General features: G+C 31.9%; 55 protein-coding genes, 2 tRNA genes, 3 pseudogenes and 1 riboswitch (1 of these 61 cut by a window edge). Of the genes and pseudogenes, 42 read left to right on the forward strand and 18 right to left on the reverse strand.

The genetic code is table 11. The features are described from left to right. Positions 1–834 precede the first annotated feature (834 nt). The 3 genes from rplS to rimM all read right to left on the reverse strand — a co-directional run bounded on the left by rplS (position 835) and on the right by rimM (position 2,572). Complete coding sequence (rplS, locus tag MPTP_RS04635; RefSeq protein WP_013773931.1) at positions 835–1,182, reverse strand: 50S ribosomal protein L19; 348 nt, start codon at positions 1,180–1,182, stop codon at positions 835–837. A 132-nt stretch (positions 1,183–1,314) separates the two neighbouring features. Further along, positions 1,315–2,058 carry a tRNA (guanosine(37)-N1)-methyltransferase TrmD gene (trmD, locus tag MPTP_RS04640; protein ID WP_013773932.1) on the reverse strand — a complete coding sequence of 248 codons (744 nt, stop codon included), beginning with the start codon at positions 2,056–2,058 and terminating at the stop codon, positions 1,315–1,317. After that, on the reverse strand, positions 2,048–2,572 hold the full coding sequence (gene rimM / locus MPTP_RS04645; RefSeq protein ID WP_015694957.1) for a ribosome maturation factor RimM: 525 nt from the start codon (positions 2,570–2,572) through the stop codon (positions 2,048–2,050). The genes trmD and rimM overlap by 11 nt, the downstream gene beginning before the upstream one ends. A 531-nt stretch (positions 2,573–3,103) precedes the next feature. Between rimM and MPTP_RS04650 the strand changes: the two genes are divergently transcribed. After that, positions 3,104–3,442 carry a putative DNA-binding protein gene (locus MPTP_RS04650; protein ID WP_013773934.1) on the forward strand — a complete coding sequence of 113 codons (339 nt, stop codon included), beginning with the start codon at positions 3,104–3,106 and terminating at the stop codon, positions 3,440–3,442. Between the two features lie 4 nt (positions 3,443–3,446). Beyond that, positions 3,447–4,861 (forward strand): annotated as a pseudogene (gene ffh / locus MPTP_RS04655) (signal recognition particle protein). Positions 4,862–4,974: 113 nt separating this feature from the next. Here the strand turns inward: ffh and MPTP_RS04660 are convergent. Further along, entirely contained in the window at positions 4,975–5,544 is a 570-nt protein-coding gene (locus MPTP_RS04660) for an NADPH-dependent FMN reductase (RefSeq protein ID WP_013773935.1), read from the reverse strand. A 267-nt stretch (positions 5,545–5,811) separates the two neighbouring features. Between MPTP_RS04660 and rpsP the strand changes: the two genes are divergently transcribed. The 3 genes from rpsP to MPTP_RS04675 all read left to right on the forward strand — a co-directional run bounded on the left by rpsP (position 5,812) and on the right by MPTP_RS04675 (position 6,639). Further along, positions 5,812–6,087, forward strand: a complete 276-nt coding sequence (gene rpsP / locus MPTP_RS04665) for a 30S ribosomal protein S16 (protein WP_013773936.1) — start codon at positions 5,812–5,814, stop codon at positions 6,085–6,087. A gap of 10 nt (positions 6,088–6,097) precedes the next feature. Then, a complete protein-coding gene (locus MPTP_RS04670) occupies positions 6,098–6,349 on the forward strand; it encodes a KH domain-containing protein (RefSeq protein WP_013773937.1) in 252 nt (83 codons plus the stop codon). A 203-nt stretch (positions 6,350–6,552) separates the two neighbouring features. After that, positions 6,553–6,639 (forward strand) — tRNA-Ser (locus MPTP_RS04675). A 183-nt stretch (positions 6,640–6,822) separates the two neighbouring features. Here the strand turns inward: MPTP_RS04675 and MPTP_RS10370 are convergent. Both MPTP_RS10370 and MPTP_RS04680 read right to left on the reverse strand, forming a co-directional pair. After that, a complete protein-coding gene (locus tag MPTP_RS10370) occupies positions 6,823–6,990 on the reverse strand; it encodes a DUF4352 domain-containing protein (protein WP_080580440.1) in 168 nt (55 codons plus the stop codon). Between the two features lie 8 nt (positions 6,991–6,998). Beyond that, entirely contained in the window at positions 6,999–7,259 is a 261-nt protein-coding gene (locus tag MPTP_RS04680; protein ID WP_013773938.1) for a hypothetical protein, read from the reverse strand. An 888-nt stretch (positions 7,260–8,147) separates the two neighbouring features. Here MPTP_RS04680 and MPTP_RS04685 point away from each other — a divergent pair. Next, entirely contained in the window at positions 8,148–8,336 is a 189-nt protein-coding gene (locus MPTP_RS04685) for a hypothetical protein (protein WP_013773939.1), read from the forward strand. Between the two features lie 198 nt (positions 8,337–8,534). Here MPTP_RS04685 and MPTP_RS04690 read toward each other — a convergent pair. The 3 genes and pseudogenes from MPTP_RS04690 to MPTP_RS04700 form a co-directional block, all read right to left on the reverse strand. Then, positions 8,535–9,027 (reverse strand): annotated as a pseudogene (locus tag MPTP_RS04690) (cysteine hydrolase family protein). Between the two features lie 232 nt (positions 9,028–9,259). Then, a complete protein-coding gene (locus MPTP_RS04695; protein WP_013773942.1) occupies positions 9,260–10,216 on the reverse strand; it encodes a serine hydrolase in 957 nt (318 codons plus the stop codon). Positions 10,217–10,511: 295 nt separating this feature from the next. After that, the gene (locus tag MPTP_RS04700) at positions 10,512–10,736 is read right to left on the reverse strand and encodes a DUF378 domain-containing protein (protein ID WP_013773943.1); all 225 of its coding nucleotides are present in this window, start codon (positions 10,734–10,736) and stop codon (positions 10,512–10,514) included. A gap of 352 nt (positions 10,737–11,088) precedes the next feature. Between MPTP_RS04700 and MPTP_RS04705 the strand changes: the two genes are divergently transcribed. Then, positions 11,089–12,144: a serine hydrolase domain-containing protein gene (locus MPTP_RS04705; protein WP_013773944.1), complete on the forward strand. Its 1,056-nt coding sequence runs from the start codon at positions 11,089–11,091 to the stop codon at positions 12,142–12,144. A 337-nt stretch (positions 12,145–12,481) separates the two neighbouring features. Here MPTP_RS04705 and MPTP_RS04710 read toward each other — a convergent pair. Both MPTP_RS04710 and MPTP_RS04715 read right to left on the reverse strand, forming a co-directional pair. After that, a tRNA-Gln gene (locus tag MPTP_RS04710) sits at positions 12,482–12,554 on the reverse strand. Positions 12,555–12,804: 250 nt separating this feature from the next. Next, positions 12,805–13,566, reverse strand: coding sequence for a peptidylprolyl isomerase (locus tag MPTP_RS04715; RefSeq protein ID WP_375782327.1), 762 nt, complete (start codon positions 13,564–13,566; stop codon positions 12,805–12,807). A gap of 239 nt (positions 13,567–13,805) precedes the next feature. Between MPTP_RS04715 and MPTP_RS04720 the strand changes: the two genes are divergently transcribed. The 6 genes and pseudogenes from MPTP_RS04720 to MPTP_RS04745 all read left to right on the forward strand — a co-directional run bounded on the left by MPTP_RS04720 (position 13,806) and on the right by MPTP_RS04745 (position 18,929). Then, a complete protein-coding gene (locus tag MPTP_RS04720; RefSeq protein ID WP_013773946.1) occupies positions 13,806–14,738 on the forward strand; it encodes an alpha/beta hydrolase in 933 nt (310 codons plus the stop codon). 110 nt (positions 14,739–14,848) lie between these two features. Beyond that, positions 14,849–15,738, forward strand: a pseudogene (gene xerD / locus MPTP_RS10230) (site-specific tyrosine recombinase XerD). Positions 15,739–15,943: 205 nt separating this feature from the next. After that, entirely contained in the window at positions 15,944–16,708 is a 765-nt protein-coding gene (locus MPTP_RS04730) for a segregation/condensation protein A (RefSeq protein ID WP_172956376.1), read from the forward strand. Beyond that, on the forward strand, positions 16,709–17,299 hold the full coding sequence (scpB, locus tag MPTP_RS04735) for an SMC-Scp complex subunit ScpB (RefSeq protein ID WP_013773948.1): 591 nt from the start codon (positions 16,709–16,711) through the stop codon (positions 17,297–17,299). A 19-nt stretch (positions 17,300–17,318) separates the two neighbouring features. Next, positions 17,319–18,029 (forward strand): pseudouridine synthase, encoded by a 711-nt coding sequence (locus MPTP_RS04740; protein ID WP_013773949.1) that lies wholly within the window; start codon positions 17,319–17,321, stop codon positions 18,027–18,029. Between the two features lie 54 nt (positions 18,030–18,083). Then, positions 18,084–18,206, forward strand: a riboswitch (FMN riboswitch). A gap of 126 nt (positions 18,207–18,332) precedes the next feature. After that, positions 18,333–18,929, forward strand: coding sequence for an ECF transporter S component (locus tag MPTP_RS04745; protein WP_013773950.1), 597 nt, complete (start codon positions 18,333–18,335; stop codon positions 18,927–18,929). Between the two features lie 71 nt (positions 18,930–19,000). Here the strand turns inward: MPTP_RS04745 and MPTP_RS04750 are convergent, their stop codons facing one another. Further along, complete coding sequence (locus MPTP_RS04750; protein WP_013773951.1) at positions 19,001–19,213, reverse strand: ferredoxin; 213 nt, start codon at positions 19,211–19,213, stop codon at positions 19,001–19,003. A 584-nt stretch (positions 19,214–19,797) separates the two neighbouring features. On the opposite strand from MPTP_RS04750, the gene MPTP_RS04755 reads away from it, so the two are divergent. From MPTP_RS04755 to MPTP_RS04780, 6 genes are all read left to right on the forward strand, one after another. Continuing rightward, complete coding sequence (locus tag MPTP_RS04755; protein ID WP_013773952.1) at positions 19,798–20,361, forward strand: SAG1386/EF1546 family surface-associated protein; 564 nt, start codon at positions 19,798–19,800, stop codon at positions 20,359–20,361. Positions 20,362–20,476: 115 nt separating this feature from the next. Next, on the forward strand, positions 20,477–21,157 hold the full coding sequence (gene cmk, locus MPTP_RS04760; protein ID WP_013773953.1) for a (d)CMP kinase: 681 nt from the start codon (positions 20,477–20,479) through the stop codon (positions 21,155–21,157). Positions 21,158–21,270: 113 nt separating this feature from the next. After that, positions 21,271–22,497 (forward strand): 30S ribosomal protein S1, encoded by a 1,227-nt coding sequence (rpsA, locus tag MPTP_RS04765; protein ID WP_013773954.1) that lies wholly within the window; start codon positions 21,271–21,273, stop codon positions 22,495–22,497. 211 nt (positions 22,498–22,708) lie between these two features. Then, on the forward strand, positions 22,709–24,019 hold the full coding sequence (gene der, locus MPTP_RS04770; RefSeq protein ID WP_013773955.1) for a ribosome biogenesis GTPase Der: 1,311 nt from the start codon (positions 22,709–22,711) through the stop codon (positions 24,017–24,019). A gap of 245 nt (positions 24,020–24,264) precedes the next feature. After that, the gene (locus MPTP_RS04775) at positions 24,265–24,540 is read left to right on the forward strand and encodes an HU family DNA-binding protein (protein WP_013773956.1); all 276 of its coding nucleotides are present in this window, start codon (positions 24,265–24,267) and stop codon (positions 24,538–24,540) included. 238 nt (positions 24,541–24,778) lie between these two features. After that, positions 24,779–26,026, forward strand: a complete 1,248-nt coding sequence (locus tag MPTP_RS04780) for a tetratricopeptide repeat protein (protein WP_013773957.1) — start codon at positions 24,779–24,781, stop codon at positions 26,024–26,026. Positions 26,027–26,208: 182 nt separating this feature from the next. Here the strand turns inward: MPTP_RS04780 and MPTP_RS04785 are convergent, their stop codons facing one another. Continuing rightward, complete coding sequence (locus MPTP_RS04785; protein WP_013773958.1) at positions 26,209–27,105, reverse strand: YitT family protein; 897 nt, start codon at positions 27,103–27,105, stop codon at positions 26,209–26,211. A gap of 142 nt (positions 27,106–27,247) precedes the next feature. Here MPTP_RS04785 and MPTP_RS04790 point away from each other — a divergent pair, with 142 nt between their 5' ends. From MPTP_RS04790 to MPTP_RS04860, 15 genes are all read left to right on the forward strand, one after another. After that, complete coding sequence (locus tag MPTP_RS04790; RefSeq protein ID WP_013773959.1) at positions 27,248–27,598, forward strand: nucleotide pyrophosphohydrolase; 351 nt, start codon at positions 27,248–27,250, stop codon at positions 27,596–27,598. Between the two features lie 48 nt (positions 27,599–27,646). Continuing rightward, on the forward strand, positions 27,647–28,879 hold the full coding sequence (locus tag MPTP_RS04795) for a CCA tRNA nucleotidyltransferase (RefSeq protein ID WP_013773960.1): 1,233 nt from the start codon (positions 27,647–27,649) through the stop codon (positions 28,877–28,879). After that, entirely contained in the window at positions 28,866–29,231 is a 366-nt protein-coding gene (locus tag MPTP_RS04800) for a thioesterase family protein (protein WP_013773961.1), read from the forward strand. The genes MPTP_RS04795 and MPTP_RS04800 overlap by 14 nt, the downstream gene beginning before the upstream one ends. 111 nt (positions 29,232–29,342) lie before the next feature. Next, on the forward strand, positions 29,343–29,795 hold the full coding sequence (locus MPTP_RS04805) for a hypothetical protein (protein ID WP_041363479.1): 453 nt from the start codon (positions 29,343–29,345) through the stop codon (positions 29,793–29,795). A gap of 694 nt (positions 29,796–30,489) precedes the next feature. Continuing rightward, positions 30,490–31,365 (forward strand): shikimate dehydrogenase, encoded by an 876-nt coding sequence (gene aroE, locus MPTP_RS04810; protein ID WP_013773963.1) that lies wholly within the window; start codon positions 30,490–30,492, stop codon positions 31,363–31,365. 25 nt (positions 31,366–31,390) lie between these two features. After that, a complete protein-coding gene (gene aroF, locus MPTP_RS04815; RefSeq protein ID WP_013773964.1) occupies positions 31,391–32,419 on the forward strand; it encodes a 3-deoxy-7-phosphoheptulonate synthase in 1,029 nt (342 codons plus the stop codon). Between the two features lie 2 nt (positions 32,420–32,421). After that, entirely contained in the window at positions 32,422–33,495 is a 1,074-nt protein-coding gene (gene aroB / locus MPTP_RS04820) for a 3-dehydroquinate synthase (protein ID WP_013773965.1), read from the forward strand. Position 33,496: 1 nt separating this feature from the next. After that, positions 33,497–34,663, forward strand: coding sequence for a chorismate synthase (gene aroC, locus MPTP_RS04825; RefSeq protein ID WP_013773966.1), 1,167 nt, complete (start codon positions 33,497–33,499; stop codon positions 34,661–34,663). A 127-nt stretch (positions 34,664–34,790) separates the two neighbouring features. Continuing rightward, on the forward strand, positions 34,791–36,074 hold the full coding sequence (gene aroA, locus MPTP_RS04830; protein ID WP_013773967.1) for a 3-phosphoshikimate 1-carboxyvinyltransferase: 1,284 nt from the start codon (positions 34,791–34,793) through the stop codon (positions 36,072–36,074). Between the two features lie 15 nt (positions 36,075–36,089). Further along, entirely contained in the window at positions 36,090–36,599 is a 510-nt protein-coding gene (locus MPTP_RS04835; RefSeq protein ID WP_013773968.1) for a shikimate kinase, read from the forward strand. 266 nt (positions 36,600–36,865) lie between these two features. Continuing rightward, positions 36,866–37,108, forward strand: a complete 243-nt coding sequence (locus MPTP_RS04840; protein ID WP_013773969.1) for a hypothetical protein — start codon at positions 36,866–36,868, stop codon at positions 37,106–37,108. 12 nt (positions 37,109–37,120) lie between these two features. Next, complete coding sequence (locus MPTP_RS04845; RefSeq protein ID WP_013773970.1) at positions 37,121–39,196, forward strand: cation:proton antiporter; 2,076 nt, start codon at positions 37,121–37,123, stop codon at positions 39,194–39,196. Between the two features lie 63 nt (positions 39,197–39,259). Further along, positions 39,260–40,918: an ABC-F family ATP-binding cassette domain-containing protein gene (locus MPTP_RS04850; protein WP_013773971.1), complete on the forward strand. Its 1,659-nt coding sequence runs from the start codon at positions 39,260–39,262 to the stop codon at positions 40,916–40,918. 15 nt (positions 40,919–40,933) lie between these two features. After that, positions 40,934–41,881: a thymidylate synthase gene (locus MPTP_RS04855; RefSeq protein WP_013773972.1), complete on the forward strand. Its 948-nt coding sequence runs from the start codon at positions 40,934–40,936 to the stop codon at positions 41,879–41,881. 25 nt (positions 41,882–41,906) lie between these two features. Then, the gene (locus MPTP_RS04860) at positions 41,907–42,413 is read left to right on the forward strand and encodes a dihydrofolate reductase (RefSeq protein ID WP_013773973.1); all 507 of its coding nucleotides are present in this window, start codon (positions 41,907–41,909) and stop codon (positions 42,411–42,413) included. Between the two features lie 119 nt (positions 42,414–42,532). Here the strand turns inward: MPTP_RS04860 and lexA are convergent, their stop codons facing one another. Further along, entirely contained in the window at positions 42,533–43,153 is a 621-nt protein-coding gene (lexA, locus tag MPTP_RS04865; RefSeq protein WP_013773974.1) for a transcriptional repressor LexA, read from the reverse strand. Between the two features lie 191 nt (positions 43,154–43,344). Here lexA and MPTP_RS04870 point away from each other — a divergent pair, with 191 nt between their 5' ends. The 7 genes from MPTP_RS04870 (at position 43,345) to MPTP_RS04900 (ending at position 52,047) form a co-directional block, all read left to right on the forward strand. After that, positions 43,345–43,587 (forward strand): DUF896 family protein, encoded by a 243-nt coding sequence (locus MPTP_RS04870; protein WP_013773975.1) that lies wholly within the window; start codon positions 43,345–43,347, stop codon positions 43,585–43,587. Positions 43,588–43,682: 95 nt separating this feature from the next. After that, on the forward strand, positions 43,683–45,677 hold the full coding sequence (gene tkt, locus MPTP_RS04875) for a transketolase (RefSeq protein ID WP_013773976.1): 1,995 nt from the start codon (positions 43,683–43,685) through the stop codon (positions 45,675–45,677). A gap of 220 nt (positions 45,678–45,897) precedes the next feature. Further along, the gene (locus MPTP_RS04880) at positions 45,898–47,247 is read left to right on the forward strand and encodes an NADH oxidase (RefSeq protein ID WP_013773977.1); all 1,350 of its coding nucleotides are present in this window, start codon (positions 45,898–45,900) and stop codon (positions 47,245–47,247) included. A gap of 234 nt (positions 47,248–47,481) precedes the next feature. Next, positions 47,482–48,111, forward strand: a complete 630-nt coding sequence (locus MPTP_RS04885; protein WP_013773978.1) for a YczE/YyaS/YitT family protein — start codon at positions 47,482–47,484, stop codon at positions 48,109–48,111. 612 nt (positions 48,112–48,723) lie between these two features. Then, complete coding sequence (locus tag MPTP_RS04890; RefSeq protein WP_013773979.1) at positions 48,724–49,674, forward strand: LCP family protein; 951 nt, start codon at positions 48,724–48,726, stop codon at positions 49,672–49,674. Continuing rightward, positions 49,655–50,830, forward strand: a complete 1,176-nt coding sequence (locus tag MPTP_RS04895; RefSeq protein ID WP_013773980.1) for an FtsW/RodA/SpoVE family cell cycle protein — start codon at positions 49,655–49,657, stop codon at positions 50,828–50,830. The genes MPTP_RS04890 and MPTP_RS04895 overlap by 20 nt, the downstream gene beginning before the upstream one ends. Further along, positions 50,803–52,047, forward strand: a complete 1,245-nt coding sequence (locus MPTP_RS04900) for an FtsW/RodA/SpoVE family cell cycle protein (RefSeq protein ID WP_420896531.1) — start codon at positions 50,803–50,805, stop codon at positions 52,045–52,047. The genes MPTP_RS04895 and MPTP_RS04900 overlap by 28 nt, the downstream gene beginning before the upstream one ends. 579 nt (positions 52,048–52,626) lie before the next feature. On the opposite strand, the gene apf is transcribed toward MPTP_RS04900, so the two are convergent. Next, on the reverse strand, positions 52,627–53,184 hold the full coding sequence (gene apf, locus MPTP_RS04905; protein WP_013773982.1) for an aggregation-promoting factor: 558 nt from the start codon (positions 53,182–53,184) through the stop codon (positions 52,627–52,629). A 576-nt stretch (positions 53,185–53,760) separates the two neighbouring features. On the opposite strand from apf, the gene MPTP_RS04915 reads away from it, so the two are divergent. Further along, positions 53,761–54,420: a DNA/RNA non-specific endonuclease gene (locus MPTP_RS04915; protein WP_013773983.1), complete on the forward strand. Its 660-nt coding sequence runs from the start codon at positions 53,761–53,763 to the stop codon at positions 54,418–54,420. Positions 54,421–54,566: 146 nt separating this feature from the next. Here the strand turns inward: MPTP_RS04915 and MPTP_RS04920 are convergent, their stop codons facing one another. The 3 genes from MPTP_RS04920 to argF all read right to left on the reverse strand — a co-directional run. Beyond that, the gene (locus MPTP_RS04920) at positions 54,567–56,021 is read right to left on the reverse strand and encodes a YfcC family protein (RefSeq protein WP_013773984.1); all 1,455 of its coding nucleotides are present in this window, start codon (positions 56,019–56,021) and stop codon (positions 54,567–54,569) included. Between the two features lie 211 nt (positions 56,022–56,232). Further along, on the reverse strand, positions 56,233–57,195 hold the full coding sequence (gene arcC, locus MPTP_RS04925; RefSeq protein WP_013773985.1) for a carbamate kinase: 963 nt from the start codon (positions 57,193–57,195) through the stop codon (positions 56,233–56,235). 22 nt (positions 57,196–57,217) lie between these two features. Continuing rightward, positions 57,218–57,671 carry the end of an ornithine carbamoyltransferase gene (gene argF / locus MPTP_RS09580; protein ID WP_013773986.1) on the reverse strand. 569 nt of this gene lie beyond the right edge of the window, so the window shows 454 of its 1,023 coding nt (coding positions 570–1,023); its start codon lies beyond the right edge, outside the window; the stop codon is at positions 57,218–57,220.

Raw genomic sequence — 57,671 nt, forward strand, 5'->3', positions numbered from 1 at the left:
GACGACAACAAGCTTTGATATGTCTAATGTATTCATACATTTAATTGTTTTTATGGTTTTTACGATTTTATTATTTTGTATTGCAAATATTTATTCAATTAAAAAATGAGGAGAGAAAGGTTTAGAATAAAAAAATAATATACATGTAATTTGTAGCATTTTCTATCTCATATTGTTGTTATAACCTATTCTGTTAATATGCAAATGGCTACATTAGTTTTTTGTATATTGTGTTCAAATGCATTGAGATTTCATTTTAGAAAATAAGAATAGAATAATTAGTTAGAAAGATATCGAAATATCAAGATAAAAAATACAGAAAATTCGGACTATTTAAGATTTTTATCAAAATTTAGAGAGGAAGAAAGATGACCCTACAAATTGAGAATTATTTAAAAGCTAATTGTTTATTTTAAATATATTTTTTCAGTATAATCTGATAGGTTGTTTTATAGTGCATAACATTAAAAATAGCAATTAATAAATCTTTGAATACTAAACCTACTAAAAAGAGAAGTGAAGAAAACTTCTGATTCAATGAATAATGGAATCTTTTCAAGCAGTTTATTTTATAAAGGAGCTTTTTTGTTCATTTTAATCACATATTTATCAATAATTTGAGGAATGTTTAAAAAAATTAATCTTTACAAGATTCCCTGCAAGGCATTATTGTATTTGGATTGATAATTTCCGATAGAAAAAAGAAGAAATTGATCTAGTATAGAAATTATTTAAAATACTTTTATCAATACGGGCGTTTAAACAAAAGAAAAGAATCCTTGTTCAACAAGGATTCTTTTCTGCTTTCAACTACTAAAATAGTTGTATTATCGCTTAGCGGCGAATTTCTTTGATACGTGCAGCTTTTCCGTGAAGTGCGCGTAGGTAATAAAGTTTTGCACGACGAACTTTACCATAACGAACAACTTCAATTTGGGCAACACGTGGTGTGTGTAATGGGAAAGTACGTTCAACACCAATACCATTAGATATTTTACGAACGGTATAAGTTTCGCTGATACCAGCGCCACGGCGTTTAATAACTACACCTTCAAATATTTGGATACGTTCACGAGTACCCTCAACAACTTTGGCATGGACACGTACAGTATCACCAGGACGAAAAGCTGGAATATCAGTACGTAATTGTTCTTGTGTCAATTCTTGAATTAATGGATTCATATTAATTTTCTCCTTATTTCCAAATGTTCTTATGAATTCTCTTTCACAGCGGAACATTGTAATCGTTGGGGATAATACCCACCAAATTAGTCTACCATAAATAATAATCACTTGTAAAGAAATTTTTATGAACTATTCTTTGTCCTCTTCAGCGATAATTTCATCCAATAATTGTCGATCTTCTTCCGTTAATTTGAAATTTGTTAATAAATCGGGACGTCTTAGGTAGGTACGTCGTAAAGATTCTTTTTTTTGCCAGTTAGCGATGAGACGATGATTGCCATTTGTTAATACTTCTGGTACTGACATATCATTAAAGTTAGCAGGTCGTGTATATTGAGGGTGTTCAAGCAAACCTGTACTATAAGAGTCTGTTTGAGCAGATAGATCATTTCCTAATACACTGGGCAATAAACGGACAGTTGCATCAATCATTACCATGGCACCTAATTCACCACCTGTTAAAACGTAATCACCCAAAGAAACTTCATCAGTGACTAAGGAACGGATACGTTCATCGTAGCCTTCGTAGTGACCACAAATAAAAATTAATTGTTCCTCTTTTGCGAACTCCTCAGCCATGGTTTGATCAAAGGGTGTACCTGCAGGATCCAATAAAATGATTCGTTTTTTTATATGTGGTGTTTCTTGTTTAATCTCTTGTAAGTTATCATAAACTGGCTGCACTTTTAGTAACATGCCGGCACCACCACCATAAGGATAGTCATCTACTGTTTGATGCTTATTGTCTGAAAATTCTCTGAAATTAGAGATATGAATATTTAATAATTCTTTATCTACAGCCTTACCAATAATGGATTCACCAAGTGGGCCTTCAAACATTCTTGGGAATAAGGTTAATATATCAATTCTCATCATCAATGAGTCCTTCTGGAATTATGACCTGCACACTCTTATTTGTTAGGTCAACGGATTGGATAACCGAATCAATATAAGGTAATAAAAGCTCCGTTCCATCATTTTGCTTTACTACCCAAACATCGTTAGCGCCGGGTGAAAGGATTTCTTTAATATGACCAATTTTCTGTCCTTGATCATCAATGACAGTTAATCCAATAATTTCATGATAATAAAATTCATTTTCAGGTAGATCACTTAATTGACTTTTTTTGACTTTAAGAATACCATCACGATAATTCTCTACGTCATTGATTGATGGATGATTTTCAAAACTTAAAATATCAAAGTTTTTATGCTTTCGATGTGATTTTATAACTAATTCAATTGGTTCTTTATCTTTATTAAATAAAGTTAATTTTGCGCCTCTTTTATAGCGTTCTTCTGGGAAATCAGTTTGTGAGATGACCCGTACCTCGCCTTTAATTCCTTGTGTATTAACGATTTTTCCAACATTTAAGTATTCTGTCACCATGAATCCCCATTTCTTTCATTATCTGTTTTATTTTAGCATTTTTATGCCTGAATTACTATCTTTACCTAACTAGTTATACTATTAATTAAAAATAATGAAAAGAAGTGTCTATTTGATTAAGAAAAGTAAAAAGTTTGGTAAATTAAAAAAGTTATAGGGGTTAATTCTTGATAGAGAAATTTATTTGAATTCGCACAAGCATAAGAAATCATGGTATAATAAAAGGTAGTGACAAAAATAATATCCTATACATTTCCTGTAATTTTGCTATAGGACAATTCATTACTAGTAGACGTATATTATGAAAAGTTTTGTTTCAGTAAAAACCAAAAAATGAATAGACATTTTTTCAATCTTTGTTACTCGTATTTCTAAGTAAAGAAATGGCAATTTGCATACTATTTATCTATAATGATTGTTTTTAAAAACCAGCTGCATCAAGAAAAATTTTTGAAAATCGATTTGAAGTGTTGACTATTTTTAGCAAAATCGATAACCTAGAAAGTGTTGAAGATTGGGGTATTTAGTATGGAAATTGAAAAGACAAATCGTATGAATGCATTATTTGAATTTTATGCGACATTATTAACAGAAAAACAGATGAATTATATTGAGCTATACTATGCAGATGATTTTTCATTGGGTGAAATTGCAGAAGAATACCAAGTCAGTCGTCAAGCCGTTTATGATAATATTAAACGAACAGAAAAAATTTTAGAAGAATATGAACGGAAACTACATCTATATTCTAATTATATAGTAAGAAGAGATATTCTAGATCAATTAACTATTTACATAAAAGAGACCTATCCAAAAGATCAGGCATTAATCAATTACATTTTACAAATTCAAGAAGTAGAGGAATGAAATAATGGCTTTTGAAAATCTAACAGAACGCTTACAACAAGCAATGGGAAAACTACGTCGTAAGGGCAAGGTAACAGAGGCAGACGTAAAAGAAATGATGAGAGAAATCCGCTTAGCTTTACTTGAAGCAGATGTAAATCTACAAGTTATAAAAGATTTTGTTAAACGTGTACGTGAGCGGGCAGTAGGAACGGAAGTACTAGAGAGCTTAACACCTGCACAGCAAATTGTAAAAATAGTCGATGAAGAATTAACTAAAACATTAGGCTCTGAAGCTGTTGGGTTAAATAAAGCACCTAAAATCCCAACAATTATTATGATGGCTGGTTTACAAGGTGCAGGGAAAACAACTTTTACTGGAAAACTAGCTAACTATTTGATTAAACAGGAAAATGCTCGTCCATTAATGATTGCTGCTGATGTTTATCGGCCAGCAGCCATTGAACAATTAAAGGTATTAGGCCAACAATTAGATGTTCCGGTTTTTGATAAAGGAACAGAAATCAATCCAGTTGAAATTGTTCGTCAGGGAATAGCTCTAGCAAAAGAAAAAAAAATGACTATGTCTTGATTGATACAGCTGGACGTTTGCATATTGATGAAGCATTAATGGATGAATTAAAGCAAATTAAAGAATTAGCACAACCTAATGAGATTTTGCTCGTTGTCGATGCCATGACAGGACAAGATGCAGTAAATGTTGCTGAAAGTTTTAATCAACAATTAGGCATTACAGGAGTGGTAATCACTAAATTAGATAGTGATACAAGAGGTGGAGCTGCACTATCCATACGGGCAGTTACTGGAGCGCCTATTAAATATGTTGGTTCAGGCGAGAAGCTAACAGACTTAGAAGTCTTTCATCCTGATCGTATGTCAAGCCGTATTTTAGGTATGGGTGACATGCTGACTTTAATTGAAAAAGCACAGCAAGATTATGATGAAAAAAAGGCAGAAGAACTTGCTAAGAAAATGAATGAAAATCGTTTTAATTTCAATGATTTTATCGAACAACTTGATCAAGTAATGGGAATGGGTCCCCTTGAAGATTTGGTTAAAATGATTCCTGGCATGAATAATATGCCCGGAATGGATAATATTAAGGTAGATCCTAAAGATATTGAACGCAAACGAGCAATCGTGTTTTCAATGACGCCTGCTGAAAGGGAAAATCCTGACTTATTGAATCCAAGTAGACGCAGACGAATTGCAGCTGGATCTGGAAATAGCGTAATAGAAGTAAATCGTATGATTAAACAATTTAAGGAATCACAAAAAATGATGCAACAGATGTCTAAAGGAAATATGAACATTCCTGGTATGGATCAAATGCTTGGTGGCGGTATTAAGGGAAAACTTGGAAAAATGGCTGTCAATCGTATGATGAAGAAAAAGAAAAAGAAGAAGAAAAAGAAATAAAATGAATTTAATTCATGACATTCACTTTTTACATTCATTTTTTCCAACTAATAATAAAATAGCATCCTTGCTAGAAAATAATAGTAGGGTGCTATTTTATTATTAGTTGTTTTTCATTTAGTTAATTTTTCAAAAAAGTCGATATAAGCATTTATAATAGTTTTTAAAAAATCTAGGGTGTTTTTGGCAACAGTGCCGTCTTCACCTAACAGGTTTGTTACATTACAGATATAAGCTTCAGGTTGTTGTAGTGTTGGAACTTTTACAAAGACCAGTGATTGTCTTAAATGATGATTGGCACCAAAGCCTCCGATTGCTCCTGGAGCTACACTGATAACTAATGCAGGCTTGTTATCCCAAGCGTTTTTTCCAAATGGACGTGAACCAACGTCTAAAGCATTTTTCAAAAGAGGAGGAACAGAGCGATTATACTCTGGTGTCACAAAAATAATACCGTCTAATTGCCTGATTTCTTTTCTGAATGTTTTCCAAGCCTCTGTAGGCATGGAGTCATCGTCTAAATCTTGATTATATATTTCTAAATGACTCAGATCAACAAATACTGGGGTATAATCTTGAGGTAAAAGTTTAGCAACTGCCTGCGCAATTTGTTTACTATAAGATCCTTTTCTTAAGCTTCCTACAAGAAAACCAATTTTTTCTGCATAAATTCCTGCCTCCATTCATTTTATTTCTATTATTTATTATAATACTCCTCCTATTATTTAGATAGAAATAGGCAATCTAGAAAACAGAAAGCGTCACTCCCTGTCTTTTAAATAAAATAGGTTGATATTTAAATAAAAACATTCTTAATTTCAATATATCATTCTCGGTAGCCAATAAATAAAATAAAAATTTATTTTAAGGTGTCAAGAAAAAAGTCTTTACAGTATTTGCTAAATCTGATAAACTAATAAATGTGAAAAAGTTAATGGAGGTGTAAAACAATGGCAGTAAAAATTCGCTTAAAACGTATGGGAGCTAAAAAAAATCCATTTTATCGTATTGTAGTTGCAGATTCTCGTTCTCCACGTGATGGACGTTTTATAGAAACTGTTGGTACATATAATCCTTTAAAGGATCCAGCAGAAGTAGTATTAAAAGAAGAATCAGTTTTAGATTGGTTATCTAAAGGTGCACAACCTTCTGATACAGTACGTAATATTTTGTCTAAAGAAGGCATTATGAAAAAACACCATGAAGCAAAATATACAAAGAAATAAGGGGATTAAGATGACAGTAGATGTAAAGGAATTAATCTTAACTATTGTTCGTCCATTAGTAAATCACCCAAATTTGATTGAGTTGACTGTAGAGGAAACTCAATCTTTCCTTGAATATAATTTAAAAATGACACCCGAGGATATGGGACATATTATTGGGAAACAAGGGCGAATTATAAAAGCTATCCGAACAATCATTTATAGTGTGCCAATTAATGGTACAAAAAAAATTCGTCTAAATATTATAAGTACCGATAATTAACAGGAAAAGGGTATAGACGATGAAAACTGTTTGTACTCTTTTTATTATCTTGAAAAGATAATGTTTAACTCGATTACATAAATTAATTCATCTATTTATTGATCTAGAGAATAAAAATAATAAACATGACTGTTGGTGAAACTTATCCTAAAATAGCACTTGACAAATAAATTAAAAAGATGAAAAATAAAGTAGAATGACATGGAAGGTTGGCAGAGTGGTAATGCACCGGACTCGAAATCCGGCGAACCGATAATATCGGCGCGCAGGTTCAAATCCTGTACCTTCCTTACACCTTATTACCTTGGTCCTTAGAAATTAACGTTTCTAAGGACCTTTTTATTTTGACCAAAACATTAATCCAGAAATAATATAATCAGTCATTTGGTTGATCTTTTTAAGCTTTCTCTTTTCTGGAATATACAGGTAATGAGCGCTGAACTTTTTGATTACTAGGAAATAATCGCAATATTCTATTTTATGGCAAATTCAGTTTCGCCAAATACAGTTCCCATACTTGCTGCTGTTAATGTCACTGGTGTTTTTGCATCTGTTAATTCATACGCTATTATATTAGAAACAATATTGCCTGGTTTAACATCAACATTCTCAGAAGCTTGATATTTATTATCTGATAATATAGCAGCTTTTAATGGTTCTGTTGCATTTTGATGGTATAGGTATTTCCTTTTAGGACCTTACCATCAAAGCTGGCTTCATCTGCTGATTTTACAAAGTCTGAACTGGTGACAGTCTTAGGAATCTTTTTCTTAGCAGCCTTTTTTTCATTTTTTATTGGATGACTAGAATTCGTTGATTCTTGAGATTTGGCAGCATCTTTGCTTGATCCACATGCAGAAAGTAACATTCCAAACGTTAATACCATACTTAAACTAATAATTTTTTTCATAAATACTCCTTATCTTTTATAATAATTAGGTATAGGAATTTAGGTTGTATTCATAAATATGCGGTGAAGATAGGAAAATTTAAAAGGTAAATCGTTTTATGAATACAAAATAGAACTAGTTATTTTAAAGAAAACGCTTCCTGATTACGATAAATATTATAATCAATTTATTTTTTCTAACTGGATAACTATAAATATATATAAAATTTGTCTTTTTGTAAATACAAAATCTCTAAAAATTAAAAATAAAATAAGTAATTGAACAGTTAATAATCGAGTTGTTTAGTTGATCCATTAAGTTGTTAAACAATGTGACTATAAAGCAAGCATAATGATTTTGATAGAATGATGGGATCTTAAAAGTACCGAAAAATTGTTTCTTAAAAAATTGAAATCTAATTATAAATAATGAATAAATTTATTGAGACTGAATTTAGATGTATTCATTGTATTAAAATTTCTATAATTTTAACAAATATACCATCATAGCAAAAATTATAGAATGGATTGATGAAATAATCTTAATCAGTTAAAAAAGAATTATTTAAAAGTTGAGAAATAGTCGCTTTGTAAAGATAAACAATGAAAAGTTCGTTTGAAAAATCAAATAAATAGTTAAACAGGTGGATAACTATTAAACATGGTAAAAACATTTAGTTATATTTATAGTAAATTACTAATAAAAGATTTTAAATGCTTATTTGATATGTTGGAGATTAAATGCATAGTTAAACAAAAATTTGCAGTTAATAAATCTGCTTAATTGCTAGTCTGATTAAAAAATTATAGTTAGGTACAAAGCTAACAATTCATCAAACGCATAATTTTTGTATCATAAAGAAAATAGCGGTATGCTATGTACAAAGAATGAATGAGGAGGACTTAAAAATGTCAGAAAAGATAAATCAAGTAAATAAACTATCAATGGATGCTAAGAAGGAAGTAGAACGTCTAGAAGATAAACGTCAAGAAGATTTAGGGAATTCGATTAATTATGTTGAAAATGAAATTCAAATTCAACGTTTATATGCACAAATAGATGCCTACACACAGGTACTAGATGTACTTAATCAATAATTAGTTAACACAGATAGATAAATAAATCTCTGAATATGTAAATCGTAGTTTAAATAAAAATGGTGTACAACTATTTTTGTTTGTTTCAATGAATATTAATGAAAAAACAATTAACCATTTGAAAGGTTGCTAGGAAAAAAGTTATAGTAAAAAATAATCAAAGAAAAAAACTGATGTATTCTCATCAGTTTTTTTTAATTAATTTAAAAATTGAGCAAACCGATATTGCCAGATTGCTTCAGTATGATCAATAATTGTTTCTGCATCTAATAAGTAGTTATCAAGTGTAGTACAGGCATTCTTACTAACAAAACATTTATATTCCAACCCGTGAGCCATACGTAATGTTGTATCAACACAATATTCAATTTGTGCTCCTGAGAATTCTAATTCTTGAATCGCCAATTTAGAAAGCAATGTTTGAAAGGGAAGTATGGTAAAAAGCATTAGCGTGATGTTTTTCAATCAACCAATCATCTTTATAATAATTAAGCTCTGGAAAAAAGTTCCAATCGGTTGATCCTCGCAATAAAGATTTATCACTATGTTGAATAAAAATAATTGGTTGATTCATTTTTCGATAGAAAGCAATGCGCTGATTCACTTTTTCTAATACATGTTTAAAATTATATAACTCATAACCAAGGCCAATTTGTAAATCAATCACAATTAACGCACGCTTAGCATTCATAATCAACTATATCCTCACATTTCATTTAAAGTGATTTTTTAATTAACAATTTTAAAAAATAATAACCTTTTTGTGAAATTTATAAGTAGTTATAAGTATCATATTGACAAGTAATAATGATTGATCACTATGATCAAATTTAGTTTTTATTATTTTATTAATAAAATAAAGATAATCTAACTTATATATTAAACATAGTTATCATTATTATTTATTATGTCGTTTTATTCACCTATGTAGCTGGGTAATGAGTTGTTTGAAAACTCCGAATTTCATCGGTTAGTTGTGAAATAAACTGACTTCCATTTTCACCATTTGTAAAGATCGTTAAAATAAAGGGATGTGGTGCTTCAAATATACCGATATCATGAATAAAGTTGTTATAGGAACCAATTTTATGAGCAACTTTATTTTTGGTCAGATCCGTTTCCATTCTTTCATGAAAGACTGTATTTTTCATATTTTCATAGATTTGTTGATATTCTTTATTTTTACTTTTTTGTTCGTAAAGAATGGTCAATATTCTTGCAGCATCTTTTGAATTAAAAGAGATATTTTCCAAATCATCAGGTGCTTTTTTCTTTAAATAACGACTATAAATTTCTTTTTTTGCTGTTTCACTACCACCTAGTGTATCATAGAGCATATTTTTAGCAATATTATCTGAATAGATAATCGCATATTTTTGTAAAGTACCTAGAGAATAGGCAGGTTGTGTATTGTAACAAAGAATACCAGTTCCTTCTTCATAATCTGTTTCTGCGTGATAGGGAATTTTATCTTGCCAGTTTTTTTCCCCACTTGTAACAGTATCAGCAACCAACATAGTCAATGGAACCTTGATTGTGCTTGCCGTATAAAATTCTTTTTGATCATTTACCGAACAATAATTACCAGTTGTTAAATCTATGTAAGAAATTCCTACTTCACCACTAAAAGAAGCAGCAGTGTCCATTAAGATGGTTGAGATATGTTTATAAAAATTTACTGATTCTTTCGTTGGACTCTTTGGTTTTTTTAATAGGTCTAATGGTTCTAAAGTCACTTTTTCTTTTTTGGATTGATGGTTCATTCTTATTATTCCTAATTCCTTCGCATAATTTATAGTATAAGGAGAAAGATAATAAATAAACCAGCAAAAACAAATGAAAAAAATAAAGCCATAAGGTAATAGTCTTTTCTTTTTCAAAATATAATGTCCCTTCTATGTTCCATGAGCTTAAAGAATAGTTAATTTCCTTAATTTCTCCCTATTTAATCATTTTTTTAACGATACTTCAAGTCACTCTATTTCTTAAGAATAACTTGCTGTGTCCAATATAATCATAAAGAAATCGTTTTCTTATAAGAAAGATAAATAAAAAATTATTAAAATTTTTAAATTATTCGCTCAAAAAACAAAAAAAGCGTAAGATTTCTTCCTCTTACGCCTTCGATTTACTAGCTTTTATTTAATAATTCATAGTGAAAAGTTGGAAAATGGATTAATGATGTGCTCTTTTCATAGAAGGTTCCCTTGTAATAAGAGGGAAAAACTTCAAACAATAAAGAGCTGCTAGACCTACCAAAATATAAATAATTCGAGCAAACATGGTTGTAGAACCACCCGTAATCATTGCAACTAGGTCAAATTCAAAGAATCCAACAAGAAGCCAATTTAACCCTCCAACAATAAGCAATGTTAAAGCAATACTGTCAAGTGCTTTCATTGTTTTTTCCTCCTTTTATTTGAATTATTTGTTAATACTAACACGATAAAAATACAAATGCGAAAAATTCGCTCCTATGAATAAATAAAAATAATGTTATAATAAAACGAAAAATATAAGAGAAAAAGAATAAGAAAAAATGCCAATAAATATGTTTTTTTAATTAATAAGAGTTATATTATAAATAAAGACTAATGAATGAGTAAAAAATGAAAAGATTTGCTTTTAGGTAAATAAGTTGTTAGTAGAATTGATTTAGATAAATGATAGTGAAATCCATAAAATTTTTCTTTGAATAACTTATTGGTGAAATGGTAATAGTGTAGCTGGTAGAAAAGGAAGTGTTTCTTGTTTGAAAAAAAAACAATGGATTTTATTTATTAGTATGCTTGTTCTATTGGGATTTTTTTTATTTTTGGGTACTAAGCAAAAATACCTGTCTAGGGTAACCCAAACGGCTAGTTTTGAAAAACAGATTGACACAATTATTGAAGAAGAACATTTTAAAGGAAGCCTTTTACTGATTGAGAATGAAAAACCAATTTTTTCAAAAGCATATGGGTACGCGGATAAAATAGAGAAAAGAGAAAATCAAGTAGAAGAAATCTATCCTATTGCATCATTGCAAAAAATTTTGACTGGTATTATTATTTTGCAGTTAATTCAAGAAAATAAATTAACAGCAAATACACGTTTGAGTCATTTTTATCCGAAAATTCCTCGAAGTCAACAGATTACCATTCGTGATCTATTGAACCATACATCAGGAATTTTTATGGAAGAGGCTGAACCTGCATGTTTGTTGCATGGTGAACAGGCACAAATAGACAACACCATAAATAATTTAACAGTTTCTGTGAATCAGGATTTTAACTATACGAATGGCAATTATACTTTGTTAGCAGGGATTATTTCTAAAGTTACCCATCATTCATATAATGTTGAATTTAAAAAAAGTATTATGATTCCTCTACATTTAACAAATACCTATTTATGGGAAGAACTACCCAAAGATCATTTATTACCAAAATCGTATATGTATGCTAATGAACAAGATTATCAACCAGATGATTTTCCAAACACAGATAAATTATTTTCAAGTTTATTAGGTGCCGGGAATATGTATATGTCAATGAATGATTTGTGGAAAGTTCTTAAAGCCATAACGAATGGAAAGTTATTTAACGCTACTCGGTACAATCAGTTAGCAACGATTGAACATGGCGGCTATCAGGCAGGCTTTTTTTATTATGATGGAATAAAATATGCAAAAGGATCCTTGGGCGGCTATAATACAGTGATTTATGGAGAGAAAGATAATCAAAATTTAGTGATTTTTTTTGGAAACCAACCACCTAAAAATGATACTGAACAATTTGCACAGCAACTTTATGATTTACTTAAATAACCAGTAATGGTTTAAAACAATCTTAGTATAGATATGATCCTGATAAATAATTTTAAATTATGACTAGATCGTTTTTGCCCTTTTATATGTGTACCTTTTTGAACAAGTTTAAACAAGATTAAAATATAAGAGAAAATCTATATTTTATTTCTAATAGATAGCCTTACTTAAATAAAATTCTATGAAAATGAAAAAGGAATCAATCAAATTTTTTCTGGTTAAATTTTTTGCTAGGTATCTTTTATTGTAAAAACAGTCAGAAATCACTGAACAAGTTATTTTAGTAGCATGAAAAAAAGAGATATAGAATGCTACATCTCTTTTTTATTGAAAATAATTGGGATGGTAGGGCTCGAACCTACACTTACCTGATTCAGAGTCAGGCGCCTTACCAATTTGGCCACATCCCAATTTTTTACAAATCATATTATACACCTAAATAGAAAAAATGAAAACAAAAAATTAAAAATAATTGGTTGTTAACAAATTAAAAAAGCCATTCATTAAATTGAGCAACGCAAAATGAATGACTTTTTTGTTTGTTCTATCTAGATTAAAAATATTATAATAAACTGAATAAAATAGGAGAAATGATGTTAAAATTCCTTTTTGTGTTCATTGATTGAAATTCAAAAGAATTCTTTTTATGAAATAATTCTTTTATTTTGCTGTTTGCAAAACAGTAATTTTTTCAACGGTCACTGGGCTTTTTGGTTTGGATTTTTCATTGCCAGAAGTAGAAGCCTCTGTTTCACCACTTGCAATTTTATCAACAACGTCCATTCCCTTAATTACTTGTCCGAATATGGTATAGTCACCATCAAGGTCGGGAGAACCACCTTTTTTGTAAGCTTGAATAATCTTTTCTGGATAGTCCTCTTTTAATAATCCATCAGATTTATCTTCTGTATTTTGAACAATAAAAAATTGGCTGCCATTCGTATTTTGTCCGGCATTTGCCATCGATAAGGCACCTCTTATATGGTATAGTTGATTAGAAATTTCGTTTTTAAAAGGTTTCTTCCAAATGCTTTCCCCGCCAGTTCCATCTCCTTTTGGATCTCCTCCTTGAATCATAAAGTCCTTTATAACACGATGAAATTTTGTATGGTTATAATAATTATTTTTGGCATGTTGAACAAAGTTCTCAACTGCTTTTGGTGCTATTTTTGGAAATAATTTTACTTGGATATTTCCTTCACCTGTTTGTATTTCAAGCAAATCCTCACTTGAAGTTACTGTGGTATTTAATTGAGGAAGCGTTAATGTATTTAGGTTTACTGTTTTTTTCTTTTTTTCTTTGTTTTGTGATGCAGGCGTTGAATGATTACTTGAAGAACTGGCTGTTGAATGGCAACCTGTAACTATTGCAAGGGATGTTGCCATCAAAAATGTTACCAATAGAATATTTTTCCATTTCATCGTCATATAAAAAAATCTTCCTTTCTGTTTAATGAATTTTTTTCTATCATAACAAACACCAATTAAAACTACCAGTTTAATTTAATTTTATAATACTATTTATTTCACAAAAATTGATGTTGGTAAATTAATGTAAATTAAAAAAGTCTTTTCTGATAGGCTTGATCAAACTGTTAGTTGAGAATTGGCGTAGAAAGCATTATACTAGTAAGGAAATTAAAAAAACTGGAGTTTATTCAATGAAATATACGATTAGAATTCTGATTGGCTTTTTCGCATTCTTATTTGTAGGATTGGTTGGTGCTGGTTTTTATTTTTATAATTATGCTATCGTTCCTTCAGAAAAAAGCTTTATAACGCACCAAGACAAACAATCTTTGAAAAAATTAACGACTGAGGAAGAATGGTTTAGAAAGAAACAGAACCGAACAGACTACTCACTTACTTCATACGATGGATTGAAATTAAAAGCCATCTATTTAGCAGCTGAGCATAAAACAACAAAAAATGTTATTATGGCGCATGGTTATACAAAAAGTGCTGAAGATATGGCTTCTTTTGCTAAAATGTACCATGATTTGGGTTATAATGTATTGATTCCTGATGCACGTGGCCATGGAAAAAGCGAAGGAAATTACATTGGTTTTGGTTGGCATGAACGTAAAGATTATTTACAATGGATAAACAAATTAATAACTATCAATGGAGAAGATGCTCAAATTACACTATATGGCATTAGCATGGGTGGAGCTACCGTTATGATGACAAGTGGAGAACCATTACCTAAAAACGTTAAAGCTATTGTTGAAGATTGTGGCTATACTTCAGCTAAGGAAGAGTTAAGTGATCAGTTAAAAAAGATGTTTCATTTACCAAGTTTTCCGTTAATTCCTATAACAAGTCTCATTACGAAGTTAAAAGCCGGTTATTTCTTTGGTGAAGCGAATGCTCTTACACAGTTGAAGAAAAATAAACTCCCTATATTGTTTATTCATGGTAAATCTGATACTTTTGTTCCTTTTAGTATGCTGGAAAAAGTTTATCAAGCAACAAGTGCCCCTAAAGAAAAATATATTGTTTCTGGTGCTGAACATGCTGAATCATATCAGAAAAACCCCAAGCAATATAAAACAAAGGTGGCTGAATTCTTAAAAAAATATATTATCGATTAGAATCAATTAAAGGAAGGTTTTATTTTAAAATGTGCATTAATTTGATTATGCATCATGTCTTCAGTTTTTAATATCAATATTTGTTAACAAGAAGAGAAGAGGAAAAAGTAATGAGGGAACAATTTATAGATTACCTACATTATCTACAAGTTGAGCGTGGTTTATCTATCAATACACGTAAAAGTTATGAACGTGATCTAAATAAATATTTACTTTTCCTGCAAAATCATAAAATTAATCATTGGCAAGACATTGATCGCTATACAGTAATGGAATTTTTGCAATCCTTACATGCAGAGAATTTGTCATCAGCCAGTGTGATTCGTATAATTTCTACCTTAAGAGGATTTCACCAATTTTTAAGACAAGAACAAATTACTGAATTTGATCCAATGCAGCACGTGGATTCACCTAAAAAGAAAAAACATTACCTAATGTTTTATCGTTAGATGAGGTAACAAAGCTGATCGAAACGCCAGATACTTCAACGCCATTAGGCATAAGAAATCGCACAATTTTAGAAGTTATGTATGCAACAGGCTTACGAGTGAGTGAGCTGGTAGAATTAAAATTAGGCGATTTGCATTTATCTATTGGGTTATTACAAACTTTAGGAAAAGGAGAGAAAGAACGGATTATTCCTTTAGGAGATTATGCAATTCAATGGATTCAAACCTATTTAGAGGAAGCAAGACCACAATTGGTAAAAAAGCAAGCGAATGAATTGCACTTATTTGTTAACCATCATGGTCAAAAGTTATCTAGACAGGGAATTTGGAAAAACCTTAAACAAATTGTTCGTGATGCGGGTATTAATAAAAACATTACGCCACATACATTAAGACATAGTTTTGCTACCCATTTATTAGAAAATGGCGCTGATTTGCGAATTGTTCAGGAATTACTTGGACATGCAGATATTTCAACAACTCAAATCTATACACATATTACAAAACAACGAATGACTGATGTGTATAAGAAACATTTTCCACGTGCCTAGAATTTAACAATACTGTTTGATTTACTAATCCAGCACATGTTTATTTTCTCTGTAGTCAATAATAAATAAAAGCAAATTTGATAGCATAAATGCAAGGTATTATTTTATTTATGTTTATTCTATCTTGGTTAAAAAAGCATTAGAAGATAAACAAGTAATTTTTAATCATAGCTTATTATAAAAAAGGGATAATCTAAAAAAGCAGGTGACTGATTTGCAAGAGATCAATGTAAAATTAGATGTTTTTGAAGGGCCGTTGGACCTGCTCTTACATTTAATTCAAAAAATGGAAATTGATATCTATGATATCCCAATCACAGAAGTAACGGCTCAATATATAAATTTTATTCATGCCATGCAAACCTTAGAACTTGAAGTAGCAGGAGAGTATCTGGTTATGGCAGCAACACTGATGGCGATTAAAAGTAAGACGTTACTGCCAAAGCAGGAGATAGAACCAATAAATATTGAAGAAGAAATGACAGAAGAAGATCCCAGAGATCAGTTGGTTTTACAATTATTGGAATATAGGAAATTTAAGTATGCTGCTACGGTCCTTCAAAAAAAAGAAACAGAGAGAAATCTACATTATACAAAAGAACCAATGGACATAGAAGAATATCAAGAAAACAATCTACCACTCTTATCCCCTAACCAGTTAAATACGATCGACTTATTTTTAGCTTTTCATCTGCTGTTAGAAAAAAGAAAAAAAAGAAAAACGGTAGCAACAACAATTGTTGAAGAAACTATTTCTATCGAAGAAAAAATTCGTTTTATCAATGAGCAATTGGCAATCCATGGAAAAACAAGAGGAATGGCATTTGAATGTTTTTGTCAAACGGAAACAAAATCGGAAATGATTATTACTTTTATGGCTTTATTAGAATTAATAAAAAAAGGAACGATTTATGCACAACAAGAAAACAATTATGATGAAATAATTATATATAGTAAGCAGGAGGAATGAGTGACAATGCTCGGTCAATTAGAAGCTATTCTTTTCATTGTTGGAAATGCAGGAATTAGTCTGGAAGAGATTTCAATTCTATTAGATATTTCAACAGCAAAAGCTTATGAAAATTTGCTTCTTTTAAAACAAAACTACCAAGAAAATACAAATTATGCCCTGATGATTTTAGAGACAGGAAATCATTTCATGTTATCAACAAAAACAAAGTATGCTCCATTGATAAAAAAATATGCTAAATCACCAATTTCAAATTCTTTATCTCAAGCGGCATTAGAAACTGTCGCCATTATTGCTTATAAACAACCCATTTCAAGAATTGAAATTGATGAAATACGAGGTGTACAGTCCGCTGGTCCAATTCAAAAATTGGTTATTTGCCAGCTGATTGAAGAAAAAGGACGACTTGATGGTCCCGGTAGAGCAATTTTATATGGCACGACTGATTATTTTATGGATTATTTTGGTCTTAAAAATTTAGAAGAATTACCAGATATTCAACAAATTGAAGAAAAATTTAATGAAGAGATACCAATGGATCTTTTCTTTGATCAACAAAGGGAGTCAACCAGTTTAGAAAAAGAGCATTAATTTGGAAAGAAGGAGAACAATGGATCGATTGCAAAAAGTACTAGCACATGCTGGAATAGCTTCAAGGCGAAAAGCTGAACAGATTATTTTAGAAGGACGAGTTAAGGTTAATGGAGAAATAATTAATGAATTAGGCCGGCAGGTAAGTAAACAAGATAAAATTGAAGTAGACAATGTTCCTATTTATCAAGAGGCACCTGTTTATTATTTATTTTATAAACCTAGAGGTATAATTACTTCTGTTTCTGACGATAAAAAAAGAAAAACAGTAGCTGATTATTTTTTACATAGTAATGAACGTGTTTATCCAGTGGGCCGGCTTGATTATGACACAACAGGCCTGCTTATTGTCACAAATGATGGCAGCCTAACACAACAACTAACACATCCTAGCCATGAAATTGATAAAGTTTATGTAGCTAAGGTGAAAGGAATTGCTTTAAGAAAGACTTTATTACCCTTAACAAAAGGAATTAAAATTAAAGGTAGAAAAACAGCTCCTGCTAATTTTCAAATTCTTTCAGTAGACACCAAAAAACAGACTAGTTTGGTTCAATTAACAATTCATGAAGGCAGAAATCATCAAGTGAAGGATATGCTAGATACTGTTGGATATCCTGTTCAAAAATTAAAAAGAGAGCGCATTGGTGATCTAACATTAGAAGGATTACATCCTGGTGAATATCGACGCTTAACAAAAAAAGAGATACATGCCTTACTGAATCATTAATAAACAAAGATTGAATTTTTTTAACAAGCATGATAAACTGAAAAAAAATAAATGGTTTGTCTTCAGGGCAGGGTGTAATTCCCGACCGGTGGTAATAGTCCACGACCCATTTCATTGAAATGGCTGATTTGGTGAAATTCCAATACCGACAGTATAGTCTGGATAAAGAAGATAGGGCTTATTTGAGTAGGTTCAAATGAGAAGATTAACTCTATTTTTCTTAACAGAAAGATAGAGTTTTTTATTTACAAAGGACTGAAAGAAAGTTCACAATTGAAGATAATCCCAATTGGAGGATTTAAAATGAAACAAAGTAACATTCAACGAATTGCTATTATTGCTATGTTATCTGCTATTGCAACAATCGTACAGTTCATTTCGGTACCTATTATTCCTTTATTTAGTTTTTTAATGATTGATCTAAGCGATATTCTTATCTTAATTAGTCTATTTTTATTGGGTCCAATTGCTGGTATTTCTACGGCTTTTATTCGTACTTGTTTACATCTTTTTTTCACAGGATTTGCATTGCAAAATCTAGTAGGAGATGGTGCTAGTTTTCTAGCGTCCCTATTTTTCACTTTACCTATTTACTATTTTTTTCAAGTTCGTTCATTCTCTTTTCATAAAACAATTGGTTTGATCGCTGGTACACTTTCTCTGACTTTATTCATGAGTATAGGGAATTATTTTATCATTACACCTATTTATTTGAAATTATTTGGGCTGACAGCAAAGCAGTTTTTAGGAACCAATCTAGCTACCTACATTACTTTTGGTATTATTCCATTTAATTTGATTAAGGGAGTATTAGTTAGTATTGTGTTCATGATTTTTTATATTAAAATTCACCCTTTCCTCACCAGACAAAGAAGAATAACCAAAGAGAAACATTCTTAATAATAGTAGAAAATTAGGAAAATAGGCAGCTCAATTATAAATAATTATCAAAAATATAGTTAGTCTTATAGTCATTTATCTATAAGAATTGCACGTACTGGACACTGATGGCAAGCATTGATCGCTTGTTGTTGATATGTAACTGGAATTGTTTCTTGATGCTGATTTGATAACTTATCTTTAAACATGACAACACCATCATCTGTATAATCAAAAATAGTGGGTGCGTAAATTTGACAAAGTCCACAAGCAATACATTTTTCACGTATGATTTCACACTGCATGATTGGTTTCACCTTCTTTTTATTTGGATTCATTGAAAGACTGTTTAATTTTTTTATCTATTTTATTTCAACCCATTAATTTACAATTTTATTATTTTTTGAAATATAAATCTTCCTCTTATTATAATAACCATTAATTAAATAAAAGAAAGAGATTTATTTAACCCATTAAAAGTTATTAGGATTCTTATTTATTGGAACATCAAGAAAGTTTTTAATCTTAAGACAGATAAAGTTTTTGAATACCAAAATAGAAAATAATAAATATAAATTTTATTAATCTGTTTAAAAAGTTAAATAAATGTTAAAAAATACAAAAAATTTTCTTGATTAATTGGCTTCTATTTTACTAACAATAAGATATCCAGTAAAATAAATACTTGTCAATACGAAATATTTAATAAAATTCTAATAGACAAGATTTTTTATTTTTCAAAAATGAAGCAATCTTATTATTTAGCATTAACCTAGATAAGATAATTTGATAAAATAAAAAATGAAAATTAAATTTTATTTTTTTAAGAGGCAACAAATGACAAGCTATGCTATAATAACAAATGATAGAATTTTAGGAGGAGACATGTGTGAGTAAAAGAGGCAAAAATAATCGAAAAAAAGTACAAGAACCCTGGGAACAATCTATTTATGAACCTGATCAAAATGGACGTGCATCCCGTCTTGAAAAAAGACAACAAAAAAAGGGTAACACCTTTTTTCTAACAATTTTAGTGATATTGTTGTTATTAATTATTACATTACCGATTGGCACTTATTTCTGGGCAACACGTGATAATAAGCCCGATACTTCTAAAAATGTAACGCAGTCTTCTTCAGTTGTTTCTTCTTCATCTGCTGAAGCTAAGTCTACTTCTGAAACTGAAACAAGTGCTCCAGAAGTATCTGAAACTGAAACAGAACAAGCAACAAATCAGAGGACAGAGGAATCGCAAACTTCTGTCTCATCAAGTGAGAGAGTACAGGACAGTCAAGAAGATGGAACTGGAACAAGCACTACTGTACAAAATGGCGAGGGACCACAACAGGTAGCTGAACGTAATGGTTTAACTGTTGAACAATTATTGCAATTAAATCCAACAATGAATTCAAATACCATGTTATATCCTGGTGATAAATTACGTATAAAATAAATTATATTGATTTTAGATAGTTGTCATAGAAAAGTCGGAAATTTATTCCGACTTTTCTATTGGCTTGTCATTTATTCTTTATTCAATAGAATAGGTTGGTGTAAGAGGAGGAGCTATGAAAAAAATTAGTATTGCTATAGACGGGCCTGCTTCCTCAGGTAAGAGTACTATTTCAAAAATTTTAGCTGAAAAATTACAATATATTTATTGTGATACTGGTGCAATGTATCGTGCATTGACCTATCTAGCAATTCAGTATCATGTCGATAAAGAAAATGAGGAAGATCTGGTAAACTTACTTGATACACATACGATTTCTTTTCAGTTTGTTGAAAAAAGGCAAAAAGTATTTTTAGATAAGCAGGAAGTGACTCAAAAACTTAGACAGCCAGATGTTACAAATCTGGTTTCTTATGTGGCAAAACACAAAAAAGTAAGAGACAAAATGGTTAATTTACAACGAGAAATTGCTGCTACCAGTGGCGTAATTATGGATGGAAGAGATATCGGAACAGCTGTTTTGCCTAATGCTGAGGTAAAAATTTTTTTGGTGGCAAGTGTTCAAAAACGGGCAGAAAGACGTTATCGAGAAAATAAGAAAAAGGGTATCTTTACAAATTTCAAACAATTAAAAAAGGAAATCGAACAAAGAGATTTCATGGATTCACATAGAGAATTTTCTCCTCTAGTTCAAGCAAAAGATGCCATTTGTATTGATACTACAGGTAAAAATATTAAAGAGGTTGTTACAATTATTGAAAAAATTATTTATAAAAAAATACAATCGAATGATTAAAATCAGAAAAAATAATGGGAATCGCTTTACTTTTAAAAAAAATCTCTTACTATTAATAAAGTAGATTACTAATTTATTAGAATTTTTTGTTGGCATAGGAGGAAAGAAAAATTATGGGCGATTATAAAGACAAACAGGAAAAAAGTGAAAATGCAACAATGGAAGAAGCAATCAATAGCGTTCAAGAAGTAACGATTGGCGATATCGTCAAAGGAGAAGTTTTGGCTATTGAAGATAAACAAATTATTGTAGGAATTGAAGGAACGGGTATTGAAGGTATCGTTCCAGCAAAAGAATTGTCAACGTCATACGTAGAAAACATTAATGACTTTGTTAAAATTGGCGATAAACTTGATTTAGTTGTAATTTCATCCATTGGTAAAGACAAGGAAAATGGCAATTATTTACTTTCTAAACGTCGTTTAGATGCAAAAAAGGTTTGGGAAGAGATTGAAGCTGATTTTAAGGAAGAAAGAATTATTGAAGCACCTGTTACGGATATTGTCAAAGGTGGTTTAGTCGTTGATGTTGGCGTACGAGGTTTTGTCCCTGCTTCAATGGTTGAGGATCATTTTGTATCTGATTTTTCTGAATATAAAGGAAAAACCCTTGCTGTTAAAATTATTGAGATTGAACCCTCTGAAAACCGATTAATTCTCTCACATAAAGCAGTTGTTGAAAATGACAAAGCTGCAAAAAAAGTTGAAATAATGGATCATTTGCATGCTGGTGATATTGTTGAAGGCAAGATTGCCAGATTAACAGACTTTGGTGCATTTATTGATTTAGGTGGTATAGATGGCTTGGTCCATGTTTCAGAAATTGCGCATAATCATGTGGACAAACCAAGTGACACATTGACAATCGGTGAAGATGTCAATGTAAAAATTCTCTCTATTAATCCAGATGAGGGAAGAATTTCATTGTCTATTAAAGAAACATTACCAGGAGCATGGACAAATATTGAAGAAAAAGCTCCCGTAGGCTCAATCTTAGAAGGTACTGTCAAACGTTTGACTAGTTTTGGAGCTTTTGTAGAAGTTTTCCCTGGTGTAGAAGGCCTTGTCCACATTTCACAAATTTCACATAAGCATATTGCAACACCTCATGAGGTACTTCATGAAGGTGATGATATCCAAGTAAAAGTATTGGAAGTTCATCCAGAAGATCACAGACTTGCTTTAAGCATAAAAGCATTAGAGACAAAACCAGACTCACAAAGGGAATCTAAAAATGTTGAATCCTATGAGCTGCCCGAAGAAAATACTGGTTTTACAATGGGTGATATTATTGGAGATTCATTAAAAGAACAAGAAGACCATTCGGACAATGAAAAATAATCCATTATCTTGTTGTTTAATTTAAAAGCTGGTTAGAATTAAGATGTGAGATTTTTCTCTCACATCTTAATTCTATTTTTCAGGGTACATTACATACTATAGAAAAATGAGAAAACTAAAATGTAGATGGTTAGCATTATTCTTTACTTGCATTACCAGAAACATTTAGGGTAAACTAAGAAGGTTAAAAATGGTTGTTAAGGAGGAAATAATGACAAATCCAACAATAGCGATTGTTGGCAGACCTAATGTAGGAAAGTCAACAATTTTCAATCGAATTGCCGGAGAGCGAATTTCTATTGTAGAAGATGTTCCAGGAGTTACAAGAGATCGAATTTATGCAACTGGTGAATGGTTAGGCCAGGCATTTAGTATAATTGATACAGGTGGAATTGATTTAGGAAATGAACCTTTTATTGAACAGATTAAGCAACAAGCAGAAATTGCCATTGAAGAGGCGGATGTGATTCTTTTTATTACAAGTATTCGAGAAGGAATAACAGATGCAGACGAATTAGTTGCAAAAATATTATATAGAAGTAATAAACCGATTATTTTAGCTGTGAATAAAGCAGATAATCCAGAACTTAGAAGTGAAGTTTATGAATTTTATTCGCTTGGATTAGGAGATCCTATTCCAATCTCTGGTAGCCATGGATTAGGGATCGGTGATATGCTTGATGAGGCAATCAACTATTTTTCACAGGAAGAAATAGAGGAAGACGAAGATATCATCAAATTTAGCTTAATTGGTCGTCCAAATGTTGGAAAATCCTCTTTAATTAATGCTATTTTAGGTGAGGAACGTGTTATTGTTTCAGAAATTGAAGGAACAACAAGAGATGCCATTGATACGTATTTTACATCACCAAATGGACAAAAATTTTTAATGATTGATACAGCTGGAATGCGAAAACGTGGTAAGGTTTATGAAAACACTGAAAAATATAGTGTAATGCGAGCAATGCGGGCAATCGAACGCTCAGATATTGTCTTAATGGTATTAAATGCACAAGAAGGCATTCGTGAGCAAGATAAACGCGTTGCTGGGTATGCTCATGAAGCTGGACGTGGAATAATTATTTTGGTGAATAAATGGGATGCTGTAGAAAAAGAAACCAATACTTTACATGAGTTTGAAGAAGAAATTAGAAATGAATTTCAGTATTTAGATTATGCGCCTATTTTATTTGTTTCTGCAAAAACAAAACAACGATTAAATAAATTACCCGCATTAATTGAAGAAGTGAGTATGGGACAAAATTTACGTATACCGTCTTCCTTATTAAATGATGTCATTATGGATGCTGTTGCAATGAATCCCACACCAACTGATAAAGGAAAACGATTGAAAATTTTTTATGCAACACAGGTAGCTGTAAAGCCACCAACCTTTGTTGTTTTTGTAAATGAAGAAGAATTAATGCATTTTTCTTATACAAGATTTTTAGAAAATCAAATTCGTAAGGCCTTTATGTTTGAAGGGACACCGATTAAAATTATTCCTAGACGAAGAAAATAGAGCATTTTATCACATTTTTTTTAAAACTTCAAACAAATTAGAAAAGTTTGTAAAAAAATGATCTTTTTAGCAAAAAAGCGGTCAACCTCATTTAAAAATCTTGCTATTACAGCTTTCCTATGATATCGTGATAACAGATATTGAGCTAAATCAATATTACTATTGCTAATTTAAAAATTCAACATGCAATAGGATGTCGATGTTATTTCTAACATTATCTCTTATATAGGGAGGTGAAAATATCCATGGCAAATAAAGCAGAATTGATTGATAATGTAGCTTCCACAACTGGGTTGTCAAAAAAAGACGCAACCTCAGCAGTAGACGCTGTTTTTGCAACGATCCAAGAATCTCTTGCTAAAGGTGAAAAAGTCCAATTAATCGGTTTTGGTAATTTTGAAGTACGTGAACGTGCAGCTCGTAAGGGACGCAACCCACAAACTGGTGATGAAATCCAAATCGAAGCAAGTAAAGTACCTGCATTTAAACCAGGCAAAGCATTAAAAGATGCTGTAAAATAATCAAACAGTTATAATTTATTAAATTATTAAGAGAGAATGAAACAATTGACCATTTAGCAATTGTTTCATTCTCTCTATTTTTAGTATAGATTAACTATTTAATTGTTATTTCCCATACATAAGGGATCAATTTGTGTTTTGATTAAAATTTTTTTGTTTTAATAAAGTAGAAAATGTATAATGAAAATACAATAAAATTACTTAAGTTTATTTTGTAATGAAAAAAGAGGGAATGACTATGACCTATAGTGAAAAAATATTAGAAGCTTTAGAAAATGAAGAATGGATAGAAGCACAACAACTTCTAGCAAAAGCTTTGTATACAGACGATGCAGAAACACTAATAGAATTGGGAGAAGCACTTCAATCACTTGGTTTTTTAGATGAAGCCAAACAAGTTTTTGAACACCTTGTGACCCTCTTTCCTGAGCTGAAAGGATTAAATATTCCATTAGCTGAAATTGCTATTGAAAATAATAAAATCGATGAGGCTTTCGAACTATTGGAGGAAATAGACAATAAAGATGACAGTTATATTGAACGTTTGTTAGTAACAGCTGACTTGTATCAAGTTTTAAACATGCCAGAAGTCAGTGAAGCTAAATTAAAAGAAGCTCAAAAATTGGCTCCTGATAATTCTTTATTGCTCTTTGCTTTGGGTGAATTATATTTTGTTACTAGTCAATTTACACAGGCAATAGATGCCTATCACTCATTATTAGATGAAAATATACAAACAATAGCAAATGTTTCCATCAATGAACGTCTAGGAAATAGTTATAGTCATCTAGGTGCATTCGAAGTGGCCGTTCCCTATCTAGAAAAAGCATTGGTTGAGGGAGAAACAGATGATCGGCTCTTTCAATTGGCGTTTACCTATTTACAATTACATGAAAACCAAAAAGCAATTCCGCTTTTACAAAAGCTTCGTGAAGTCAATGCTCATTATCAATCTTTGTATCTATATTTAGCTGAGGCGTTGCAAGAGGAAGAACAAATTGCAGAAGCACAAGAAGTCATCGAGGCTGGGATAAAGGAAGACACTTATCAGGTAGCATTTTATCATTTTGCCTCTGAAAATGCTTATCGCTTACACGATGTAGCAAAGGCAGAAGGGTATTTGAAACAGGCTTTAACCATAGATGAACAACAAGATGACACCTTATTAACACTAAGTAATTTGTACCTATCTGAAGAACGTTATGAAGAAGTAATTGCAACACTTGAAAAATTGGAAGATAAAGATCATCCATATCGTGCATGGAATTTAGCTCATGCGTACAATGAATTAGAAGAGTATCAAGCCGCTAATCTTAATTATCAACAAGCTTACCAAGAACTAGCACATGAACCAGATTTTCTAAAGGAATACGCACTGTTTTTAAGAGAAGATGGCCAAACAGCAAAAGCGAAAGAAGTACTTCAGCAATATTTACACTATGCTCCAGATGATTTAGAAATGACCAATTTAGCAGATAATGATTAATTGTCTATCAAAAAGATGTTAAATTAAAAATAGAGATTGACAAGAACTCATTTTCTTTCTTTTTTATTTGGAAATATCCATTGAAAGATTAAGTAAAGCGTGGAGAAACCAAAGGTTGCTTGGTTTCTCTCTTAATTATGGTGTTAGAACGACATAATAGACAAATCTTTTCGATATTTAATTTATTTTCGTTGTTTTTTACTTAAATAATTTCTTGTTGGTCTTGCATAAGTAAACCCTTCACCAATAGCTTCATGAACATTTAAGACAGAAATGAATGCTTTCTCATCTAAATTATGAATAATTAATTTAATTTCAGTAATTTCACTAGGACTTACAACGACATAAAGAATTTTTCTATCAATTTGGGAATAGCCACCTTCACCTTGCAAATAAGTTACTCCCCGCTTTAATGAAAACATAATCACTTCACCAATATCCTCTGCATGATCTGAAACAATTAACATTCCTTTAGCAGAATAGGATCCATCAATCACAAAATCAACAATTTGAGTGAAGACAAATGAAACAATTAAGGTATACATCATGCGTTTAACGTCAATATAGGTCAAAGAGAGCGAAAGAACAATGACGTCAAAAATAAGTAGTGAACGTCCCATACTAATTCCCAAATTTTTCTCTAAAATTCTGGCAATAATATCCGTACCCCCTGTTGTTCCCAAAAAACGATAAACAACGCCACTACCTAAACCACCTATCAATCCCGCTAGCAAGGAAGCGATCAACAAATCATGATCTAAATTAATGACAATTGGAAATTTTTGCCAAAACCATAGAAAAAACGATAAAGCAACCGTTCCAAGAATTGTATAATAAAAGGAACGTTTCCCAAGAATTTTACCGCCAATCAAAATAAGTGGTATGTTAATGATTAATGTTGAGTAGGCAGGATTAATATAAAACAGCGCCCGCAAAATTAGTGTTATTCCTGTTACACCACCTTCAGCTAGGTGATTAGCAATATTAAAAGTAACAATGCCAAACGCATAAAGACAAGTGCCAAATAAAATAAAAATAATATCTTGTATGCGAAAACTTTTTTCTTTTATCGGTTCCATAAAATCACGACCTTTCTAATTACTTACTTTATCACGTCGTTAAAAAAACAACAAGCTGGCTTATTATCATAAAAACAATGAGAAGAATCTTTCCACCTAGCAAAGATTTTGTTAAGATAGATAGAAGGAGAAGGGAAGGGGCATGATTATGAAAGAAAAGGAAGAAAAACTTTCACTTTATGCAATGCAAAAAGAAGTCGATACTTATATTCAACAATTTAAAATTGGCTATTTTTCACCTTTAGCACAAACCGCTCGTTTAACAGAAGAGATCGGTGAATTAGCTAGAGAAGTTAATCACTTGTATGGTGAAAAAACCAAAAAAGCAAGCGAACAACCTAAAACGGTCGAAGAAGAACTAGGGGATGTTTTATTTGTTTTAATCAGTATGGCAAATTCATTAAATATTGACTTAACAGATGCCTTTCAAGATAGTATGAAAAAATTTAATCAACGTGATAGTGAGCGATTTGAACGAAAGAAGGATCAATAATATGTATAGAATAGGTGCAAGTAAGATGGTCAGATTGGATGAAATAAAATGAAATTGACCAAACTTCCAATCGAATTTACTGAAGCAACGCCGATTATTAAAAAAATACAAAAAGGTGGATATGAAGCTTATTTTGTTGGAGGAAGCGTTCGTGATGTATTGTTAAATAAACCTATTCATGATGTAGATATTGCTAGTAGTGCTTATCCTGAGGAAATTAAGCAACTATTCAGACGAACAATCGATGTTGGGATTGAACATGGGACTGTTTTAGTTTTACATGGCAGTAAACAGTATGAGATTACCACCTTTCGAACAGAATCTACTTATCAAGATTTTAGACGACCAGATACAGTAACCTTTGTTCGTTCATTAAGTGAAGATTTAAAGCGAAGAGATTTTACAATCAATGCCTTGGCATTAGATAGATCTGGACAAGTGATTGATCAATTTGATGGTATTTCGGATATAGAAAATAAGGTAATTCGAGCAGTTGGTGATCCAAAAGCTCGTTTTCATGAAGATGCTCTTCGAATGATGCGTGCGCTACGTTTTGCTAGTCAATTGGATTTTCAAATCGAAGAGAAGACGTTAGCAGGCATTTCAGCTTTTCATTTTTTACTGGAAAAAGTTTCTGTTGAACGAATTACAATTGAATTTGTCAAAATGCTTTTAGGGAAGAATAGAAAAGCTGGTTTGTATCCATTTATTCAAACAGAATGTTATCAATATTGTCCATGTCTGAAACAGGCTGGAGAAGCTTTATTAAATTTTTCGGAACTACCTAATCAACAAATTGCTGAAGAGAGTGAAGCATGGACATTGTTACTTCACAGTCTAAATTTAACTAAAGAAGCAGCACTCGTTTTTTTGAAAAGTTGGAAACTTTCTAATCATTTAATTCAAGAAGTCTGTCAGTTATCGAAAGGACTAAATTTCCGATTAAAAAAAGCATTTTCGATAGAAATGTTATACGAATTAGGACTGGAAAAAGCATTAATTGTTGAAAAACTACTTATTTATTATCATAAAGAAAGCCAGCCAGAATTAGTAAAACAACAATTTGCTCAATTACCGATTCATAATCGAAAGCAGTTGGCAATTACTGGCAAAGATTTATTAAACATTACAAATGGAAAGTCTGGCAAGTGGGTAGGAGAGTTATTAAGTTTAATTGAGTCACAGGTTTTACATGGTGATTTAATTAATACAACAGAAGAGTTAATCAGTTATGCAAAAAGCAAATTAGAAATGGAGGATAAGAAGGGTGATTTTTTCTAAAGAATATCTAGTGAATGAAAAAGATACAGCAAAAGAAATGAGATCTGGTGATCTTGAAGTATTAGCTACACCTAAAGTAGTAGCAATGGTAGAAAATACAGCAAAAGATTACTTGAATAATAAATTATCTGAGTATGAAACAAGTGTAGGAATAGCTATTGAATTAAATCATTTGAAACCTTCAATGGTTGGTGCTGTGATTCAAGTGAAACTGCTTGAAATTTCACAAAATAAAAATAAAACTTATTTTCAATTTGAAGTTTATGAGAACCAATGCTTAATAGCTAAAGGAACGCATACACGTGCTACTGTTATTACACAAGATTTTTTAACTAATTTAGAAAAAAAATAGCACTAATTTTTTAATTTTTTATTCTTTTTATTCATTACTTGAATTTACGGTAAAAAATTATGATAAACTGAAACTATAATTAAGAATAATTATAAATAGGAGGGATCTATGATGCAAAGAGAAATGACAGGATTAAAGTTTTATTTTAGAAATGATGAAACTTGGACGATCGATCGCCGTTATATTGGAGATCTTTGGATTAAACAAATTACTACAAGTTTTGGTCGTATAAAAGGAAGTGAATTTGTTGAAATTCATCCTTGTTCTAGCTTCAAAATTGAGATTTTTCAAGAAGGGGATCATGTACAGACACATGATATTAACTTAGGCGGTTTAGAACTTGGTATGTTCGCACGTGCATTAAAATATGAAGATATTGAAAGAATGGAAATTCTTTATAAAACAGGAACGCCAGATCTCATTTATTTCCCATATAAAGATAAAACCAATGAAGGATTGGATAACGTTTATCAATCAACAAAGGTTAGTGAAAAAACTAAAAATCTTTATATTGTGATTGATCCAAATAAAACAGTAGCAGATATTTATGGAGACATTCTTTAATCATATAGAAATAAACATCATCTTGTTTTTTTCATTATTTATTTGTTGCTAGCAAAGTGTTTATAGCTAACTTGTTCAAAAATATTAGTTATTCTCCTAATTATAAACAAATGAAAGAAGCTATAATAAAAAATCTATAATTAGGAGAATTGGCTTCATTATTTTATTTGTCATCATCCATCATTGAAGTATTTTTGAAATGCCTAGTTTATTTTTTTAATAAGTAAGCGAAGGTAATTCAAAATTATGTTGGTATATTGACAGTTAGACTAATCTAAGTTTATACTTAAAAATATCTAGGTTGTTTTAAAAAAATGCTGAAACCAAAAATGTGCCAATTCTGTAATTAATCCGTTGATTTTCATAGTTTGTCATAGTTATCAGTGCGTTCATTAATTTATTTTTAAATTTTTAAAATCATTCATTTTAGCTGCCATAGATTTCTATAGTAGCTTTTCTTTTTGCACTTAGGTAATTAAAAAACAACTTTTTTCTTGTTAATAATATTTTCAGCTTATTTACCAACAAAGGATCATAATCATATAATAGTAAAATCAGCAAAGCAAATAAATAAAGAAAACATTTCTGATCATCTATTTATGCAATCATATGCTAAATTACTAAAATAATTTTTAATCATTTATTAAATAATTGTTATTTTATAAAATAATAAATAAAATATGGAGGCCTTCCTATGGATCAGTTTATTACTGGAAAAACCCAACTGGCTGCTTTATTTGCAGAACCTGCTAGTCATAGTATTTCTCCAAGCATGCACAATCTAGCCTTTCAATTAACAGACATTAATGCGGTTTATCTAGCGTTTGAAGTAGGAGAGAATACATTAAAACAAGCAATTGAAGCTGTACGATCCTTCCATATGCTTGGTGTTAATTTATCCATGCCAAATAAGGTACTTGCATTAAATTATGTAGATGAAATTAGTGAGACAGCAAAATTAAGTGGTTCAATTAACACAATTATTAATAATCAAGGGAAATTGTTAGGAGATAATACAGATGGTCTTGGATTTCTACAAAGCTTAAAAATTCGCAAAATTTCTATTTTACAGAAAAAAATGACTATTTTAGGTATAGGTGGTGCTGCTATGGCGCTAATTGCACAAACGGCTTTGGTAGGAATAAAAGAGATAGCTATTTATAATCGACCGAAAAAAACAGAAGAATTAACTGTCATTCAACAAAAAGTGAAACAAATTGCAAAGCAAACAGGATGTCAGATAACAATAAATAATATAAATAATGTAAAAAAGCTACAACAAGATCTTTCAGAGAGTTTATTACTTATTAATGCAACTAACGTTGGTATGTCTCCTTTAGAAAATCAAACGCTGATTGATAGCACGCTACTTCCTAAGCATTTGATTGTTTATGATTTAATCTATCAACCTAAGGAAACGAGATTATTAAAAGAAGCCAAACTTAATGGGAATGAAGCTATCAATGGATTTGATATGTTATTCTATCAAGGTGCAGCAGCCTTTAAAAAATGGACAAATCAGGATATGCCTGTTGAAAAAATTAGAACACTTTTAGGAAAAAATACATAGAAAAAGATAGAAGAAGGAATTTATAATGTTTATTATTATGCAACCAAATGCAACAAGCGAACAAATTAATCAAATTATTGAACATATTAAAGCAAACGGTTTAGATGTACGTCTGTCAAAAAAAGAAAAGCAAATAAGTATTCAACTCATGGGTAATGAAGAAAAAATGCATACTCTTTGTCTTGATAATTATCCTGGAATTGCCCAAACCTTTTTTACGACATCTTCCTATAAATTGGTTAGTCGTGCTTATCATCTGGAAGATACCATTGTGGAAGTTAATGATCTTAAAATTGGAGATGGGACACTGAGTGTTATGGCAGGCCCCTGTGCAGTTGAAAGCCTCGATCAAGTAAGAGAGTGCGCAAGAATAGCAAAAAAAGGCGGTGCTACTATTTTACGTGGAGGCGCCTTTAAACCGAGAACTTCACCTTATGCTTTTCAGGGGTTAGAAGAAGAAGGATTATCCTATCTTCGTCAAGCAGCCGATGAATACGACTTAAAAGTAATTACAGAAGTAATGGATGAAGCACATATTGAAATGGTGGCACATTATAGCGACATTCTACAAATTGGTGCAAGAAATATGCAAAATTTTAGATTGCTTCAGGCAGTTGGAAAAACCCAACTTCCTATTGGATTGAAACGAGGTATTGCTGCTACTATTGATGAATGGCTCAATGCGGCAGAGTATATTGCTGCTCAGGGAAATCAGAATATTATTTTTATCGAACGGGGGATTCGGACCTTTGAAACAGCCACACGAAATACATTAGATTTGAGCGCCGTTCCCTTACTTAAACAAATCAGTCATTTCCCAGTTATTGTTGATCCAAGTCATGGAGTTGGTAAATGGCAACTTGTATCAGCAATGGCTAGAGCGGGGATCGCCGCCGGTAGTGATGGTCTAATTGTTGAAATTCATCCAGATCCATCGAATGCTTGGTCTGATGGTCCACAATCATTAAATGAAAAAAATTACTTAGCAATGATGAATGAAGTGCATATTATTGAGCATGCTATGCAAGAAATTCAAAAACTTAATGGAGAATAAAGATGAAATTAACAGTTACTTTACCTAATCACTCCTATGAATTATGGATAAAAAAGGGTGCAATCCAACAAGTTGGAAATTGGATAGCTTCTATTTGGGCACCGCAAAAAATAGCCATTATTACAGACGAAAATGTATGTCCTCTTTATGCTGAACAAGTTACCCAACAGTTAGAAAGAAATAACTTTATCCCTTTTTTAATCACTGTCCCGGCTGGTGAAACGAGTAAGAGTTTGCATGTTGCTTCAGAAATCTACCATTCATTTGCCGAATTTGGGTTAACACGTAGCGATGGCATTATTGCCTTGGGTGGGGGCGTTGTTGGTGATCTAGCTGGATTTGTTGCTTCTACCTATATGCGTGGGTGTCATTTTTTACAAATTCCAACAACATTACTTGCACAGGTAGACAGTAGCATTGGTGGCAAAACAGCCATTAATACAGAAAAAGCCAAAAATTTAATTGGAACTTTCTCACAACCTGATGGAGTATTAATTGATCCAGATACTTTAAAAACATTGGATATTAGATATTTACGTGAGGGAATGGCAGAAATCATTAAATCAGCCGCCATTGCAGATGAAAACTTTTGGTTACAATTGGCAAACTTAAAAAATGAATCAGAATTTTTACAACAAGCAGAAAATATGATTACTACGAGCTGTCAAATCAAAAAACAAGCAGTTGAAAACGATGAATTTGATCATGGTACAAGATTACTATTAAACTTTGGCCATACTATTGGGCATGCATTAGAGAATGTACAAGGTTATGGGCAACTCGCCCATGGAGAAGCGGTTGCCATTGGTATGTGTCAAGTGACGCAGATAAGCGAGGAAAAAGGATTAACTGAGACAGGAACCTATGCTAAATTAAAGGCAATGATAGAAAAATTTCATTTACCAAATAACAAGCAAACTTATGCTGAAGAAAAGCTTTTTCAAGCCATAGTTCATGATAAAAAGATACGTGGCGATAACATCCAGTTAGTTATTTTAGAAAAAATAGGGAAAGCAAAAATTTTATCGCTACCTATTAATAATATAAAAGAATATTTAAAAAGAAAGGAGAACTAGTATGCGATTTTTAACCGCCGGAGAATCTCATGGACCGAAGCTGACAGCAATTATTGAAGGGATTCCAGCCGGCTTATCAATATCAGCGATAGAAATTGATTCTGAATTAGCTAAGCGTCAATTAGGTTATGGTCGAGGAAAGCGAATGACCATTGAACAAGACCATGTAGAAATAACTTCCGGTGTTCGAAAAGGTAGAACACTGGGGTCACCAATTACTTTGGTTATTGAAAATAAAGATTGGAAAAATTGGTCTTCCATAATGGAAATAGAAGAAAATAGCCAGACAAATGAGGAAAAATATCGACTCAATAAACCAAGACCTGGACATGCTGATCTTGTAGGTGGCATAAAATATCACCAAAAAGATTTAAGAAACGTCCTAGAACGATCTTCTGCTCGAGAAACTGCCATTCGAGTAGCAGTTGGCGCAATTGCCAAAAAATTATTAAAAGAATTGGGTATTGAACTTGTCGGACACGTGCTTGTCTTAGGTGGCATTCAAGCAAAAAGATCAGAAAAGTTAACTATTGAACAAATATCAGAAAAGTTGACTGATTCTACCGTTCGAACCATTGATCAAACGGCCGAAATAAAAATGAAAAACCGAATTGATCAAGCAAAACAAAATGGCGATACTCTTGGTGGCACGATTGAAGTTGTGGTTGAAGGTGTACCTATCGGGTTAGGTAGTTATGTACATTGGGATCAAAAATTAGATGCTAAAATCGCTCAAGCGTTGATGAGTGTCAATGCCTTTAAGGCAGTTGAATTTGGTATGGGAAGTCAATTGGCTTATCATTCAGGCAGTCAGGTAATGGATGAAATTACTTGGAATGAGGCAGAAGGATATTTGCGTAAGAGCAATCATCTTGGCGGATTTGAAGGTGGTATGACTAATGGAATGCCAATTATCGTTAGAAGCACAATAAAACCCTTACCAACACTTTATCATCCCTTACAAAGTGTTAATATTGATACTAAAGAGAGTTGCTCAGCAAGTGTTGAACGCTCAGATTGTACGGCAGTTCCAGCTGCGAGTGTCATTTGTGAAGCTGTGGTTGCAACCGAAATCGCTAAAGCTCTATTAGATAAATTTTCGAATGACTCATTTGCACAAATGAAAAAATCCGTTCAGAATTATCGTGAATATACGAAAAAATTTTGATCGATGATTTTATCTAATAAACCATCGATTGAATAAATGGAGAATAAAATTAAAATCGATTGATCAAAAGGGTAAAAGACAGGTAAATAGATCATTGATTGGTTTGAAATTTGAAAAGGAGACAGCTATGAAATTACTCAAAAAACCAAAACGGTTAATTGGAAAGGTAACTGTACCAGGAGATAAGTCGATTTCTCACCGAGGTATCATGTTTGGCGCCATTGCTAATGGAGTAACAATGGTTAAAAACTTTCTTTATAGTGCTGATTGCCTAGCTACCTTACAGGCATTTAAAGATTTAGGGATAAAAATTCTAATAGAGGAAGAAATGGTTTCGATTCATGGCAAGGGATTTAATGGGTTAAGAAAACCAAGACATCCAATCAATGTTGGAAATTCTGGTACAACAATCCGTTTACTAATGGGAATCTTAGCTGGTGCGCCATTTTCAATTGAACTTACTGGGGATACTTCCATTCAACATCGTCCAATGAATAGAATTATCTTGCCACTTAAAGAAATGGGTGTTGATTGTAAAGAAGAGAAACAAATAGGATATCCACCACTTTCTTTTACAGGAACTTCACAATTACATGCGATTCATTATACCTTACCAGTAGCAAGTGCTCAGGTAAAATCTGCCTTACTTTTTGCAGCATTGCAAGCAGAGGGCACTTCAAAAATTACGGAAAAAGCAAAAACGAGAGATCACACTGAACGAATGATTCAACAATTTGGTGGAAATTTGAAGATTTCACAAAATACCATTACTTTAATTGGGCCACAACAATTGAGTGGACAAACAATTATTGTACCTGGTGATATTTCTTCAGCAGCTTTTTTCTTGGCCGCTGGACTATTGGTACTAGATAGCGAAATAAGATTAGAAAATGTTGGCATCAATCCTACACGAACAGGAATATTAGATGTTATTCAACAAATGAATGGTTTTTTACATATCTCCACCTATGATTCAATACATTTAACTGGTACATTGACGACGAAAAGCAGTTCCCTTAAAGCAGTAACGATTTCAGGAGAGTTAATTCCTCGTTTGATTGATGAATTGCCAATTATTGCACTTTTAGCAACACAGGCAATCGGTAAAACAGTGATCAAAGATGCGGAAGAATTGAAGGTGAAAGAAACAAATCGAATTGATGCTGTTGCTCAAGAATTAACGAAGTTAGGTGCCAAAATTCAACCAACGAGTGATGGATTAATTGTTTACGGTCCGACTCCCTTACATGGAGGTAAGGTAAGTAGTCGTGGAGATCATCGAATTGCTATGATGCTTCAAATCGCTGCATTACTGACAAAAGAGCAAGTTGAACTAGAAAATGCTGAAGTTATCAATGTTTCTTATCCTAATTTCTTTAATGATTTACAGTCTGTAATCGATAATACATAGTTTTGGAGGAAAATCATGGATACAAAATGCCTTTTAATTGGTTTTATGGGTGTAGGCAAAACAACAATTGCAAAATTATTAGCAAAGGAGTTGGCAACTTCCTATATTGATTTAGATGAAAAGATCGTTGAAACAACCAAGATGTCGATTAATGATTATTTCAATGTATATGGAGAGAAAGCTTTCCGAAATTATGAAACACAAATGCTACAATACTATTTAGGAATAAAACCAATCATTGCTACAGGTGGAGGTATCGTTACCTCTTCAAAAAATCGTCAACTTTTAAAGACAAACTGCCCAATTATTTATTTAAAGGCAGATACAGAAACATTATTGAAAAGAATCACTACCGATTCGTTAACATTACGTCCGCTAATTATCAATAAAACAGAAGAAGAAATCAACGAATTAGTTGAATATAGGCGATCCTTTTATGAAGAATTAGCTGACTTGACTATAAAAACGGATGAGAAAACACCAAATCAGATTACTCAAAAAATTCTAGCAAATCTTAAGAAGTAGTTGTCTATCAAATTTTATTTTTCCTATTAAAAGGAGAGGAAATTACTTCTATTCTTACTTTTTTATTTTCCTCCTTCTATTTAGTGTTAGGTATCATTCACCAAGACGAAGAGTAGACATAGATTGATTTATAGCTATAGATTTTACTGACAAGCAATCAAATTTTTGCTTTCAGTATTTTTTTCTGTCACTATTAAAGTGAGAATGAATCATTCTTCTAATATGTGAATGAAACACCTAAAAATAAGTTTAGGGAGATGCTTATCATGAAAAAAAGTCTTAAAACGTCTGTTGAACCGAAAATAGTTCCACAAATGCCTGTGCAAAGCTATCTAGATTACAAAAAAGCCAATAGGTTAAAAGCTGAATTACTTCGTTTAGAAGCTAAATGGGCACAATGTAAACTTTCTGGAAGAATAGAAGAAGCAAAAAAATTAGAAAAAAAAATGGTAGATAAAAAAAAGAAACTGACGACATGTATTGGTAAGAAAGTTTCAAAAGATAAATAGGGAGCTATTTAAATGGAATTCATCTATTTAATCGTTATTTTTGCTTTTGCTATTACCTTTTCAAATATTGTTAATCGATTGGTTCCTATTCTTCCCTCACCAGTTATTCAAATTATTCTAGGCATTATTATCGGTTTAACAAAAATGGGACAAGATATTACTTTTAACCCCGAAATTTTTCTTATCATGATTATTGCTCCTTTACTATTTCGTGAAGGAGAGCTGGCAAATATCAAAATAATTATGAAAGATTTTGTAGTTATTCTTTTTTTAGCTTTCTTGGGCGTACTCATTACATTGATATGTGTTGGCTGGACGCTACATTTAATCTTACCAGCAATTCCCATTGCCGTTTGTTTTGCATTTGGTTCGGCACTTGGACCAACGGATGCTGTTGCTATAAATTCTTTATCTGGTCGGATCCGTATTCCAAAACGAGCAATGAACGTTCTGGCTGGTGAAAGCCTAATAAATGATGCTTCTGGTGTAACTGCCTTTCAATTTGCACTGGCAGCACTTCTAACTGGGTACTTTTCACCTCAAAGTGCCATTATTTCATTAATTTTTTCAAGTATTGGTGGTGCTTTCATTGGTATTAGTCTAGCTTGGTTAAAGAGACAAATTGTACAAATATTAGAGAAAGCATCAGCAAAAGATGTTAGTGGCTATTTACTACTAGAATTACTTTTACCCTTTTTAGCTTATATGCTTGCTGAAATTATTGGTGGTTCTGGTATTATTGCCGCTGTAGTTGCCGGTGTAATGCAATCGACAGGAAATAAAAAGGTGGCTTTATTTGAAGCAGAACTTTCGAATGTGACTGGCGTTACTTGGAGCATGATTGAATTTACATTAAATGCACTTGTATTTCTTTTTTTAGGTATTGAACTATCTCAAGTTTTTTCACCTGTTTGGAATAACGCCATCTATTCAAATGGTTTCTTATTCCTTGTCATATTGATCATTAGTATTGTTTTATTTGGCATACGCTTTTTAGCTCTTATTGGTATTTATAGTATAAAAGAAGGAATTTCTTATATAAAAGAAAATATAAATGAACTCTTAATTATAACTTTTGGTGGTGTAAAAGGAAATGTTAGTTTAGCAACAATTTTTATTTTACCACTAACCTTGAATGGCCAACCTTTCTCAGAAAGGACTTTGTTATTATTTATTACTGCTTGTGTTATTTTAATAACAATTGTCATCAGTTTGATCGTGTTGCCTTTTTTAACTGAACCAAGTGAACAAGAAATGGACACAAACGATCATAAACAAAGAATTGCTCTATTAAATGGTGTCATACATTTATTAAAAAAACAATATAAATCAGAACCAAAAGATGAAATAAACGTTGTCATTGATCTTTATCAAGAAAGAATCAGGGAGCTATATACAGAACAGCTTTCTCAAGAACGTAGATACCAAGTACAAGAATTACGTGCATTCATTGTTTCTATTGAGAAAGATGGACTTAATGAATGGATTACCCAACATAGAATAAATGCGAGTGAGTATTTTATCTATAGAAATTGGATTTCTCGCTTAGAACGTTCTATCACAAAACAGTTACTCTCATTTGTAGGCTTTTGGTTGTTGTACATCCGAAAATTTTTTTCTTTTATTCTTCATCCAAGTTTTATTGTAAAATATCGAAGAACAAAGAAGAGTGTACATGTGTTGAAAAAATCTGAGATAAAAACAATTAAACAATTGTTCTCGGAAAATACGACGGTCATCTTAAAAAGCTTAGAAAATTTAAAGGGGATCTACGATGATGATATTGTTCAATTTTTTATTAATTCACGCTTAGAAACAGCTAAAAGATTTGAGCAAGATAACTTTGTTAATACGTATAGTATTCAGTCAGAATCAGATTATATTAAAGAAGTATTAATTGGTTACCAATTTGAACGTAGGCTAATTGATGAATTTGAAATTGCTGGTAAGATTTCTTTTATTCAGGCAAATGAATTTCGGAAAAATGTTAACTTGCTGGAATCTTATTCAATTGATCAAGCTTCCAGTACCGTTCCCCTAAATCGATTATTAAAAAGAATCAATAAAGAGACAGAAAATGAAAATTAACTTCTTTTTTTTGAAATTTTTTTGTACAATGGATAGAAGGAAAAGGGAAGTGAGTGAATTTCCATGAAAGAATTACAGGTAACAAATTTAACAAAAAGTTATGGTGAGAAGATTTTATTTGATCACCTCTCCTTTAACATTCATTCGAAAGACCGTATTGGGTTGATTGGAACCAATGGAACCGGAAAAACAAGTCTTTTAAATATTCTGGCAAAAAAAGATAAAGGAGAAGGCAATCTTTCTAGTATTCAGCATCCGAACGATTATACAATTGGCTATTTATCGCAGGAACCACCATTCTCTCCAAATTTAACTGTGATCCAAACCGTGTTTCAAGGTGATTCCCTACTTCTTCAAACAGTTAGAGATTATGAATTGGCTTTATTAGCACTTGAACAGCTGGGGATGAATGAGAAAACACAAAAACAGTATGCACAAGCAGAAGAAAAAATGAATAAATACGATGCTTGGTCGGCAGATACCACTGCTAAAATTATTTTACAAAAATTAGGGATTGATTATTTACAAAAAAAAATGAGTGACTTATCTGGTGGACAACAAAAACGTGTAGGTCTTGCTCAAATATTAATTGAATCACCTGATTTACTTTTATTGGATGAGCCGACCAATCATCTTGATTATGAAACTATTGAATGGCTAGAAAATTTTTTAGCATCTTACAAAGGAGCATTCTTGGTTGTCACCCATGATCGTTATTTTTTAGATCATGTAACTAATCGAATTTTTGAATTATCTTTTGAAAAGCTTTATGAATATAAAGGAAATTATGAAAATTATCTATTGGATCATGCACAAAGAGAGGATACAGCCATTCAGCAAGAGGCAAAAAGGAAACAACTTTATAAAAAAGAATTAGATTGGATACGAGCTGGTGTAAAAGCACGAGGAACGAAACAGCAAGCAAGAATTGATCGCTTTGAAGACTTAAAGAAGAATTTACATCAGGTAAAACAAAAGCAGGCTTTAGAAGTTGGTATTGATACACAACGACTAGGAAAAAAAGTCATTGAAATTAAAAATGGAGATTATCAAAAAGATAAGCATACCATTTTGAATGAATTTAATTTATTGGTTCAAGCAGGTGATCGAATTGGTATCACAGGAAAGAATGGGACAGGAAAAACGACTTTATTGAACATTTTATCCGGACGGCTTCCTTTAGAAGCTGGCAGTTATACTGTAGGTCAAACGGTACATCTGGCTTATTATACACAACAAAGTGAAAATTTGGACCCAACAAAACGGATGATTGCTTACCTACAAGAAACAGCCAATGAAGTCAAAATGCAAAATGGCACCCTTTCCCATGATCGTTACTTTTTAAATAAGACAGCAGATAGGCTACTTATTTTTCAAGGAAACGGAAAAATTGATGAATTCCTTGGTTCTATTGATGAATATTTAGACCAAGAAAAACAAAGTGAGAAAAAAGAAACATTGGTTAAAAAAACAGTAAAGAAAAAAAATCAACCTAAAGAGAAAACAAAATTGACTTATATGGAACAAAAAGAATGGGTTGGCATTGAAGAAGAAATTACACAATTAGAGAAAAAGGTAATCTCACTAACAGAAGAAATGACACAACAAGGCGATAACTTTGTCCGTTTAGAGGAATTACAACAAGAATTAACAACGATTGAGCAACAATTAGATGAAAAAATGGCACGTTGGGAATACCTAAGTGCATTTGTAGATAATTAGGAGGAATTAACGAACATGGAAGAAGCTTATTTAGCATTGGGACGGGAAATTTTAACAAATGGTGAAGCGAAAGAAGACCGAACAGGTACAGGGACACTAAGCATTTTTGGCTATCAAATGCGCTTTAATCTCTCAACTGGATTTCCTTTACTAACGACAAAGCGTGTTCCATTTGGTTTAATTAAAAGTGAGTTATTGTGGTTTTTAAAAGGTGATACCAATATTCGCTTTCTTCTTGAAAATAATAATCACATTTGGGATGAATGGGCATTCGAGCGATACACCAAAAGTCCAGACTATATTGGGCCAGATATGACTAACTTTGGCCAACGTGTATTAACAGATTCAAAATTTTCAGAAATTTATCAAGAACAACATCAACTTTTTTGTAATAAGATTTTAACAGATGATGAGTTTGCACAACAATATGGAGAATTAGGAAATATTTACGGTGCACAGTGGCGTCGCTGGCAAACTAAAAGTGGAAAGTTCATTGATCAATTAACTCAGGTGATTGAAATGATAAAAAAAACACCTGATTCTAGAAGATTAATTGTTTCAGCGTGGAATCCTGAAGAAATTCCATCAATGGCATTGCCACCATGTCATACATTATTCCAATTTTATGTCAGTCATAACAAATTAAGCTGTCAGCTTTACCAACGTAGTGGCGATGTATTTTTGGGTGTTCCATTTAATATAGCTAGCTATGCATTATTGACACACTTAATTGCACATGAAACAGGGCTGGAAGTCGGTGAATTTGTTCACACGTTTGGCGATGTACATTTATATAAAAATCATATTGATCAAATGAATGAACAACTAACAAGGAAACCAAAACAACTTCCAACGCTTGTCTTAAACACAACTAAAACTTCCATTTTTGATTTTGACATGGCTGACATCAAGGTTGAGAATTATCAGCCTTATCCAGCAATTAAAGCACCTATTGCAGTTTAATAAAAATGAAGGGAAGAAATCATATATGCTATCAGCAATTTGGGCACAAGATGAACAAGGAACCATTGGATTAAATGACAAACTTCCTTGGCATTTACCCAATGATTTGAAATTTTTTAAGCAAACCACTGAAAACAATACTTTAATTATGGGAAGAAAAACATTTGAAGGCATGGGAAAACGATCATTACCAAATCGAATCACGATTGTTTTAACCCATGATCAACATTATCAGGTACCTGATGGTGTTTTGGTGATGCATACGATCAATGAAGTATTAGACTATGCAAAGAATTTTTCAGGTATTACGTTTATTACGGGTGGGGCTACTGTTTATAAAGCTTTTTTACCTTATTGTGAAGTACTTTATCGCACAGTTATTCACCATACTTTCAAGGGAGATACACAATTTCCAAAAGTTCATTGGGAAGAATGGACTAAGATTAATACAAGTAAAGGTGAAACGGACGAGAAAAATAATTATTCCTATGAATTTGAAACCTATCAGCGAAAAGTCTATAAAAATGAATAAAACAAGAGTAAAACCATTTAAGGTTATTATTGGATAATTTTATTAAATCTAAAAACCCTTCACCTATTAAATTTAAATAGGTAAAGGGTTTTTAGGTTTATTTGAATAAATTGAATAGTTTAAATATGATTGCGGTATAAACGTATAACTTTACCAAGGATGGTTACGTTTGTTAATATAATTGGTTCAAATTGATCATTTTCGGGTTGAAGACGAATAGAATTATTTTCTTTAAAGAATCGTTTGCACGTTGCTTCATTTTGATTGGTCATAGCAATCACAATATCACCATTGTCAGCTGTGGATTGTTTTCGAACAATGACTTGATCACCATCTAAAATGCCGGCATGAATCATGCTCTCCCCACAAATGGTTAGCATAAATAATTCATTTTCCTCAGTCTGTAGATCAGGAAGTATAGGAAACACACCTACGGGCTCTTCTAACGTTAAAATTGGATTTCCAGCAGTTACCGTTCCAATGATTGGAATATTTTTAGGTTGAAGTTCCAGTTTTTCTAATCCCTTATCTGTTACTTCAATCGCTCTAGGTTTTGTTGGGTCTCTTTGAATAAATCCTTTTTTTTCTAATCTAGCTAAATGTCCATGAACCGTTGAAGTAGATGAAAGAGAAACTGCCTGCCCAATTTCACGAACGGTTGGTGGATATCCTTTGCATTCAACCTGTTCATATATATATTTTAATACTTCTAATTGTTTTGTTTCAGTTCGCTTCGCCAAAATCTCACTCGCTTTCTTTTGATTGCTAACTTTAGTTTATCATAAAATGTAAAGAGAATCAAACAAGCGTTCGTATAGGCTGTCATCTGGTAATGAAAGCATTCTCTAACTGTTTATCTAATTTAGTTGTGTTTTTTATTTAGATCTTATAAGATAGATTGTGTAAGTAGAAGACAGGAGGAAAGAAGAATATGCTATCCAAAGAAAAGTTGCATAGAATTAATGAGTTAGCTAGAAAAGCTAAAAAATCCCCTTTAACAAAAGAAGAAAAGATGGAACAACAACAATTAAGAGAAGAATATTTAACAGCTTTTCGAGGTGGCATGCGTCATCATATTGAAGGCATGAAAGTAATAGATCCTGAAGGAAATGATGTTACTCCTGAAAAACTTAAACGGATTCAAAAAGAAAAGGGACTACATAACAGAGAATAGGATTTTAATCAATAAGTAATTGCTTTCATAAAAAAAATACATTACAATAAAAGTGCAAACTTTAAAAATTGAGGAATTAAGTAGGAGATGATTTTTTGTTTGACAAAGTCGATCAATTAGGCGTGAATACGATTCGTACATTAAGCATTGATGCCGTTCAAAAAGCAAATTCAGGACATCCTGGCCTACCTTTAGGAGCTGCACCGATGGCTTATGCATTATGGACAAAATTCTTAAAAATAAATCCAAAGACTTCAAGGAACTGGCCAGATCGTGATCGCTTTGTGCTTTCAGCCGGACATGGATCTGCTATGTTATATAGCTTACTGCATTTAGCTGGCTATGATGTTTCTATGGAAGATTTAAAAAATTTTCGACAACTTGACAGTAAAACACCTGGACATCCAGAAGTACATTATACAGATGGTGTAGAAGCTACCACTGGGCCATTAGGTCAAGGGCTTGCTATGGCTGTAGGAATGGCAATGGCTGAAAGCCATTTAGCTGCAACTTATAATCAAAAAGAATTTTCACTCATTGATCATTATACTTATGCCTTATGTGGCGATGGTGATTTAATGGAGGGAGTTTCTCAAGAAGCAAGTTCACTAGCTGGTCATCTGAAATTAGGAAAGCTAATTGTTTTATATGATTCAAACAATATCTCATTAGATGGACCTACTTCAAAATCATTTACAGAAAATGTTGGTGCACGTTATGAGGCTTATGGCTGGCAACATCTACTTGTTAAAGATGGTAATAATCTAGAAGAAATTGCTCAAGCCATTACAACAGCTAGAGATGAAAAAGAAAAACCTACCTTAATTGAGGTAAAAACGATCATTGGCTATGGCTCACCTAAGGCTGGGACTTCTTCTGTTCATGGAGCACCTATTGGTGCCGAGGGAATTACAGCTGCTAAGGAATCTTTCCAATGGACATATCCAGATTTTACTATACCTAATGAAGTACAGATGCGTTTTCAGGAAAGTATCAACAAGAAAGGCGAAAAAGCTGAAGCAACCTGGCAGAAAATGTTCGATGATTATTCGACTAAATTTCCCGACCTAGCAAAACAGTTTATACAGGCTTTTTCAGATGAGCTTCCTGAAAATTGGGAAAGTGATTTGCCAACGTATGAAGAAGGAACAAGCGCTGCAAGTCGGATAACGAGTAAAGAAACGATTCAGGCAATTTCAAAAAATGTTCCTGCTTTTTTAGGTGGTTCAGCCGATTTATCCTCTTCAAATAACACAATGGTAACCACTGAAAAGGATTTTGAACCAACGCAATTTGAAGGAAGAAATATTTGGTTTGGTGTTCGTGAATTTGCAATGGCCTGTGCCATGAACGGCATGCAGTTACATGGTGGTTGTCGTGTCTATGGAGGAACATTCTTTGTGTTTACAGATTATTTACGACCTGCTATTCGGTTAGCTGCCATTCAAAAATTACCAGTTACCTATGTTTTAACCCATGATTCAGTGGCTGTTGGTGAAGATGGTCCAACGCATGAGCCGGTTGAACAATTAGCTAGCGTACGTGCAATGCCAAATGTTCAGGTATTACGTCCTGCTGATGGCAATGAAACAGTGGCTGCTTGGAAGATCGCGATGACATCTAAAGAAACGCCAACAATTTTAATCCTAAGTCGACAAAATTTACCGGTAATAAAAGGAACAAAAAAATTAGCCACTTCTTTTGTTTCAAAAGGTGCCTATGTTATATCTCCCCAAAAACAAAAAATACCACAAGGCATCTTAATTGCAACAGGTTCAGAAGTCCATCTGGCAATTGAAGCACAAAAAGGATTGGCAGATAAAGGAATCGACGTATCTGTTGTCTCTATGCCTAGTTTTGATTTATTTGAACAACAATCACAAGCTTATAAGGATACTGTATTTCCTAAAACAGTAACAAAACGTTTAGCGATTGAAGCGGCGGCTTCCTTTGGTTGGGAACGTTATGTTGGCTTTGAAGGTAAAACAATCACAATTGACCATTTTGGTCTGTCAGGCAATGGAAATGCAGTAATGAATAAACTAGGATTTACTGTTGAAAATATCATTAAAACATTTGAACAATTATAATTAAAACAAAAAACAGAGAGAAAAATGCTAGTTATTTCCTCTTAGAATGATTTTTTTATTTCTTACAAAATTAAAACCTATATATTGTGAAAAAAATTTTAGTTTATTCACAAATAAAATACTCGAAATTTTTGATTAGCTTTGATATATTTTTAGTATGCCACACTTTATGTGAATTTGTAGCATATTAAAAATATATTGAAAGAGGGATTTTTAGTATATGAAAGTTATAGTTGTAGGTTGTACGCATGCAGGAACGGCTGCTGTTAAAAATATTTTGTCACAACATCCAGAGGCGGATGTAACAGTTTATGAAAGAAATAACAATATTTCATTTCTATCTTGTGGAATTGCTCTATATGTAGGTGGTGTTGTAAAAGATGCTAGTGGATTATTTTATTCTAATCCAAAAGAATTGGCCTCTTTAGGTGCCACAGTAAAAATGGAACATGATGTAGAGAATATTGATGTTGAAAATAGACAGGTAACTGCAAAAGATCTAAAATCCGGCAAGAAAGAAACAGTTTCTTATGACAAATTGGTTATGACTACCGGATCTTGGCCAATTGTTCCTCCTATCAAAGGAATAGATGCAAAAAATATTTTATTATGTAAAAACTATAACCAAGCAAATGTTATTATTGATCAGGCGAAAGATGCAAAAAAAGTAGTTATCGTAGGTGGTGGCTATATTGGTATCGAACTGGTTGAAGCATTTGTTGAATCAGGAAAAGAAGTTACATTGATTGATGGGCTTGAACGAATTTTAAATAAATATCTTGATAAGCCATTAACAGATATCTTGGAAAATGAACTAGTTGAGAGAGGCGTAAATTTAGCTTTAGGAGAAACAGTTCAAGAATTTGTTGCTAATGCTGATGGAAAAATTCAGAAAGTTGTGACATCAACAAAAGAATTTGAAGCAGATATGGTTATTATGTGTGTTGGATTTAAACCAAATACCAATTTACTAAAGGGTAAAGTGGATATGCTACCAAATGGTGCAATTAAAGTAAACGAATATATGCAAACCAGCCAGCCTGAAATTTTTGCTGCAGGTGACAGCACAGTTGTTCATTATAATCCTAGTAAGACAGATAACTATATTCCGCTTGCAACCAATGCTGTACGTCAAGGAATGCTAGTCGGCTATAATCTAACTGAACATAAATTGGCTGATCGTGGGACACAGGGTACATCAGGGCTATATTTATTTGGTTGGAAAATTGGATCAACAGGTGTTACAGTTGAAAATGCAAAAGCAAATGGTCTAGAGGTACAATCAACAATTTTTGAAGATAATTATCGACCTGAATTCATGCCAACTACCGAAAAAATTACGATGGAATTAATTTACGAAAAAGGAACAAATCGTATCGTTGGTGGACAGTTGTTGTCCAAATATGATATTACACAATCGGCAAATGCTTTATCTTTAGCTGTTCAAAACCGTATGACTGTAGAAGACCTCGCTTTAACTGATTTCTTCTTCCAGCCTCATTTTGATCGTCCCTGGAATTATTTAAATTTGTTGGCACAAGCTGCTTTAGCAGAAATCAACGCTAAATAGTTTTATTATATACTATCCAATTCCAATCATTTATCTGTTTATACATTTAGGTGATTGGGATTTTTATATTTTTATATGATAACAAGCTAGGTAGAGTTGTCAGAAAGATATTAATGAAATTATTTATTTTTTGGTCTTTTTCTCTTTATATGAACCAAATATAGCATTTATTTTTGATTTTTAATGAAAAAATTGAGATGCTATTCTTAACAAGAAAAATAGGAGGACAAAAAATTGAATAATTTACCGAAGTCATTACTTTTACGCTTGTTGTATGCACTAATTGGTGTAGCGATTTTTTCATTTGGATCTGCTACGTTAAGAATAGGCCAAGTTGGCTTAGATCCATTTACCGCCGCTAATATTGGTATTGGAGATAAGGTTGGTCTATCGTTAGGTGTCTACCAAGTAATAATAAATATTATTATTTTAATTTTTGTATTCTTCTTTGATCGTAAATATATTGGTTTAGGTACGATCATTAATATGTTTTTAACAGGTTTTTTTATTGATTACTTTACACCTTTTTATCAAAAATTAATCAATATTCCTATTAATCTAGTTACTCAAAGTATCTTATTAGTTTGCGGTATACTTATTTTTACTTTTGGTGCTTCGTTTTATATGAGTGCTAAATTGGGGAATGCCCCATATGATGCTATTGCTCCCTTAATTGTTGATTATACTCACAAACAGTATCGTATTATCCGTATTATTCAAGATGTTATCTTTCTTGCTATTGCTTTAGTTTTTGGAGGTCCGGTTGGTATTGGAACCATTATTAATGCTTTTTTCACAGGACCTTTGATCGCATTTTGGAACGACAAGGTCAATGGACCATTCATAGAAAAAACAGCAAAATAAATCTAGATATTCAACCTGTTTAAATAGAATAATAAACTATTTTTTAAATTATCATTTATATAAAATAAATGATTGAATTGTTTTTAAACATTGATTAATTAATGTTTAAACTATCACGTAGAATTAATAAAACAAAGCAAAGAAGTGTGTTACTTAGTTTAACAGAGATATTTATTAAATTTTATTTATATAAAATTTAATAAATATCTTATTGACTTCGTTTTCAAAAGTCACTATATTGTGAATAGAATAATAGAACTTGTTAAATAAGATTTTTATATGATCTACTGCATAAAGATAGAATAAAATGAAAAGCATATCATAGAGATATCTTTTAGATTCTATTATTTCTTTTATGCTTATCATACAAAATTAAAAAAAATAATATCATTATTGCTTTTATAGGTAAATACTTCATTGGATTAGATTCAATTATCTCTTGATGAAAATTTCTCATTAAAATTGAATATCTAGGTGGTTAAAATCAATCTTTATTTAAAATTTTTTTTACTTGTTGAAAAAGACTGGATTGATAGAATTAGTTATTTTATAATAGAATTTGAAATGTAAAACAATAAACAATAGTTATTTGAATAGGTAAGGAGATTCTTCATGAAAAAAAGGACAAAAATCACACTCTGTGTGGGACTTTTTCTTTTTTTATGTATAGCAACTGTTGGAAGTTATACTGTCGGTAAATTTATTGCAGGAAAAAAAGCGGCAGATGTACATAAAAAAATAGCAAAAGTTTCCGATGAAAATAAAGATTTTATTGGAGATAAAAGAATTGGAGAGGAAATTACCGTCATGCTTGTGGGAAATGATAAACGAGATGGAGAAAAAGAGGGACGTTCAGACTCCTTAATGGTTGGTTATTACAATATGAAAACAAAACAGCCAAAATTAATTTCCATCATGCGTGATTCTTATGTTCAAATACCTGGCCATGGATTGGATAAAATTAATGCTGCTTATGCTTATGGCGGAGCTTCTCTAACTAAAAAGGTATTGAATAATAGCTTTAAGTTACCAGTGAATTACTATGTTTCGTTGAAATTTGATGACTTTGTTCATATCATTGATGATTGTTATCCAAAAGGTATTAAAATAAATGCCGAAAAAGAACTTGATTTGGATGGCGTGCATATTATGCCTGGAAAACAGATAATGCATGGGAATACCTTATTACAATATGCTCGGTTCCGTAAGGATGAAGAGGGTGACTTTGGTCGTATTCGTCGTCAACAACAAGTAATGACTGCATTAACTAAGCAATCAAAAGATCTTGTTTCTTTAGTTAATTTACCAAAAGTATTAGGAGAAGTACTCGGTATTATCAATACAAACCTTTCTTCAGATGTTTTAGTCGATGTTGCAAAAGACTTTCTGCTTGGAAAAGTTAAAACAACGAAATGCCTATCCGTTCCTGTAAAAGGTAGTTGGAATTTTAACGACAATACGCCTTCTGGAAGTGTCATTGAAATTGATGAAGGAAAGAATGCAACGGCTATTTCAGATTTTTTAAAAAAAAGGATGATACCAAATGAAAAAAACAATAGCTAAACGATTTTTCATTGAGTGGTCCTTATTGCTTCCCTATCTAGCGCTTTGTATTATGGGTATTTTAATGATCTACAGTGCAAGTTCTTATAAGTTAATGGTTTCAGGTTCTGATCCTTTGAGCAAGGCGTTTAACCAATGTATTTCCTTTGCGATTAGTTTACTTTTGGTGTTTATTGTTTATCATGTAAACTTGGATCATATGAATAACAAAAAAATCGCAACAATCTTTTTATCTGTCACTTTATTATTATTGTTTGTTGTAATCATTGCTGGTAGGCATGCTGGGGGAGCACAACGTTGGATTTCAATTGGTTTTTTTAAATTCCAACCTTCGGAATTGGTTCCTCTGATCATTGTTTATTATTTAAGTGTTATTTTTTCAGAGAGAAAGTTTAATGAACCCATTTCTCTTAGAAAAACAAAAAAACCTCTGCTTTTTTGTCTTCTATTAGTCGCTGTTGTTACCTTACAACCAAATGTCGCTGGTGGTATCATGATCTTATTGGTTATCTTAGCCCTACTATTAGCAAATGGGTTTACACCAGGAATTACTGCAGCAATTCTGATAGGAATGATCGGCTTTAGACAATTAAGTATTTGGATAGTAGAGACAACTAACTTAAGTTGGTTACCTAAAAAATTTGGGTATTTGGCTTCTCGATTTCAGGTAATGCAAAATCCCTTTAAAGATCCAACCGGCAAGGGATTTCAGACTTCTAATGCTTATATCGCTATGTATAATGGCGGTTGGTTTGGTCGAGGCATTGGCAATAGTATTCAAAAAAAAGGATATGTACCTGCAGCAGATACAGATTTTATTTTTGCAATATGTATGGAAGAATTGGGTCTAGTGGGTGTTCTTTTGATGCTTGCTCTTGTTTTTTTCATGGTTTTACGTTTATTCCAACTGGGGATTAAGTCTCGCAATCTTTTTCATTCTAACTTATTAATTGGTTGCGGCACGATTCTTTTATTGCAAATCGGTGTAAATGTTGGCAGTATCTTAGGTTATATTCCAATGACTGGTGTTACCTTTCCATTTATCAGTTATGGAGGATCAAGTTTATTGATTCTTTCACTTGTTATTGGGTTAGCATTAAATATTTGTGGAACAGAAAAAAGACAAAGATGGGAAGGGAGGAATACAACGAAATGAAACATAGTTCCTTGAAAGATGATTTTATTCATTATGGATTATTAGTACCTGTTCTTTTACTTATTTTAGTAGGTTTTCTTGCTCAATATGGTGCTTTTCATGCAGATCCATCAATCAAAAACATTTCTCCACTTTTATTGAAACACCTACTTTGGACACTTTTAGGCTTGTTTTGTATGTTTTTATTGATGTTTATTCCGATTAAGTTTCTTTGGAAGGCTGCACCTGTTATTTTTGTAATTACCTTATTATTGATGGGACTATTGATTAAATTTTATGACCCTGCTATGGCAGAAGCAACGAACACAAAACGCTGGCTAAGATTAGGAAGTTTTACTTTGCAACCTTCAGAGTTTATGAAGATAGGCTATGTGTTAATGTTAGCTTATCTAGTTACAAGCCATCATATCTCCAGTCAAGTTAGTAAATTAACAGAAACAAAACAAGACTGGTGGTTATTTACAAAGATGACTCTGATCAGTTTACCTGTTGCCTTATTAATGTTTATTCAAAAAGATTTTGGATCTAGCTTAGTCTTTTTATCGATCTTTTTAGGTATTCTTATTATTTCTGGCTGTTCTTGGAAACTTTTATTACCTGTATTTGGTACACTTGGTATTCTGGGATTGTCAGGCATTCTATTAGTTTTTACCGAACATGGAAGAAGTATTTTAACTTATTTTCATTTTCAACCTTATCAATTTAATCGAATTAAATCTTGGCTAGATCCATTTGCCTATGCAGATTCGATTGCTTTTCAACAAGCACGAGGATTAACAGCTATTGGCTCTGGCCAAATGTTCGGTCGCGGATTAAATCATTTGAAAGTGTATGTTCCAGTTAGAGAATCAGATATGATTTTTACGGTCATTGCCGAAGCTTTCGGTTTTGTTGGAACTAGCATTCTATTATTATTATTCTTTTATTTGATTTACCAAATGTTGATTATTACATTTTCAGCAAAGAAAGAATTTTATGCTTATATTACGACAGGAATTATTATGTACTTTTTGTTCCATATCGTTGAAAATATCGGATCAAATATCGGATTATTGCCATTAACTGGAATTCCTTTACCTTTTTTAAGTCAGGGTGGAACTGCCTATATCACAAACTTTATAGCTGTTGGGTTGGTTTTATCTATGCATAGAGAAAAATTATTTGATAAACAAGAAGATGATGAAAACTATATGATTAATAGGCAAGTACATGCTTGATTGTTATCTGAATTTATAATAAAAAACTATGGATATAGGAGATCTATTATTCATAGTTTTTTATTTATTAAAAAAAGAAAAATACTGAGTAAGTTTTTAAGAGTAAGAAACAAACAAGCAGTATTTTAATTTATCTAATTAAATAAAAGTAATTTTTACCTTTATTTAATTAGATAATATTCATAATATCATGTGCAGATTGTTTGCTAATTAATAACTATTTCGATAAAAGATTCAGATAGTCAATTTACAAAAATAGTTCAATTCAACTATAAAAAGAAAATACGAGTAGTAAATCAAAAGACTGTTCTAATCAATTAATTAGAATGACTCCATATACAAATGATAAAAAAGATAATAAGAGGGAATAGAAGAAAAAATATTTATTCTAGTTTACATAATATACATTATACAAAGTAACTAGTTTTTCTTAATTTAGACTGAAATCATAATAAACGATAATTAGTTATAAAATTTTTATTATTAGTTTAGTTTATAGAAACAAAAAAACAGCAGAACGAATTTCGTTCTGCTGTTTTTTTCTGTTTTAAACAATGATTTTACTGAAAAAGAAACTTTTTAGTACCAACCATTATTCATCCAGAAAGTTTTTGCTTGTTCCCAAGAACCATAACGTTCTGAAACATAGTTTTCAGCAACTTTTTCTTGGTTTGCAGGTGAATAATCACCTTTTAAGTATGAAGCATCTAATTGATATCGACCTATGTATTTCCCATTTGTTGTATTGTATGAGCCACTTGATTCTCTTTGTGCAATCCATTCTTTTGCTGAATTTGAATCGCTCGTTGGCGCACTTGTTTGAGCTGGTGCTTGTTTTTGTACCGTTGATGCTGGTTGAGCAACTGGTGTTGCCTGCATAGTTTTTGGTGTAGCTACAGCTGAATCTACCGTTTTAATTTGTAATTGTTGACCTTCATAAATCATATTTATATTTGAAATTTGATTTTTGTTTGCAACTTCTTGTACATTTGTATGGTTTTTTGCAGCAATACTTGATAATGTATCTCCTGCTTGTACTTTATATAAACTGTCTGCATGAACATTTCCTGCTCCAAGACTTAATCCAATCCCTGCTGCTAGCGTAGTTCCTAATAAAATTGTTTTTAGTGATTTCATGTAAATGTGTAATCCCCTTTTAAGTAATTTATTATTCGCCGCTATCAACGACAAGGAATACTTTATCATTTATTTGTATTACATGGGTATTTTTACCATAACAACTTGTATCTTTTGTTACATTCTAATTTCATTTCTGTAAAAAACTGTTTTTTATTTAATTCTTTTTGTTGATATTAATAGAACACCAAGATGTATATTTAGTATTTTTAATTATATAATTCATTTAAACCTAAATTGTTGTAAAAAATAAGATTTTTTAATTAAAACAATTGATAGTGTATTCATTGAAAAATTGCTCACAGAAATAATAAACCAGCTAGCGTGTATGAGTTGAACGCCTCTCTTTCCATCACTCACTGATGTTCGATAAAAGAAGCTGTCAGGTATTGTGCTAGGTATTATCTTTCCCTCTCCCTCTTTCTCTACAACTATTAATAAACAATCACGTTGATTATCAAATACCTCCCCCAACTAAAAGGAATAACGAATGAATCATCTCTATTTATAACGTAAATTGCATAACTGTAATTGTTGCTCACATATCATGATATAATAGTAAAAAGGAGGAATAACATGAAAAATAAAATAATAACAGTTTTGTTATGTTTTAGTTTTTGGTTCATTTCACCATCTGCTGATGCAAAGGTTAAACAAGCAAATTTTAATTCAACAGCTAAAGATGAATTAGTTAAAGTAGTAAAGGTATCTAGAATTAACAACACTTCAGTGAAAAAATTGCAAGTATCCCATGCTGTTAATGTCGATCTATCTTTTCTTAATGAAGATCATTGGCTTGTTAAGTATAAACTATTAAAGCCTAATGTAACCTATCAGACAGGCGAATATGATTATCGCTATCAAACTGATGCTAAAGGAAGAATCAAGGAATTCAAAACAAATTCTTTGCAAAAAACAAAGCGTTCCGATCGTCTACCTCATGATCCAAATACACTAGACAAATTACCTGGTGATCATGCTGGACATTTGGCTGCTGATCGTTTTGGAGGTTCACCACGCTTGGATAATCTTGTTTCACAGGCATCACATGTAAATTTAAGTAGTTATAAACAGCTTGAGAACACCTGGGTTAAAGCAATTGAATTTGGACAACAAGTGGTTGTCACTGTTCAACTAGATTATGAAACAAATGCAAGACCTACAGCTTTTACAGTCAATTATTCACTCAATGGAGTGACAAATAATGTCTATATCATTAATCAAAATCCAAAATAGGTATAAAATCTAAAGATGGGTTGTTTTTAACTGAATACTAATAGTAGAAAGTAAAAATTGTTTTCTACTCTACTTGCTGATAATAAGTTGAACAGATAGAAATTTTTTATTTCTCTATCTGTTCTAACCTTCTATAATAATTAGTTTTATACTAAAAGTATAGAGATAATAAGAATTATTAAGTTACTAATTCCTATAATCACTAATGGTTTTATCATAAACTTCATCCATGTGGAATAATCTATCTTAGACATTTGTAATCCTCCCATAACGACTCCTGAAGTTGGTGTGATTAGATTAATCAGTCCACAGCCAGCTGTGAAAATCATAATCATAACACTTGCGTTTAACCCAATGTGGTTGGCTAAAGCACCCATTACTGGTATCGATACATAGGCTAATCCAGATGTTGAAGGAATTAAAATAGATAAGAATAGATATAATATATAAGCACCAATGACAAATAAAATAGGTGAAAAACCTTGTAAAATATTTGCAGAACGATCCAAAATAAATAAATCGAGATGGGTTGTTTGCATGATAATGGATGCACCACGTGCTACAACGATAATTAAAACAACTGATAAAATATCTTTAGAACCTACAATAAAGGTCTCTACAATCTCATTTTCTGTTAACCCATAAATAATTGAAATGATTAGACTAATTAAAAAAAACCACATTGCCAAATCACCAAAATACCAATTACCAAAACTTTGGCCTGTTAAAAAGGCTGTCCATCCTTTAAAAATAGTGACATTAAATGATTCCCAGGGAATAAGAGCAACGACCATGATTGCAAACGCAAATGCAAAAATAGTTAAAATAAGTTTTCGCTTATTAGTAAATGCTATCTCTTTTGTTTCAGGTTGTGAAAAAGAAGTATCCATATCTTCTTGTTCTTGTAAAGAAAGAATCGTTGATCCTTTATCTGCTTTTACTTTTCTCGCATACTTCATTACATAAAAAATACAATAACCAGTTGTCACTAACCATAAAACAACGCCAATCATCAAAATAATACTTGTATCTGGTTTAATATGAACACTTTTTAAGGCATCCATTGCAACACCTGTTGCAAAAGGATTGATTGTTGAACCGATAACACCTGCTCCTGCACCTAGCATGACGGTTGCTGCTGATACAATTGTATCAAAACCAGAAGCAACCATTGTTACTGCCAAAAGGGAATAAAAAGGAATAGTTTCTTCTGACATTCCATAAGTTGATCCACCAATTGAAAATAAAAACATTAGAATTGGAATTAAAACTAATTCATTGCCCTTCAATCTTCTGACAACATGCTGAATCCCCGCCTCTAAAGCACCAGTTTTAGTGACAATATTTAAAAATCCGCCAAGAATCAATACAAATACGCAGATATCGATTGCATCTCTAAAGCCATTGAATGGGGACATAACAAGATCTGATAGTCGAGCGCCCACAACATGATTCACCTTTTCAGTACCACCGGCTGGAACGGTTGGTGAAAATTTCTGACCAGAAAAAATCCAAGACACAATCGTTAATAAGATAAGAATTATAAATAAAATACTAAAAGAAGAAAGGGATTTTTTTTCTTTTTGCTGTTTATTAGCCATAATGATTTATATAAAAATAAACAAACGTTTAAATAAATTGATGATTATGTTAAATTTATGCTACGTTTGTTTATCTTTTCCTTTCTATAAAATTCGATTTATTGAGTATCTTAATACTTAAGCTTTTTAAAAACTTTTTAAATTTTTAATTTCATGATCTTACTCTACAAAATAGTTAGAATAGAAACGATTATTCACTATCCACTGACCATTATAAATAATCTGCTGAATAAACAATTTCAGTGCCTACGCTGATATTATTTTCATTGATTTCTTCTAATTTATCCAAGGAAGTAATAATTGCTCTACACATTGGATAGGCTTTGACATAGGCTATTGCAGCTTCAACTTTAGGCAGCATACTACCAGTCGCAAATTGTCCTTCTTTTTTATATTGCTCCATTTCTTCAATGGTTACTTTATCTAACCATTTCACATTCTTTTTACCAAAATTTAGAGCAACCTTTTCAACATCTGTTAAAATAATAAAGACATCCGCTTTGATTAATTCTGCTAATTTTTCAGAAGCAAGATCCTTATCTATTACTGCCTCTATCCCTTTTCCAGTTTGTTTCTCAATTGGAATACCACCACCGCCCGCACAAATGGTTATGATATCATTATTCACCAATGTATCTATACTATGGTATTCTTTGATAGAAATGGGTTGTGGACTTGGAACAACTTTTCGCCAACCTCTACCAGCATCTTCTTTATAGATTGTACCTGTTTCTTTCATCTGTTTTTGAGCTTGTTCATAGGTGAGAAAAGGGCCTATTGGTTTACTAGGATTTTTAAACGCTTGATCGTTTTGATCCACCATTATTTGTGTAATCAAGGTTACAACGTCTTTTTCTAGTTTATTCCGATTGAGTTCTTCTTTTAAGGCATTTTGTAGCCAATACCCAATACTTCCCTGCGTCATAGCAACACAAGTATCAAGTGGCATCGCTGGATTTTCCTTTGAGTTATCTGCTTGTTGTTGCAATAATAAATTTCCAACCTGTGGACCGTTTCCATGTGAGATGATCAGCTGTACACCTTGTTTTATTAATTTTACTAACTGTTTAGATGTCTCTATTAAGGTCGCTTGCTGAGCTTGTGCACTAGCATCTTTCGTTAGAATAGCGTTTCCACCAAGAGCAACAACAACTCTCTTTTTTGGCTGTTTCATAGCATTCATCCTTTCTGTTTCGCTATACTTTTGGAATGAATAAATTTCCTAACGTAGCTGCCATAATCGCCTTAATAGAATGCATTCTATTTTCTGCTTCTTCAAATTGCCTTGCATATTTACTTCGAAATACTTCGTCAGTAATTTCCATTTCACTGATACCATATTTTTCTTTTACTGTTTTTCCATATTGGGTGTTCGTATCATGAAAGGCTGGCAAACAATGCATTACAATTAGATTTCCACTGTCAGCATTTCCTGTTGTTTGTACCATATCCATATTAATTTGATAATCTTTCAATAGTTGAATCCGTTCTTGAAATTTATCTTCTTCACCCATAGACACCCATACATCAGTATATAAAATATTCGCTCCCTTTACGCCTTCTTCTACATTATCAGTAATGAGTAACTTACTACCTGATTTTGCTGCAAAATTATTTGCATAATCAACAATTGCCTTTTCCGGTTGTAAT

Source organism: Melissococcus plutonius ATCC 35311 (genome assembly GCF_000270185.1).
Lineage (GTDB): Bacteria > Bacillota > Bacilli > Lactobacillales > Enterococcaceae > Melissococcus > Melissococcus plutonius.

Excerpts from the sequence above, each read along its gene's own strand:
- rplS (WP_013773931.1), bottom strand. The coding sequence starts at position 1,182 with ATGAATCCATTAATTCAAGAATTGACACAAGAACAATTACGTACTGAT.
- trmD (WP_013773932.1), bottom strand. The coding sequence starts at position 2,058 with ATGAGAATTGATATATTAACCTTATTCCCAAGAATGTTTGAAGGCCCA.
- MPTP_RS04650 (WP_013773934.1), top strand. The coding sequence starts at position 3,104 with ATGGAAATTGAAAAGACAAATCGTATGAATGCATTATTTGAATTTTAT.
- MPTP_RS04660 (WP_013773935.1), bottom strand. The coding sequence starts at position 5,544 with ATGGAGGCAGGAATTTATGCAGAAAAAATTGGTTTTCTTGTAGGAAGC.
- rpsP (WP_013773936.1), top strand. The coding sequence starts at position 5,812 with ATGGCAGTAAAAATTCGCTTAAAACGTATGGGAGCTAAAAAAAATCCA.
- MPTP_RS04670 (WP_013773937.1), top strand. The coding sequence starts at position 6,098 with ATGACAGTAGATGTAAAGGAATTAATCTTAACTATTGTTCGTCCATTA.
- MPTP_RS04680 (WP_013773938.1), bottom strand. The coding sequence starts at position 7,259 with ATGAAAAAAATTATTAGTTTAAGTATGGTATTAACGTTTGGAATGTTA.
- MPTP_RS04685 (WP_013773939.1), top strand. The coding sequence starts at position 8,148 with ATGTCAGAAAAGATAAATCAAGTAAATAAACTATCAATGGATGCTAAG.
- MPTP_RS04700 (WP_013773943.1), bottom strand. The coding sequence starts at position 10,736 with ATGAAAGCACTTGACAGTATTGCTTTAACATTGCTTATTGTTGGAGGG.
- MPTP_RS04715 (WP_375782327.1), bottom strand. The coding sequence starts at position 13,566 with ATGAAATGGAAAAATATTCTATTGGTAACATTTTTGATGGCAACATCC.
- MPTP_RS04720 (WP_013773946.1), top strand. The coding sequence starts at position 13,806 with ATGAAATATACGATTAGAATTCTGATTGGCTTTTTCGCATTCTTATTT.
- MPTP_RS04740 (WP_013773949.1), top strand. The coding sequence starts at position 17,319 with ATGGATCGATTGCAAAAAGTACTAGCACATGCTGGAATAGCTTCAAGG.
- MPTP_RS04745 (WP_013773950.1), top strand. The coding sequence starts at position 18,333 with ATGAAACAAAGTAACATTCAACGAATTGCTATTATTGCTATGTTATCT.
- MPTP_RS04750 (WP_013773951.1), bottom strand. The coding sequence starts at position 19,213 with ATGCAGTGTGAAATCATACGTGAAAAATGTATTGCTTGTGGACTTTGT.
- cmk (WP_013773953.1), top strand. The coding sequence starts at position 20,477 with ATGAAAAAAATTAGTATTGCTATAGACGGGCCTGCTTCCTCAGGTAAG.
- rpsA (WP_013773954.1), top strand. The coding sequence starts at position 21,271 with ATGGGCGATTATAAAGACAAACAGGAAAAAAGTGAAAATGCAACAATG.
- der (WP_013773955.1), top strand. The coding sequence starts at position 22,709 with ATGACAAATCCAACAATAGCGATTGTTGGCAGACCTAATGTAGGAAAG.
- MPTP_RS04775 (WP_013773956.1), top strand. The coding sequence starts at position 24,265 with ATGGCAAATAAAGCAGAATTGATTGATAATGTAGCTTCCACAACTGGG.
- MPTP_RS04780 (WP_013773957.1), top strand. The coding sequence starts at position 24,779 with ATGACCTATAGTGAAAAAATATTAGAAGCTTTAGAAAATGAAGAATGG.
- MPTP_RS04785 (WP_013773958.1), bottom strand. The coding sequence starts at position 27,105 with ATGGAACCGATAAAAGAAAAAAGTTTTCGCATACAAGATATTATTTTT.
- MPTP_RS04790 (WP_013773959.1), top strand. The coding sequence starts at position 27,248 with ATGATTATGAAAGAAAAGGAAGAAAAACTTTCACTTTATGCAATGCAA.
- MPTP_RS04795 (WP_013773960.1), top strand. The coding sequence starts at position 27,647 with ATGAAATTGACCAAACTTCCAATCGAATTTACTGAAGCAACGCCGATT.
- MPTP_RS04805 (WP_041363479.1), top strand. The coding sequence starts at position 29,343 with ATGCAAAGAGAAATGACAGGATTAAAGTTTTATTTTAGAAATGATGAA.
- aroE (WP_013773963.1), top strand. The coding sequence starts at position 30,490 with ATGGATCAGTTTATTACTGGAAAAACCCAACTGGCTGCTTTATTTGCA.
- aroF (WP_013773964.1), top strand. The coding sequence starts at position 31,391 with ATGTTTATTATTATGCAACCAAATGCAACAAGCGAACAAATTAATCAA.
- aroB (WP_013773965.1), top strand. The coding sequence starts at position 32,422 with ATGAAATTAACAGTTACTTTACCTAATCACTCCTATGAATTATGGATA.
- aroC (WP_013773966.1), top strand. The coding sequence starts at position 33,497 with ATGCGATTTTTAACCGCCGGAGAATCTCATGGACCGAAGCTGACAGCA.
- aroA (WP_013773967.1), top strand. The coding sequence starts at position 34,791 with ATGAAATTACTCAAAAAACCAAAACGGTTAATTGGAAAGGTAACTGTA.
- MPTP_RS04835 (WP_013773968.1), top strand. The coding sequence starts at position 36,090 with ATGGATACAAAATGCCTTTTAATTGGTTTTATGGGTGTAGGCAAAACA.
- MPTP_RS04840 (WP_013773969.1), top strand. The coding sequence starts at position 36,866 with ATGAAAAAAAGTCTTAAAACGTCTGTTGAACCGAAAATAGTTCCACAA.
- MPTP_RS04845 (WP_013773970.1), top strand. The coding sequence starts at position 37,121 with ATGGAATTCATCTATTTAATCGTTATTTTTGCTTTTGCTATTACCTTT.
- MPTP_RS04850 (WP_013773971.1), top strand. The coding sequence starts at position 39,260 with ATGAAAGAATTACAGGTAACAAATTTAACAAAAAGTTATGGTGAGAAG.
- MPTP_RS04855 (WP_013773972.1), top strand. The coding sequence starts at position 40,934 with ATGGAAGAAGCTTATTTAGCATTGGGACGGGAAATTTTAACAAATGGT.
- MPTP_RS04860 (WP_013773973.1), top strand. The coding sequence starts at position 41,907 with ATGCTATCAGCAATTTGGGCACAAGATGAACAAGGAACCATTGGATTA.
- MPTP_RS04870 (WP_013773975.1), top strand. The coding sequence starts at position 43,345 with ATGCTATCCAAAGAAAAGTTGCATAGAATTAATGAGTTAGCTAGAAAA.
- MPTP_RS04880 (WP_013773977.1), top strand. The coding sequence starts at position 45,898 with ATGAAAGTTATAGTTGTAGGTTGTACGCATGCAGGAACGGCTGCTGTT.
- MPTP_RS04890 (WP_013773979.1), top strand. The coding sequence starts at position 48,724 with ATGAAAAAAAGGACAAAAATCACACTCTGTGTGGGACTTTTTCTTTTT.
- MPTP_RS04895 (WP_013773980.1), top strand. The coding sequence starts at position 49,655 with ATGAAAAAAACAATAGCTAAACGATTTTTCATTGAGTGGTCCTTATTG.
- MPTP_RS04900 (WP_420896531.1), top strand. The coding sequence starts at position 50,803 with ATGGGAAGGGAGGAATACAACGAAATGAAACATAGTTCCTTGAAAGAT.
- apf (WP_013773982.1), bottom strand. The coding sequence starts at position 53,184 with ATGAAATCACTAAAAACAATTTTATTAGGAACTACGCTAGCAGCAGGG.
- MPTP_RS04915 (WP_013773983.1), top strand. The coding sequence starts at position 53,761 with ATGAAAAATAAAATAATAACAGTTTTGTTATGTTTTAGTTTTTGGTTC.
- MPTP_RS04920 (WP_013773984.1), bottom strand. The coding sequence starts at position 56,021 with ATGGCTAATAAACAGCAAAAAGAAAAAAAATCCCTTTCTTCTTTTAGT.
- arcC (WP_013773985.1), bottom strand. The coding sequence starts at position 57,195 with ATGAAACAGCCAAAAAAGAGAGTTGTTGTTGCTCTTGGTGGAAACGCT.